This window comes from Micromonospora sicca (assembly GCF_003172935.1).
Lineage (GTDB): Bacteria > Actinomycetota > Actinomycetes > Mycobacteriales > Micromonosporaceae > Micromonospora > Micromonospora sicca.
On sequence record NZ_QGKS01000193.1, the window covers coordinates 1 to 43706 of the forward strand.

General features: G+C 72.4%; 36 protein-coding genes, 1 tRNA gene and 5 pseudogenes. 31 read left to right on the plus strand and 11 right to left on the minus strand.

Going from position 1 to position 43706, the window contains the following annotated elements:
- The 9 genes and pseudogenes from DKT69_RS41385 to DKT69_RS12340 form a co-directional block, all read left to right on the plus strand.
- Window positions 1-119 (plus strand): annotated as a pseudogene (locus DKT69_RS41385) (IS30 family transposase); the annotation flags it as partial.
- A 525-nt stretch (window positions 120-644) separates the two neighbouring features.
- Window positions 645-1343, plus strand: a complete 699-nt coding sequence (locus DKT69_RS12305) for a VanZ family protein (RefSeq protein WP_109801706.1) — start codon at window positions 645-647, stop codon at window positions 1341-1343.
- Window positions 1344-1494: 151 nt separating this feature from the next.
- Window positions 1495-2596: pseudogene (gene ssd, locus DKT69_RS12310) on the plus strand (septum site-determining protein Ssd).
- Window positions 2593-3805 (plus strand): annotated as a pseudogene (locus DKT69_RS12315) (TadA family conjugal transfer-associated ATPase). Before ssd ends, DKT69_RS12315 begins: the two co-directional pseudogenes overlap by 4 nt.
- Window positions 3806-4227: 422 nt before the next feature.
- Entirely contained in the window at window positions 4228-5268 is a 1041-nt protein-coding gene (locus DKT69_RS41050; protein WP_368666240.1) for a type II secretion system F family protein, read from the plus strand.
- Window positions 5268-6009, plus strand: a pseudogene (locus tag DKT69_RS12325) (type II secretion system F family protein). Before DKT69_RS41050 ends, DKT69_RS12325 begins: the two are co-directional and overlap by 1 nt.
- Window positions 6010-6030: 21 nt before the next feature.
- Window positions 6031-6198: a DUF4244 domain-containing protein gene (locus DKT69_RS12330; RefSeq protein WP_076470820.1), complete on the plus strand. Its 168-nt coding sequence runs from the start codon at window positions 6031-6033 to the stop codon at window positions 6196-6198.
- Window positions 6195-6596 carry a TadE family type IV pilus minor pilin gene (locus DKT69_RS12335; protein WP_109801707.1) on the plus strand — a complete coding sequence of 134 codons (402 nt, stop codon included), beginning with the start codon at window positions 6195-6197 and terminating at the stop codon, window positions 6594-6596. Before DKT69_RS12330 ends, DKT69_RS12335 begins: the two co-directional genes overlap by 4 nt.
- Window positions 6593-6979: an Rv3654c family TadE-like protein gene (locus DKT69_RS12340; protein ID WP_109801708.1), complete on the plus strand. Its 387-nt coding sequence runs from the start codon at window positions 6593-6595 to the stop codon at window positions 6977-6979. The genes DKT69_RS12335 and DKT69_RS12340 overlap by 4 nt, the downstream gene beginning before the upstream one ends.
- An 84-nt stretch (window positions 6980-7063) precedes the next feature.
- Here DKT69_RS12340 and DKT69_RS12345 read toward each other — a convergent pair whose 3' ends face one another.
- Both DKT69_RS12345 and DKT69_RS12350 read right to left on the minus strand, forming a co-directional pair.
- Window positions 7064-7642 carry an LURP-one-related family protein gene (locus DKT69_RS12345; RefSeq protein ID WP_109801709.1) on the minus strand — a complete coding sequence of 193 codons (579 nt, stop codon included), beginning with the start codon at window positions 7640-7642 and terminating at the stop codon, window positions 7064-7066.
- A 234-nt stretch (window positions 7643-7876) separates the two neighbouring features.
- Complete coding sequence (locus DKT69_RS12350) at window positions 7877-10330, minus strand: DEAD/DEAH box helicase (RefSeq protein WP_438361829.1); 2454 nt, start codon at window positions 10328-10330, stop codon at window positions 7877-7879.
- A gap of 133 nt (window positions 10331-10463) precedes the next feature.
- Between DKT69_RS12350 and DKT69_RS12355 the strand changes: the two genes are divergently transcribed.
- The 7 genes from DKT69_RS12355 (at window position 10464) to DKT69_RS12385 (ending at window position 19735) form a co-directional block, all read left to right on the plus strand.
- Window positions 10464-10820 (plus strand): STAS domain-containing protein, encoded by a 357-nt coding sequence (locus tag DKT69_RS12355; protein WP_109801711.1) that lies wholly within the window; start codon window positions 10464-10466, stop codon window positions 10818-10820.
- Window positions 10820-11254, plus strand: a complete 435-nt coding sequence (locus tag DKT69_RS12360; RefSeq protein WP_089011583.1) for an ATP-binding protein — start codon at window positions 10820-10822, stop codon at window positions 11252-11254. The genes DKT69_RS12355 and DKT69_RS12360 overlap by 1 nt, the downstream gene beginning before the upstream one ends.
- Window positions 11255-11570: 316 nt before the next feature.
- Window positions 11571-13925, plus strand: coding sequence for a sodium-translocating pyrophosphatase (locus tag DKT69_RS12365; protein ID WP_109801712.1), 2355 nt, complete (start codon window positions 11571-11573; stop codon window positions 13923-13925).
- A 116-nt stretch (window positions 13926-14041) separates the two neighbouring features.
- A complete protein-coding gene (locus DKT69_RS12370; RefSeq protein WP_109801713.1) occupies window positions 14042-14581 on the plus strand; it encodes a hypothetical protein in 540 nt (179 codons plus the stop codon).
- A complete protein-coding gene (locus tag DKT69_RS12375; protein WP_109801714.1) occupies window positions 14572-15183 on the plus strand; it encodes a hypothetical protein in 612 nt (203 codons plus the stop codon). Before DKT69_RS12370 ends, DKT69_RS12375 begins: the two co-directional genes overlap by 10 nt.
- Window positions 15184-15544: 361 nt before the next feature.
- Window positions 15545-18382 (plus strand): type I DNA topoisomerase, encoded by a 2838-nt coding sequence (gene topA / locus DKT69_RS12380; protein WP_109801715.1) that lies wholly within the window; start codon window positions 15545-15547, stop codon window positions 18380-18382.
- An 81-nt stretch (window positions 18383-18463) separates the two neighbouring features.
- On the plus strand, window positions 18464-19735 hold the full coding sequence (locus DKT69_RS12385) for a CapA family protein (protein ID WP_236647771.1): 1272 nt from the start codon (window positions 18464-18466) through the stop codon (window positions 19733-19735).
- Here DKT69_RS12385 and DKT69_RS12390 read toward each other — a convergent pair.
- Window positions 19681-21015, minus strand: coding sequence for a D-arabinono-1,4-lactone oxidase (locus tag DKT69_RS12390; RefSeq protein WP_109801716.1), 1335 nt, complete (start codon window positions 21013-21015; stop codon window positions 19681-19683). The genes DKT69_RS12385 and DKT69_RS12390 overlap by 55 nt on opposite strands.
- A 222-nt stretch (window positions 21016-21237) precedes the next feature.
- Here DKT69_RS12390 and DKT69_RS12395 point away from each other — a divergent pair, with 222 nt between their 5' ends.
- A complete protein-coding gene (locus DKT69_RS12395) occupies window positions 21238-21810 on the plus strand; it encodes a TetR/AcrR family transcriptional regulator (protein WP_109801717.1) in 573 nt (190 codons plus the stop codon).
- 170 nt (window positions 21811-21980) lie between these two features.
- Here the strand turns inward: DKT69_RS12395 and DKT69_RS12400 are convergent, their stop codons facing one another.
- Window positions 21981-23189 (minus strand): amino acid deaminase/aldolase, encoded by a 1209-nt coding sequence (locus DKT69_RS12400; RefSeq protein ID WP_109801718.1) that lies wholly within the window; start codon window positions 23187-23189, stop codon window positions 21981-21983.
- Window positions 23190-23407: 218 nt separating this feature from the next.
- Between DKT69_RS12400 and tmk the strand changes: the two genes are divergently transcribed.
- The 6 genes from tmk (at window position 23408) to DKT69_RS12430 (ending at window position 29394) form a co-directional block, all read left to right on the plus strand.
- Window positions 23408-25561, plus strand: a complete 2154-nt coding sequence (gene tmk, locus DKT69_RS12405) for a dTMP kinase (RefSeq protein WP_255420198.1) — start codon at window positions 23408-23410, stop codon at window positions 25559-25561.
- Complete coding sequence (locus DKT69_RS12410) at window positions 25561-26832, plus strand: DNA polymerase III subunit delta' (RefSeq protein ID WP_109801719.1); 1272 nt, start codon at window positions 25561-25563, stop codon at window positions 26830-26832. The genes tmk and DKT69_RS12410 overlap by 1 nt, the downstream gene beginning before the upstream one ends.
- 121 nt (window positions 26833-26953) lie before the next feature.
- Window positions 26954-27283 carry a YbaB/EbfC family nucleoid-associated protein gene (locus DKT69_RS12415; protein ID WP_109801720.1) on the plus strand — a complete coding sequence of 110 codons (330 nt, stop codon included), beginning with the start codon at window positions 26954-26956 and terminating at the stop codon, window positions 27281-27283.
- A 1-nt stretch (window position 27284) separates the two neighbouring features.
- Window positions 27285-27590, plus strand: a complete 306-nt coding sequence (locus DKT69_RS12420) for a type VII secretion target (protein WP_109801721.1) — start codon at window positions 27285-27287, stop codon at window positions 27588-27590.
- On the plus strand, window positions 27590-28258 hold the full coding sequence (locus DKT69_RS12425) for a hypothetical protein (RefSeq protein ID WP_109801722.1): 669 nt from the start codon (window positions 27590-27592) through the stop codon (window positions 28256-28258). Before DKT69_RS12420 ends, DKT69_RS12425 begins: the two co-directional genes overlap by 1 nt.
- A gap of 296 nt (window positions 28259-28554) precedes the next feature.
- The gene (locus tag DKT69_RS12430; RefSeq protein WP_109801723.1) at window positions 28555-29394 is read left to right on the plus strand and encodes a PSP1 domain-containing protein; all 840 of its coding nucleotides are present in this window, start codon (window positions 28555-28557) and stop codon (window positions 29392-29394) included.
- 33 nt (window positions 29395-29427) lie between these two features.
- Here the strand turns inward: DKT69_RS12430 and DKT69_RS12435 are convergent, their stop codons facing one another.
- Window positions 29428-31164 carry a metallophosphoesterase family protein gene (locus tag DKT69_RS12435; RefSeq protein WP_109801724.1) on the minus strand — a complete coding sequence of 579 codons (1737 nt, stop codon included), beginning with the start codon at window positions 31162-31164 and terminating at the stop codon, window positions 29428-29430.
- A 132-nt stretch (window positions 31165-31296) separates the two neighbouring features.
- Here DKT69_RS12435 and DKT69_RS12440 point away from each other — a divergent pair.
- A tRNA-Thr gene (locus DKT69_RS12440) sits at window positions 31297-31373 on the plus strand.
- 95 nt (window positions 31374-31468) lie between these two features.
- On the opposite strand, the gene DKT69_RS12445 is transcribed toward DKT69_RS12440, so the two are convergent.
- Together DKT69_RS12445 and DKT69_RS12450 are read right to left on the minus strand one after the other, a co-directional pair.
- The gene (locus tag DKT69_RS12445) at window positions 31469-31789 is read right to left on the minus strand and encodes a tyrosine-type recombinase/integrase (RefSeq protein ID WP_109801725.1); all 321 of its coding nucleotides are present in this window, start codon (window positions 31787-31789) and stop codon (window positions 31469-31471) included.
- Window positions 31790-31804: 15 nt separating this feature from the next.
- A complete protein-coding gene (locus tag DKT69_RS12450) occupies window positions 31805-33067 on the minus strand; it encodes a low temperature requirement protein A (protein ID WP_236647773.1) in 1263 nt (420 codons plus the stop codon).
- A gap of 310 nt (window positions 33068-33377) precedes the next feature.
- Here DKT69_RS12450 and DKT69_RS12455 point away from each other — a divergent pair, with 310 nt between their 5' ends.
- The 5 genes and pseudogenes from DKT69_RS12455 (at window position 33378) to DKT69_RS12475 (ending at window position 36429) form a co-directional block, all read left to right on the plus strand.
- Complete coding sequence (locus DKT69_RS12455) at window positions 33378-34691, plus strand: ISL3 family transposase (protein ID WP_109801727.1); 1314 nt, start codon at window positions 33378-33380, stop codon at window positions 34689-34691.
- A 48-nt stretch (window positions 34692-34739) separates the two neighbouring features.
- Window positions 34740-35128: pseudogene (locus DKT69_RS12460) on the plus strand (transposase); the annotation flags it as partial.
- Between the two features lie 18 nt (window positions 35129-35146).
- Window positions 35147-35335 carry a hypothetical protein gene (locus DKT69_RS12465; RefSeq protein WP_201749618.1) on the plus strand — a complete coding sequence of 63 codons (189 nt, stop codon included), beginning with the start codon at window positions 35147-35149 and terminating at the stop codon, window positions 35333-35335.
- Between the two features lie 80 nt (window positions 35336-35415).
- Window positions 35416-35658, plus strand: coding sequence for a hypothetical protein (locus DKT69_RS12470; RefSeq protein ID WP_109801729.1), 243 nt, complete (start codon window positions 35416-35418; stop codon window positions 35656-35658).
- A gap of 324 nt (window positions 35659-35982) precedes the next feature.
- Window positions 35983-36429 (plus strand): nucleotidyltransferase domain-containing protein, encoded by a 447-nt coding sequence (locus tag DKT69_RS12475; protein ID WP_109801741.1) that lies wholly within the window; start codon window positions 35983-35985, stop codon window positions 36427-36429.
- A gap of 520 nt (window positions 36430-36949) precedes the next feature.
- Here DKT69_RS12475 and DKT69_RS12485 read toward each other — a convergent pair.
- Both DKT69_RS12485 and sigJ read right to left on the minus strand, forming a co-directional pair.
- Window positions 36950-38146 (minus strand): NAD(P)/FAD-dependent oxidoreductase, encoded by a 1197-nt coding sequence (locus DKT69_RS12485; RefSeq protein ID WP_109801730.1) that lies wholly within the window; start codon window positions 38144-38146, stop codon window positions 36950-36952.
- A gap of 93 nt (window positions 38147-38239) precedes the next feature.
- Window positions 38240-39184, minus strand: coding sequence for an RNA polymerase sigma factor SigJ (sigJ, locus tag DKT69_RS12490; RefSeq protein ID WP_109801731.1), 945 nt, complete (start codon window positions 39182-39184; stop codon window positions 38240-38242).
- A 244-nt stretch (window positions 39185-39428) separates the two neighbouring features.
- Between sigJ and DKT69_RS12495 the strand changes: the two genes are divergently transcribed.
- Entirely contained in the window at window positions 39429-39623 is a 195-nt protein-coding gene (locus DKT69_RS12495; protein WP_109801732.1) for a DUF1737 domain-containing protein, read from the plus strand.
- Between the two features lie 464 nt (window positions 39624-40087).
- Here DKT69_RS12495 and DKT69_RS12505 read toward each other — a convergent pair whose 3' ends face one another.
- Complete coding sequence (locus tag DKT69_RS12505; protein WP_236647775.1) at window positions 40088-40513, minus strand: hypothetical protein; 426 nt, start codon at window positions 40511-40513, stop codon at window positions 40088-40090.
- Window positions 40514-41586: 1073 nt separating this feature from the next.
- Here DKT69_RS12505 and DKT69_RS12510 point away from each other — a divergent pair.
- Window positions 41587-41925 (plus strand): hypothetical protein, encoded by a 339-nt coding sequence (locus tag DKT69_RS12510; protein ID WP_146231060.1) that lies wholly within the window; start codon window positions 41587-41589, stop codon window positions 41923-41925.
- A gap of 725 nt (window positions 41926-42650) precedes the next feature.
- Here the strand turns inward: DKT69_RS12510 and DKT69_RS12515 are convergent.
- Window positions 42651-43343, minus strand: a complete 693-nt coding sequence (locus tag DKT69_RS12515) for a P-loop nucleotide/nucleoside kinase family protein (protein WP_109801735.1) — start codon at window positions 43341-43343, stop codon at window positions 42651-42653.
- Window positions 43344-43706: the final 363 nt, after the last annotated feature.

The window sequence follows — 43706 nt, forward strand, 5'->3', positions numbered from 1 at the left end:
CGAAATACCTCGCGATGGTCGCTTCCGAGATCAACAACCGACCGCGTAAGATCCACGGTTGGAAGAAGCCCTCCGAGATATTCACCGAACTCGTCGAGGCGAATGCTTCCACCAGCTGAACCCGCCCTCGGCTGGACTCTGGTCGGCCAGCCGGAGCCAATGAACTGGTCCTCGGATTGGGCGTCCGGCGTCGCTGTGCAAGCAGCCCGGAGTAGCCGCTGGACCTCGGCGAGAGCCTGAACCTCATGTGGTGTGAAGCTGGTCCATTCCCGCCAATGCCACGGCCCGTCGTCGTCGATGATGTCGAAGAACTGCTCGACATACTCCACCAAGCCGATTTCTCGGACACCGTTGTCCCCCTTGCTATCTCCAGCGCTTCCATCGCCCGATTCCGCAGGCGCTGTTCGACAAGGCGCTCGCTCGGGTGCTCGACATCGTTCATCTCAGTGAGGGTAACCAGAGGCAACGCACGCACATGCCGCGATCCGCGCGGCACGCAGCGTGACGGCTGGAGCTGCCGCTCGCCATCCGGATCTGCCGAATTAAGTGCGCCGCCACACCGGGCGGGTTGGTCGCGGGTGTGTATTGCGGGCGTATCGAGAGTGCTTACGCCACCGCAACAGCCCTACCGATTAGATGGGCACATGAACCACAGCGCATCCCTGTCAGCACCGACCCGCCGCACGCGCAGGACCGTGCTCCTGAGCCTGGCGGTCATCGGCGTGGCGAGCGTCGCGTTCGCCGTGCGGCGACCGCTTCTGATGTCCGCTCCGAGGTGCATGGCCGGGCGGTGGCACGGCTGCTACGACACGGAGAACGGTGTGCTGCTCATGATGCTGGTGGGGCTGCCGTTGGCTGCTCTGGTGGTGTGGGCTCTGGCGCGCTTTCGGCGTGCCACCGGTGGCACATCGGCGTGGCGGATGTCGCTGGCCGAGATGGGCCTGGTCTACGGGACGGTACCGCTCGTATGGATCACCATGATGCCGGGACCGGGGGCCGGCACCGTCCCAGGCCGGGTGAGCCTGATCCCGCTGCGGGACCTGCTCACGATGGGGCCCGTCGGGATCGGCGGCAACCTGCTGATCTTCGCGGCGCTAGGGTTTTTCGCCCCTATGAGGTTCGCGGTGCTGGCGTCCGTGCCGCGGATCCTGGCGCTCGGGGCAGGCTGCTCGGCCCTGGTCGAAACCGCACAGTACGTGCTGCGGCTGGACCGGGTGTCCTCCGTCGACGACGTGCTGGTCAACGCCGCCGGCGCCGTGCTGGCCGGGCTCGCGTCGCGCCACTGGTGGCGCACCGCGGAGAGCGATCCGACGCCGGAGGCGTTCCCGGTTAAACGTTCATGAGGCGGTCCGTCCATAGCAGATCAGAAACAGCGCCGGGGGCTGTCCACAGCGGTCAAACTTGTCCACAGGCGACCGAGGTGAGGCGGCGGGCCGGTCCGGCGGTCAGCAGGCTCGACGGCAGCACGTTCGAGCCCGACCGCTGGAGGCCGCCATGCCGCCCCGTACCCCGCTCCCACCGCACCGCCGCCTTCCCCTGCTGGTCACCGCCGACGGCGACCTGCTCGACGAGCTGCTCCGGCTCGCCGCAGCCGGTGGCACCGAGGTCGAGCTCGCCGCCGACCCCGCCGCAGCCCGCGCCCGCTGGCTGCCGGCGCCGCTCGTGCTGGTGGGCAGTGACCAGGCTCAGGCCTGCCTGCGGGCTCGGCTGCCGCGCCGGCCTCGGACGGTGCTGGTGGGCCGCTCCGGTCACCTCGACGGGCGCGGAGATCGCCGAGCTGATCGGGGCCGAGCACGTGGCCACGCTGCCCGCCGCCGAGCCGTGGCTGGTCGACCGGTTCGCCGAGTGCGTGCTGGACCCGGCCAGCGGTGGCGCCGCACGGATGGTCGCGGTGCTCGGCGGGCGGGGCGGCGCGGGTGCCAGCGTGCTCGCCGGCGGCCTCGCGGTCACCGCCGCCCGAGCCCGACTGCGCACCCTCCTGGTCGACGCCGACCCGCTCGGCGGCGGGCTGGACCTGGTGCTCGGCTGGGAACAGATGGAAGGCCTGCGCTGGCCCGGACTCACCGGCACCGACGGGCGGGTCGACCCACCCTCGCTCGTCCGGGCCCTGCCCAGCCGGGGTGACCTGGTCGTGCTCTCCTGGGATCGTGGCGACCTGCTGCATCTGCCCGCCGAGGCGATGGCCGCCACGGTCGACGCCGCTCGCCGGGGCCGGGACGTCGTGGTCGTCGACCTGCCCCGGCAACTCGACGACGCATCGGTCGTGGCGTTGCAGGCGGCGGACCGGGCCCTGGTGGTCGTACCGGCCGAGCTGCGGGCCACCGCCGCCGCAGCCCGGGTGGTCGCCACAGCCGCCCCGCACTGCGCCGACCTGGCGGTGATCGTGCGCGGCCCGGCCCCGGGCCGGCTGAAGGCCACCGAGGTGGCCCGGGCACTCGACCTGCCGCTCGCCGGCACTCTCCGCCCCGAGCCCGGGCTCTGTCGCGGGCTGGAGCGGGGTGAGGCGCCCGCGGCGGGCGGGAAGGGACCGCTCGCCGCGCTCTGCCAGCGGATCGTCGGCGAGCTGACCGGCGTGCCCGCCACCGGTGCGGCATGACCGGCCCCCTCGACTCCGGCGAGCTGGCGGCCCGCGTCCGGCGCCGGTTCGCCGCCGCGGCCACTCCGGTCACCCCCGCCGCCATCGTCTCCGCCGTACGCGCCGAGCCGAGCGCCGCCGTGCTCGGTGACACCGCCCTGCTGCGCATCGCCGACCGAGTGCACGATGACCTGGTCGGCGCCGGCCCGCTCGCTCCGTTGCTGGCCGACCCGCAGGTGACCGACGTGCTGGTGAACGGCACCCGGGTCTGGGTCGACCGTGGGCAGGGGCTGCGCCAGGTGGCGGTACCGATCGGCTCCGTCGAGGACGTACGCCGGCTCGCGCAGCGCCTCACGGCGGCCGCCGGGCGCCGGCTTGACGACGCCCTCCCCGTGCGCGGACGCTCGACTGCCCGACGGCACCCGGCTGCACGCCGTGCTGCCGCCGGTGGCGACCGACGGGCCGTACCTCTCCCTGCGGACCTTCCGGCAACGGCCGTTCACCCTCGAGGAACTGGTCCGGCAGGGCACCGTGCCCCGGCCGGTGGCACCGGTCCTCGCCGCCGTCGTGGCGGCCCGGCTGGCGTACCTGGTCACCGGGGGCACCGGTTCGGGCAAGACCACCCTGCTCAACACGCTGCTCGGGCTGGTGCCGACGACCGAGCGAATCGTGCTGGTCGAGGACGCCGCCGAACTGCGCCCGGTGCACCCGCACGTGATCGGCCTCCAGGCGCGTACGTCGAATGTGGAGGGCACGGGCGCGGTGGGACTGAGCGACCTGGTCCGGCAGGCGTTACGGATGCGCCCGGACCGGCTGGTGGTGGGCGAGTGCCGGGGTGGCGAGGTGGTGGACCTGCTCGCTGCCCTGAACACCGGCCATGATGGTGGAGCGGGGACGCTGCACGCCAACGCCCCGACGGACGTACCGGCCCGGCTCGAGGCGCTCGGTCTGCTCGGCGGTCTGCCCCGGGCCGCGCTGCACGCTCAGGTCGCGGCGGCACTGCAGGTGCTGCTCCAGGTCCGTCGCGGCAGCGAGGGCCGCCTGCTGGAGTCGATCAGCCTGCTGGTGCCCGAGGGGCCGGAGCGACTGGTGACCGTGGTGCCGGCCTGGGTACGTGGTCGTGGCCTCGGCCTCGCCGCTCGGGCGCTCGGGGCGCTGCTGCGGGAGCGCGGGGTCGACGTACCGCCGATCCTCTGCGCGGTCTGGCCCGGCTCGGCGGGCCCGTCGTGAACGGCCCGGCCTGGCTGGTGACCGCGTTCCTGGTCACGGCCGCGGCGGTGGTCGCCTGGCCGCTGTGAAGAGGCCGGGCTCGGCGTCGCGCCGTCTTCGGCGCTCCGTCGCGGTCGGCTCCCGGTGGTCCGCCGCCGATTGCCGTCTACGTTCCGGCCTCCCTCGTCGCCAGGTGTCGGTCGAGCCACGGGCGGCTGTCGACGGGGCCTGCGGTGGTTCGTCGCGGTGCCCCGGCCGGGGTCGCCGGGCGGTCCTTCCCGACCAGGCCGCCCGGTCGCCGGGACCCGCGTCGTCCGGCAGCCGCGTTTCCCGACGACCTCCGCCCCGTCGCGACGCTCGTCCGGCGGGCGGCTGCCCGATCGGGCGCAGCTGGGGGCGGACGCCGTCCCCGGCGGATCGGGGCATCCGCGCCGAGGCGAACGGTGCTGCTGGCCGCCGTGGTGGGCGGTGGGATCGGTGGTGGGTTGGCCGGCCCGGTGGCCGCGGTTGTTCTCGCGGCCTACGGCGCGCTGGGGGTGCGTGCCGTCCTGCGCCGTCACGCCGGACGGCACGCGCAGCGGGCCCGACGGCAGAGCCTGGACCAGCTCGGCGGCCTCGCCGCCGACCTGCGGGCCGGGTTGCCGGTGACGGCCGCGCTCCGCGGTCCGCTGCCGAGGTTGTCGACATTCGGGGATCCGCTGTTGGGCTCGGTGGCACTCGGGCGGCCAGGGCCAGGATTCGTGACGTTCGACGGTCCGGGGTCGGGCTCCGTGACGTTCGAGGGTTCGGGGCCGGGCTCGGCAGGGCTCGGCGCTCCGGCGTCGGGGTCGGTAGGGGTCGGCGGTCCGGCCGCCGGGGGATCGGCGTTCGGGGACACGTTGCCTGGGCGGTCGCGGGCCGGCGAGGCGTTGCCCGGGCAGGCGGCTCTCGACGGGCCCGTGCCCGCGCAGCCGGCGCTGAACCCGGTGCTGGCGACGTCTGGGGAAGCGCTCGCGACCCGGGCTGCGGTTGCCGGCCCGCCGCCGCTCGTGGACGGCCTGGCGCCGGCCCTTCCCGATAGCGCCGGTCGCCGCGTCGCAGCCGATCCCGGTGGGCCCGCCCGGTCGCCGGAAGCCTCGGTCCCCGACCGCCCGGACGGGCCGGCGCGGGTCGCCGAGCTGGCCCGGGCTGCCGTGCGGCTGGCCGACCGCACCGGAGCTCCCCTCGCCGAACTCCTGGAGCGAATCGAGGCCGATGCCCGGGCGGCCGACCGTGGGCTGGCCGCGGCTGCCGCCCAGGCCGCCGGTGCGCGGGCCACGGCCTGGCTGCTCGCCGCGCTGCCGCTCGGCGGCATCGGGCTCGGGTACGCCATCGGGGTCGACCCCGTCGCGGTGCTGCTGCACACGCCGGTCGGTGGCGCCAGCGCGGTCGCCGCCGTCGGACTGCAGGTCGGCGGCCTGTTGTGGGCGGAACGGCTCGGCGCGGCCCCGGGGCGGGTTGGCTGATGCCCCGGCAGGCGTTCGCGGCGTCCTGCCTGGTCGGGGCGGCGCTGCTTGTGATCGTGGCCGGCTCGCCGATCGTTCGACCAGGCCGACGTCTTCGCCGGCTGGACCGATCGTCAGAGGGCGGGGCTGAGCGGGCGGCCGGCGTGGTGGCCCGATCGGACCCGGCTCGGCGCCGGGCTCGCCGGTGTGGCCGCCGCAACCGTCGTCGGCGGCTGGGCCGGCCTGCTCGTCGGGATGCTGGCCGGACTCGCGGCGGATCGCCTGCTCCGTCGGATCGAGCCGCGCGCCGTCCGGGACCGGCGACTGCGCGAGATCGCCGATCTGCCGCTCGCCGCCGACCTGCTCGCGGCGGCCCTCCGCGCCGGAGCGCCGGTCGACCGGTCGGTGCTGGCGGTCGCCGAGGCGTTGGGTGGGCCGATGGCCGACCGGCTCGGCCAGGTCGGCCGGACACTGCTGCTCGGTGGCGAGCCGGCGGAGGCGTGGTCGCAACTGCTCCCCGTGCCCGATGCGGACCGGCTGGTGGCGGCCGCGCTCCGCTCGTCCAACAGCGGGGCCGCGCTGGCCGGCGCGCTCACCCGTCTCGCCGACGACCTGCGGGCCGACCGATCCACCGCGGCCGAGGCGGCGGCCCGCCGGGCGGGCGTGCTCATCGTGCTGCCGCTCGGGCTCTGCTTCCTGCCCGCCTTCATTCTCGCCGGTCTGATGCCGGTGATCGTCGCCGTCCTCGGCGACGTGCTCTGAACCCACAAGAAGGGAAACGAGATGCGGAAACTCCTCGCCCGCCTGCGCGGCGATGCCGGGATGAACACCGCCGAGTACGCCGTGGGCACGCTCGCCGCGGTGGCCTTCGCCGGCATCCTGCTCAAGGTGCTCACCTCCGGCAACGTGCAGTCCGCGCTCACCGCCGTCATCGACCGGGCACTGAAGTGACCGGGCGCCGGCCGGCCGGCCACCGATCGTCGGCCGGGCAGCGGACCGTCGGGTCGGAACGTGGCTCGTTCACCGCCGAGCTGGCGGCCGGCCTGCCGGCGCTGGTCCTGCTGCTGCTCACCGGCCTCACCGCCGTCAACGCGGTGACCACGAGGAGCGGTTGCCTGGACGCCGCCCGGGAGGCTGCGCTCGCCGCCTCCCGGGGCGAGAACGGAACGGCCACCGGTGCCCGGTACGCACCGCCCGGCGCGGACGTCGCGGTCACCGTCTTCGGCGATCGCGTCTCCGCCACGGTCCGCGTCCCGGTCCGCACCCTGGGGGCGCGGCTGCCCCGGATCACGGTGTCCGCCACCGCGATCGCCGCCGTCGAACCCGGTGCCCCGGCACCACGACCGTGACGGCGGTAGGCGCGTCCCGGGCGAACCGGGCCGGCGCGGACACGGATCGCGGCGGCGCCACGATCTGTTTGCTCGCCGTGGGGCTGGTGTTCGTCCTGGTAGGTCTGTTCGGCGCGGCGCTCGGCGCCGCCCGGACGGCCCGGCAGCAGGCCCGGGTAGCGGCGGACTTCGGGGCGCTCGCCGGCGCCGGCCGGGCACTCGAAGGGGAGGCGGCGGCCTGCGGGACGGCCGGGAAACTGGTCGGCCTGAACGCCGCGCGGCTCTCCGCGTGCCGTCTCGACGGGATGGACGTGCTGGTCACGGCGGAGGTCACGGTCACGCCGTTGCCCTGGCTGACCCGCACCGCCACGGCGACCTCCCGGGCCGGCCCGATCCGAGGCTGACCGCTCCGGGTCGGCCCGCCGGGCCGCCCACGGGCCGGGTCGGTCGGGGCGCGGCGAGCTGCCGCGCCCCGGACCGATTACGGCTCAGCGGGACTGGAGGGCGTCCAGGCCGACCGCCATGGCGATGACGAGTCGCCGGTCGATCTGCGGGTTCTGGATCTCCACCACGTACCGGTCGCGCAGGCCCCACTTCTTGACGACCGAGAACACCGGCTGACCCCCGGCGACGAAGTCGAAGTGGTACGGCAGCCAGGACAGCGAGTCGACGAAGCGGCGCAGCAGCGCCACCGGCAGGCTCCGCTCCTGGCCCGTGATCTGCGGCAGGCCGGCCTGTTCAACGTGCCACGTCGACCGCAGCAGCGACTGGGCGAAGTCCTTGCGGAACAGCCCGATCGGGTTGCCGGCGTGGTCGGTCACGTCGTACGTGGCGCCGAGGTCGAGCCGCTGACGGGCCTTGAAGCCGAGCAGCGGGGTCTGCTTGGAGTCGTCGGTGTAGATGGTCACCTGCTCCTTGAAGGCGAGCCGCTTCTGCTGCGCGAACGCGAGCAGCTCGCCCTCCGAACCGTCCGGCGCCACCGCGCGGACCTCGTACTGGTTGACCATCATCCGGATCCGCTGGCGGATGAAGAACTGGTGCTGGGTCTGCAAGGTGTCGAGCTGCATGCGATCTCCTTCGAGGGGTAACGCCGGAGTCTCGCACAGCCGGGCCCTCAGCGTCCGCCCTCGATGGTCGCCTTCATCGCCCAGGCGCACCTGGTCAGCCGGGACGGCTGCCACAACGGCGAGGTGGCCCTTTCCGGCACGCCGGACACCGCGACATCGCCGAAGCCGAGTCGATCACCCCGCCCGCGAGCCCCGAGCACGCCGCGAGGCGGCCAGGTCGCGTCGGTCGTCGCGCTAAGGGTGGTCGAGGACCCGCTCGTCCTGCCGCGGCAGGGCGGGAGCCGGCGCCACCGGGGCGTCGCCGTCGGGCGACATCGGCAGTGCGGAGGCGACGCCCGCCGGATCGTCGTCCTCGGAAGGCAGGTTGGCGAGGACCACGTCGAGGACCCGCACCGCGTCGGACTTGGACAGCGGGTTGTTGCCGTTGCCGCACTTCGGGGACTGCACGCAGGACGGGCAGCCCGACTCGCAGCCGCACTCGGCGATCGCGTCGCGGGTGGCGCGGAGCCAGGCCGCCGCCGTCCCGTACGCCCGCTCGGCGAAACCGGCTCCGCCGGGGTGCCCGTCGTAGACGAAGACGGTGGGCGCTTCGGTGTCGGGGTGCACGGCGGTGGAGAGCCCGCCGATGTCCCAGCGGTCGCAGGTGGCCATCAGCGGCAGCAGGCCGATCGCGGCGTGCTCGGCGGCGTGCAGCGCACCCGGAATGTCGGCGGCCTCCACTCCGGCGGCGGCCAGCGACTCGGGCGAGAGCGTGAACCAGACCGCGACGGTACGCAGCTCCCGGGCGGGCAGGCCCAGCGGCCGGGTGTCGATCACCTCGCCGGAGGCGATCCGACGGCGCTGGTACGACACGACCTGGCTGGTCACGTCGACCTCGCCGAGGAAGAGCCCGAGCGGCCCGGCGTCCACGTACGACCGGACCGACACCACCGACAGCGAGGTGACGTCGCGGGCGTGGGTGGACCAGTCCGGCTCCTCGGCGTGCACCAGCGCGCACCCGTCGGCCAGGTCGAGCGAGTCGACCACGTACGAGACGCCCTGGTGCAGGTAGACCGCGCCGGGGTGGATGAGGAAGTGCGACGAGCCGCCGTCGACGGTGCCGAGCAGCCGCCCGGTGGACGCCTCGACCACGCAGACCGGTGCGCCGCCCTCGCCGCGCAGGTCGACGTCGGGGCGTTCCCGATGCCGCCAGTACCAGCCGGTGGGCCGCTGCCGCAGCGCGCCGGCCTCGACGAGCGAGTCGACCGCCTCCTTCGCGCCGTCGCCGAACAGTTCCAGGTCGGCCGGGGTGAGCGGGGCCTCGGCCGCGGCGCAGGCGAGCTGCGGGGCGAGGACGTACGGGTTGGCCGGGTCGAGCACGGTCGCCTCGACGGGCCGGCCGAACAGCGCCTCCGGGTGGTGGACCAGGTAGGTGTCGAGTGGGTCGTCCCGGGCCACCAGCACGGCCAGGGCCTCGTCGCCGGAGCGGCCGGCCCGGCCGGCCTGCTGCCAGAGCGACGCCCGGGTGCCGGGCCAGCCGCAGATCAGCACGGCGTCGAGCCCGACCAGGTCGACGCCGAGTTCGAGGGCGTTGGTGGAGGCGAGGCCGAGCAGGTCGCCGTGCAGCAGGGCCCGTTCCAGCTCGCGTCGTTCCTCGCGCAGGTAGCCGGCCCGGTAGGCGGCCACCCGGTCGCCGAGCCCGGGGACCGCTTCGTCCAGGGCACGCCGGGCGGTCGCGGCGACCACCTCGGCGCCCTTGCGAGAGCGGATGAAGGCGAGGGTGCGTACCCCCTCGGCGACGCTGTCGGCGAGCAGGTCGGCGGTCTCCCGCAGCGCCGAACGCCGGACCGGCGCGAGGTCCACGGCCTCGGACGCGGGATCACGAGGCAGCAGCGGCGGCTCCCAGAGCGCGAAGGTCACCCCGCCGCGCGGGGACGTGTCCTCGGTGACGGCGGCCACCGGCAGGCCGGTGAGCCGCCCGGCCGCCGTCGCCGGGTCACCCGACGTCGCCGAGGCCAGCACGAAGACGGGGGTACGACCGAAGCGGGCGCACTGCCGGCGCAGCCGGCGCAGCACGTGCGCCACGTGCGAGCCGAACACGCCGCGGTAGGTGTGGCACTCGTCGATGACCACGTACGCCAGCCGGCGCAGGAAGCCGGACCAGTGGGCGTGCCCGGGCAGGATGCCGTGGTGCAGCATGTCCGGGTTGGTCAGCACGAACCGGGAGTGCCGGCGGATCCACTCCCGCTCGGCGCGCGGGGTGTCCCCGTCGTAGCAGGCGGGGCGTACCCCGTCGAGTTCCAGGCCGGCGACGGCGCGTAACTGGTCGGCGGCGAGCGCCTTGGTCGGCGCCAGGTAGAGCACGGTGGCGCGCGGGTCGGCGAGCAGGGTGCTCAGCGCGGGGAGCTGGTACGCCAGCGACTTGCCGGACGCGGTGCCGGTGGCCACCACGACGTGCTGCCCGGCGTACGCCAGCTCGGCGGCCTCGGCCTGGTGCCGCCAGGGGGCGACCACGCCGCGGCGGGCGAACGCCGCCCGCAGTTCCGCTGGGGCCCAGGCCGGCCAGGGTGCCGGCTCGCCGGTGCTGGCCGGCACCCGCTCGACGTGGGTGACCGGGTCGGCGGTGTGCCGCGCGCGTAGCCGACGCAGCAGCTCGGCCGGCGGTCGCCCGGGGCCGGTGCCTGCGGATACGGTGGCGGCGGAGGTCACGTCCTGCACTCTCGCACTGGTGTTCGGAATTGGGAACCCGGGGCGGTGGGTATGGGGAGCCTTCGCCGGTGACCCGGCAGGGGTCTGGTGGGCGGGATGGTTAGATGCCCAGGAGAGTCTACGAGGAGGACCGATGGAGCTGTCGCTGGCGACCCGCACCGTGGGGGAGCACACGGTGCTCGAGGTCGGCGGTGAGGTGGACGTCTACACCGCGCCGCGGCTGCGGGAACGGCTCCTGGAACTGATCGACGGCGGGACCCGCCGGGTCGTGGTGGACCTGGGCCGGGTGGACTTCCTCGACTCGACCGGGCTCGGCGTGCTGGTCGGGGCCCTCAAGCGGCTCCGCTCGGCGGATGGCTCGTTCGCCCTGGTCTGCGACAAGGAGCCGCTGCTCAAGATCTTCCGGATCACCGCGCTGGACCAGGTCTTCCCGCTGCACCCCACGGTCGACGCGGCGATCAGCGCCGACCCGACCGGCGCCAGCGCGTGATGGCGACCGTCAAGCTCTCGTTCTCGCCCGCCCCGGTGCACGTGCGCACCGCCCGCCTGGTCGGCGTCGCGGTGGCCCGCCGGGCCGGGGTACGCGAGGACCTGCTGGACGAGGTGCGCCTGGCCATCGGTGAGGCGTGCACCCGGGCGGTGGCCCTGCACCGGCAGTACGGCCTGCACGATCCGGTGCTGGTGGAGATGTCGGACTCCGGGGCGTACTCGGTGCGGGTGGTGGACCGGGCCCCGATCGAGGCGGGCATCGGCCTGGCCGCGCTGCCCCCGGACGAGTTGGCCAAGGAGTCGCTCAGCGAGGACGCGCTGACCACCGGCGTCGGCTTCGCCCTGCTCGCCGGCTTCGTCGAGGATCTCCAGGTCCGCCCGGTCGACGAGGGCATCGGCACCGAGGTCCGGATGGTGTGGCCGGTCGGCCGCTGACCTGACAGTTCGTCCCGCAGGCCGCGTTCCCGCTCGGGAGCGCGGCCTCGTCGTGCTGGTCGGCCCATATATCAGATTTTTCCTCGTAACACAGTCACGAAGATCATCGAGACAGGGTGCCCCCTCGGTGTGACCTCCAACACTGCGGAGGGCTACAGTACCCGGGTTGTCAGCAAGTGACCCGTCCCGCAGCCAGCGGGAATGGGTGTTCATCGCTGGTCCGCGGTGGTGGGTTGGCGCGCTGGCGAGTTCGCATCCAGGCGTCGGCCCGTGCGTCTCCACGGCCGGCGCGAGTGTTCGGTACAGGAGGACATAGATGTCCGGGACCTTGGCCGCCGACGGCGGCGCACTGTCCCTTACCGGAGCCAACACGACGTACGTCGTCATCGCCGCGGTCATCGCGCTGGTGGCGCTCGTCTTCGCCGCCGCCTTGACCAAGGCCGTGCTGGCAGCCGGTAAGGGCACCACCAACATGCAGGAGATCTCCGGGGCGGTGCAGGAGGGCGCTTCGGCGTACCTGCTGCGGCAGTTCCGGACCCTGGCGATCTTCGTGGTGATCGCCGTCGTGCTGCTCTTCCTGCTGCCGGTGCACGACACCGACGGCAACCAGACCCTGGTGAAGATCGGCCGGTCGGCCTTCTTCGTGGTGGGTGCCCTGTTCAGCGCGTTCATCGGCGGCGCCGGCATGTGGCTGGCCACCCGCGCCAACCTGCGGGTCGCCGCGGCGGCCCGGGAGCGCGAAGGCGGCCGCGAGGGCGCCATGAAGATCGCCTTCCGGACCGGCGGCGTGGTCGGCTTCCTCACCGTCGGCCTCGGCCTCTTCGGTGCGGCGCTGGTCGTCATTCTCTTCCGGGGCGACGCGCCGACCGTGCTGGAGGGCTTCGGCTTCGGCGCCGCGCTGCTCGCCATGTTCATGCGGGTCGGCGGCGGCATCTTCACCAAGGCCGCCGACGTCGGCGCCGACCTGGTCGGCAAGGTCGAGCAGGGCATCCCCGAGGACGACCCGCGCAACGCCGCCACCATCGCCGACAACGTCGGCGACAACGTCGGCGACTGCGCCGGTATGGCCGCCGACCTCTTCGAGTCGTACGCGGTCACCCTGGTCGCCGCGCTGATCCTGGGCCGGGCCGCGTTCGGCGAGGACGGCCTGGTCTTCCCGCTGATCATCTCCACCATCGGCGTGCTGGTCGCGATTGTCGGCGTCTTCATCACCCGGCTGCGCGCCAGCGACCGCAACGGCCTGACCGCGATCAACCGGGCCTTCTACATCTCGGCGGTGCTCTCCGCGGTGCTGGTGGCGATCGCCGCCTACGCCTACCTGCCGGCGACCTTCGCCGAGCTGGAGGGTGGCCTGATCGACGTCGACCGGAACCCGCGGCTGGTGGCCATCGGCGCGGTGATCATCGGTATCGTGCTGGCCGCCGCGATCCAGGCGCTGACCGGCTACTTCACCGAGACCAACCGGCGCCCGGTGCAGGACATCGGCAAGAGCTCGCAGACCGGTGCGGCCACCGTCATCCTCGCCGGCATCAGCATCGGCCTGGAGTCCGCGGTCTACTCCGCGCTGCTGATCGGCGCGGGTGTGTTCGGCGCGTTCCTGCTCGGCGGCAGCTCCATCACGCTCTCGCTCTTCGCGGTCGCGCTGGCCGGTACCGGCCTGCTCACCACCGTCGGCGTGATCGTCGCGATGGACACCTTCGGCCCGATCTCCGACAACGCCCAGGGCATCGCGGAGATGTCCGGCGACATCGACGAGCACGGCGCGCGCACGCTGACCGAGCTGGACGCGGTCGGCAACACCACCAAGGCGATCACCAAGGGCATCGCGATCGCAACCGCGGTCCTCGCGGCGACCGCGCTGTTCGGCTCGTACACCGACACGCTGCGCAGCTCGTACGAGGACGCGGGGGTCGGCGACGCCGGGGCCGAGATCCTGAACGCGCTGAACGTGGCCAACCCGCGCAACCTGGTCGGCCTGATCATCGGCGCGGCGGTGGTCTTCCTCTTCTCCGGCCTGGCCATCAACGCGGTCTCGCGGTCGGCCGGCGCGGTCGTGATGGAGGTCCGCCGGCAGTTCCGCGAGCTGCCCGGGATCATGGACCGCACCCAGCGCCCCGAGTACGGCAAGGTGGTCGACATCTGCACCCGGGACGCGCAGCGCGAGCTGATGACCCCCGGCCTGCTGGCCATCCTGGCGCCGATCGCGGTCGGCTTCGGCCTCGGCCCGGGCGCGCTGGCGTCCTACCTGGCCGGTGCGATCGGGGCGGGCACGCTGATGGCGGTCTTCCTGGCCAACTCCGGTGGCGCCTGGGACAACGCGAAGAAGCTGGTCGAGGACGGCGCGTACGGCGGCAAGGGCTCCGACTCGCACGCCGCGACCGTCATCGGTGACACCGTCGGCGACCCGTTCAAGGACACCGCCGGCCCGGCGATCAACCCGCTGATCAAGGTGATGAACCTGGTCTCGCTGCTGATCGCGCCGGCCGTGGTGGCCTGGAGCGTGGGCGACGACCGGAACACCCCGCTGCGGGTGACGCTCGCCGTGGTCGCCGCGCTGATCATCGTGGCGGCCGTGGTGTTCAGCAAGCGCAAGGGCGTCGCGATGGCGGACACCGGCACCGACGCCGGCGCGGGCAGCCAGGAGGAGCGTCCGGAGCCGGTCAACGCCTGAGGGGCGGCCGGCAGCGGTTCCCGGTCGGCGGACGCCGGCCGGGAACCGTCCTGCTCCCGTCCATCGGTGAAACCTGACCGGTGGCAGTTCCACCGGAAGGCCGTACGCTGCTTCGCATGCGTACGCGCCGGGCGGCAACCGCCGGAAAGCTCACGGTGGTGCTGGCCACGCTCGCCCTCGTCCTCGCCGGCTGCGGCGGTCCGAGCCCCCGGGTCTGGGCCGCCTCGGTCTGCGAGGCGCTCACCCCGTGGCGCGCCGAGATCAACAAGCTGACCAGCAGCACCCAGCAGCAGATGACCGCGCAGACCACCCCGGCGCAGGCCAAGGAGAACCTGGTCCGGCTCTTCGCGGGCGCCGAGCAGGCCAGCGAGACCGCCCGCCGCAAGGTCGAGCAGGCCGGGGTGCCGGAGACCGACCACGGCGCGGAGATCTCCGCCGGCTTCCGGGCCTCGCTGAGCAAGGTCCGGGACGCCTACGGTCGGGCCCGGGACACCATCGACGGACTGGACACCGGGGAGGCCAAGGCCTTCTACGATGGGGTCCGGGCCGCGGTGGAGACGCTCAACAAGGAGTACGACGCGAGCGCGCTGGACACCGGCAAGCTCAGCTCCACCGAACTCAAACAGGCCTTCGACGAGGTCCCGGAGTGTCGCTGACGCCACCCTCCCCCGATCCGGTCCGGCAGCTCTCGCTGTTCTCCACCGAGGCGGCCGACCCGTCCCTGGCGGACCTGGCGGGCCTGCTCGCCGGGCCGGCGGAGGTGGTGCGGATGGGCGGGACGGCCCGGCTGTCGGTGGTGGTCGACGCCGCCTGGCGGGTGCACGTGCTGGTGGCCGAGCTGGCCGCGCGCGGGGTGCCGGCGAGCTGGGAGCCGACCGAGGACGGCCGGCACCTGGTCCGCACCGCGTACGCCAGCACGCTGGCCCCGCTCGCGGTGGCCTGGTTGCGTGGCGCCGGGAAGCGACCGCCGGCCGGGTTCCACCTCAACGGGCGCCGGCTGCGGCTGTGGCTCGCCGCCGCCGGGGCCGCCGACCCACCCGGCTTCCTGCTCCGGCTCGGCGCCGGAGACCAGTCCTGCTGGCCGCAGGTGCGGGCGGCGCTGGCCGCGGGCGGCCTGGCCGGGGCGCTCCTCGACCCGGGGGCGGGCGGGCCGGCGTACCGGATCACCGGACGGCGGCGGCTCGCCCGGCTGGCCGAGCTGGTGGGTGACCGGCCACCCGCCGCGCCCGCGGCGGACTGGCCCGGCGGCGCAGCCTGAGCCCGCCCGGGGTGGGGTCCGGGCGGCCGTCGCGCCGGGCCCGCAACCCCCGTCGGCTGTCCGATCTCGGACACCGCCCGCCCGGCGGTTTGTCCAGGAAAACGGACCGGTGACGCCTCGGCCGAGGGTCCGTGATCGTCACAGTGGCCCGCTCCCCGCCCCACTCGCGGTGTACGGTGGCGCCGTCCGGCGGGAGTCTCCGCGTGGCCGGGCCGGCGGCCGCCACGTACCGACCGGTTTGCCGCCCGCGAAACCCGAAACGCGGCCGGCGCGTTACGTTGGACATCCGGACCGGCGGTGGTCCGGCCGGTGCAACACGGCCCGAAACGGGCATGGAGCAGGAGTGAGGTCGGAGAGAGACGTGCCGAGCAACGCTGGAACCACCCGTCTGGTCATCGTCGAGTCACCGGCGAAGGCCAAGACGATCTCGGGCTACCTCGGCCCGGGATACGTCGTGGAGGCCAGCTTCGGCCACGTCCGGGACCTCCCGCGCAACGCCGCCGACGTGCCGGCCAAGTACAAGGGTGAGCCGTGGGCCCGGCTCGGGGTGGACGTCGACAACGGCTTCCACGCCCTCTACGTGGTCTCCGCCGACCGGAAGCAGCAGATCAGCAAGCTGGTGAAGCTGGCCAAGGAGGTCGACGAGATCTTCCTGGCGACGGATGAGGACCGCGAGGGCGAGGCGATCGCCTGGCACCTGGTGGAGACCCTCAAGCCCAAGGTGCCGGTCAAGCGGATGGTCTTCCACGAGATCACCAAGCCGGCGATCCAGGCCGCCGTGGCCAACCCGCGCGAGATCGACCGGGACCTGGTCGACGCGCAGGAGGCCCGCCGCATCCTCGACCGGCTGTACGGCTACGAAGTCTCCCCGGTGCTGTGGAAGAAGGTCATGCCGAAGCTCTCGGCGGGCCGGGTGCAGTCCGTGGCGACCCGGATCGTGGTCGAGCGGGAGCGCCAGCGGATGGCCTTCCGCACCGCCGAGTACTGGGACATCCTGGCCACGCTGGCCGTCGCGAACGCCGGCGAGGGGCCGCGCACCTTCAACGCCACCCTGATCGCGCTGAACGGCGACCGGATCGCCACCGGCAAGGACTTCGAGCCGACCACGGGCCGGGTGCGGGCCGGGGCCGGCGTGGTGCACCTCGACGAGGGCGGGGCCAGGGGTCTCGCCGCCCGGCTGGCGGGGCGGCCGTTCACGGTCACCCGGGTCGAGGAGAAGCCCTACCGCCGCCGCCCGTACGCGCCGTTCATCACCTCCACGCTGCAGCAGGAGGCGGCCCGCAAGCTGCGGTTGTCGTCGCAGCAGACGATGCGCACCGCGCAGCGGCTGTACGAGAACGGCTACATCACCTACATGCGTACCGACTCGGTGAACCTGTCGGAGACCGCCATCGCGGCGGCCCGCCGGCAGATCGTCGAGCTGTACGGCGAGCGCAGCGTGCCGCCGGAGCCGCGCCGCTACACCGGCAAGGTGAAGAACGCGCAGGAGGCGCACGAGGCGATCCGCCCGGCGGGGGACAACTTCCGCACCCCGGGCGAGGTGGCCAAGGAGCTGTCGGCCGAGGAGTTCAAGCTCTACGAGCTGATCTGGCGGCGCACCATCGCCTCGCAGATGACCGACGCGGTCGGCTCCAGCGTCTCGGTGCGCATCCGCGCGGTCACCTCCTCGGCCGAGGAGGCCGACTTCGGCGCCACCGGCAAGACCATCACCGACCCGGGCTTCCTCCGCGCCTACGTCGAGTCCAGCGACGACGAGAACGCCGAGGCCGAGGACGCCGAGCGCCGGCTGCCCACCCTGGTCAAGGACCAGCCGCTGACCGCTGAGGAGCTGGCCGCGCAGGGGCACCACACCCAGCCGCCGTCGCGCTACACCGAGGCGTCCCTGGTCAAGGCGCTGGAGGAGCTGGGCATCGGCCGCCCGTCGACGTACGCGTCGATCATGCAGACCATCCAGGACCGCGGCTACGTGACCAAGCGCGGCCAGGCGATGATCCCCACCTTCCTGGCGTTCGCGGTGATCGGGCTGCTGGAGCGGCACTACCCGCGCCTGATCGACTACGACTTCACCGCCAGCATGGAGAACGAGCTGGACGAGATCGCCGGCGGGGAGCACGCCGCCGTCGACTTCCTCACCTCCTTCTACTTCGGCAGCACCAACGGCACCGGCGATCGGGCCATCGCCCACGCGGGCGGACTCAAGAAGCTGGTCACCGAGAACCTCAGCGAGATCGACGCGCGCAGCGTCAACTCGATCCCGCTCTTCACCGACGACGAGGGGCGTGAGGTCGTCGTCCGGGTCGGCCGGTACGGGCCGTACCTCCAGCGGGCGGTGCCCGGCGAGCAGCCGGCGGCCCCGGCGGAGGGCGAGGAGGGCGGCGGCCAGGGCGACCGGGCCCCGATCCCCGAGGGGCTGGCCCCCGACGAGCTGACCCCGGAGAAGGTGCACGAGCTCTTCCTCGGCGGCGGCGGCGAGCGCAAGCTCGGCGACGACCCGACGACCGGCGAGCCGATCCTGCTCAAGTCCGGCCGGTTCGGCCCGTACGTGGCCAGCGGCGAGCGGAAGTCGTCGCTGCTGCGCTCGCAGACGCCGGACTCGCTCACCCTCGACGAGGCGCTGAAGCTGCTCAGCCTGCCCCGGCTGGTCGGCGTCGCCCCGGACGGCGTGGAGGTCTTCGCCAACAACGGCCGCTACGGCCCGTACGTCAAGCGCGGTGACGAGTTCCGCTCGCTGGACTCGGAAGAGAAGATGTTCACCGTCACGCTGGACGAGGCCCTGGCCCTGCTGGCCGCCCCGAAGAAGGGCCAGCGTCGGGCGGCGGCGCCCCCGCTGCGCGAGATGGGCAACGACCCGCTCACCGAGAAGCCGCTGGTCATCAAGGACGGCCGGTTCGGGCCGTACGTCACTGACGGGGAGACCAACGCGTCCCTGCGGCGGGCCCAGACCCCGGAGGCGCTGACCCTGGAAGAGGCCTCCGAGATGCTCGCGGAGAAGCGGGCCAAGGGGCCGGCGCCGAAGAAGAAGGCGGCGGCGAAGAAGGCCGCCCCGGCCAAGAAGACCGCGGCGAAGAAGACCGCCGCGGCCGCCAAGTCGACGGCCGCCAAGAAGACCACCACCGCCAAGGCGACCGCGGCGAAGAAGGCCCCGGCCAGGAAGGCGGCGCCGAAGAAGGCAGCCGCCGCCAGCCCCGTCGAGGAGTGACGGTCGCCGGCCGCTGTCCCTAACGGCTGACATGCCCGGTTTGGCCGTAGGGCGCTGATGGCTGCTCCCTAACGTGAGGGAATGTTCGTCGCCGTCGCCGTCGCCACGCGCCGCCGGGTGCTGCTCGGCGCGCTGGCGGGAGCGCTGCTGCTCGCCGCCGCCGTGGTCGGTTTCCGGGCGGTGGACGCGGGCGGACCCGCGCCGGCGGACACCATCGAGTCACCGGTCCACCGGCAGACCCTCGCCCCCGGGTCGTCGCCCGTGCCGGCCGGGGATCCCGCCGGCCGGCGGGTGGTGCGGGTCGTCGCCGCGGGCGACGTGCTGGTCCATCCGGAGGTGACCGCCCAGGCGCGCCGGGACGCCGACCGGACCGGACGGCCGGGTGCTCTGGACTTCGCCCCGATGTTCGCCGGGGTCGCCCCGGCGGTCGCCGGAGCCGACCTCGCGCTGTGCCACCTGGAGACGCCGCTGGCCGATGCCGGCGGCCCGTTCTCCGGTTATCCGTCGTTCAACGCGCCCCCGCAGGTCCTCGACGGGGTGCGCTCCGCCGGCTTCGACGGCTGTTCCACCGCCTCCAACCACACCCTCGACCAGGGCGCCGACGGGGTGGCCCGGACGGTCCGGGCGCTCGACGCCGCCGGGCTGGGCCACACCGGCAGCGCCCGGAGCGCCGCCGAAGCCGCCACGCCGCGGATCTACCGGGTGGGCGACGTCCGCATCGCCCACCTGGCCTACAGCCTGAACTTCAACGGGCTGAGCCGCCCACCGGGCCAGCCGTGGCTGGCCAACCTCATCGACCCGCCCGAGATCCTCGCCGCCGCCCACCGGGCGCGGGCCGCCGGCGCCGACATCGTCGTGCTCAGCCTGCACTGGGGTACGGAGTACCAGCACCTGCCGGACGCCGACCAGCGGGCCTGGGCGCAGCAGTTGATCTCCTCGCCCGACGTGGACCTCATCCTGGGGCACCACGCCCACGCGGTGCAGCCGTTCCAGCGCTTCGGCGACAAGTGGGTGGTCTTCGGGATGGGGAACGAGCTGGCCCGGCATGCCGAGCCGGTCGACGACAACCGCGAGGGTGTGATGGCCCGGGCGACCTTCACCGAGACCGCCCCCGGGCGCTGGACGGTGACCCGGATGGAGGCGCTGCCCACCTGGACCGACCTCGCACCGGACCTCCGGCTGGTCGATCTCACCGCGGCGCTGGCCGACCCCGCCACCGCGGCGGGCGTGCGGGACGACTACCGGGCGGCGTACGAGCGGGTGCTCGACTACGTCCGGGCCCTCGGCGCCGGCCCGGATCAGCTGGTGGCGCCGGGCGGCGGAGCGCCGTCGCCGAGGACCCGGTCGAGGTAGTCGTTGGCGAAGCGGCGGTCGGGGTCCAGGCGGTCGCGGACGGCGAGGAAGTCCGCGAACCTGGGGTAGGCGGGGGCGAGGTCGGCCGCGGCGCGCCAGTGCAGCTTGCCCCAGTGCGGGCGACCGCCCAGTTCGGTGGCCACCTCCTCGAACGCCCGGAAATACGGCTCGTAGGGCGCCCCGACGTACTGGTGGATGGCGACGTACGCGGAGTCGCGGCCGTACCCGTGGGACAGCCAGATGTCGTCGGCGGCGGTGAAGCGGACCTCGACGGGGAAGAGCACCTTGAACGGGAGCCCGTCGATGATCCGCCGGAGCGCGTCGAGCGCGGTGGGCAGGACGGCGCGCGGCAGGGCGTACTCCATCTCCACGAAGCGGACCCGGCGCGGGGTGCAGAAGACCTGGTCGGAGCGGCCGGTGTAGGTGCGTTCGGTGAGCGCCCGGGCGGAGACCGCGCTGATGCCCGGGGCCAGCGCCGGCACGGCGCGGCCGAGCCGGCAGGCGCCGGCGAACACGGTGTTGGCCAGGAACTCGTCGTCCAGCCAGCCGCGCCACCGGGGCAGCGGCCGGTCGTCGGCCGGCACCCGGTCGTTGGTCTTGACCTGCACCCGGGAGGTGTACGGGAACCAGTAGAACTCGGCGTGGTCGTGCCCATCGATGAGGGCCGGCAGTTCGGCGAGCACCGCGTCCAGCGGCGCCGGGCGCTCGTGCGCGCGGAGCACGAAGGCGTCGACGCAGCGCAGGGTGACCTCGGCCAGGACGCCGACGGCGCCGAGGCCGACCCGGGCGGCGGCGAAGACGTCCCGGTGCTCGTCGGCGGAGCAGCGCAGCACCTCGCCGGTGCCGGTGACCAGGGTCAACGCCGTGACGAAGGTGGACAGGCAGCCGAGGCGGGCGCCGGTGCCGTGGGTGCCGGTGGAGAGCGCGCCGGCGACGGTCTGGGCGTCGATGTCGCCGAGGTTGGGCAGCGCCAGGCCGTGCCGGGCGAGCAGGTCGTTGAGGGCGTGCAGGGTCATCCCGGCCGGCACGGTGACCAGCCGCCGGGCGGTGTCGACGGTGACGCCGGTGTCCAGTTCGGCCAGTTCGAGGCGGTCCCCGTCGGTGAGGGTGGCGCCGGTGAACGAGTGGCCGCTGCCCACCGCCCGGATCCGTCGGCCCGCCGCGGCCGCGGACCGGACCGCCTCGGCGATGTGCTCGACGCTCCGAGGGCGCAGGATGGCGGTGGCCGTGCTGTGCTGGTTGCCGGCCCAGTTGGACCAGGTGGGTGGCGTACCGGGCATGGACGCTCCTCGAAATGAATATGAACTGACTTCATATCAGGAACGTTGTGCCTGGTAAATACCGCAATCGAGCCCCGTTCGTTGTACCGGTAGTCACAGTCCAGTGACGTGCAGATATGTTCATCCGTCGAAGGGGGGTGGCGAGTGTCCACACCAGCCGCCACGACCGGGCCGCTGCGCCGCGTACCGGTGCAGGGTCGAAGTGTCGCGCGGGTCCAGCGAATGCTGGACGCCTGCGCCGAGCTCGTCGACGAGGTGGGGTACGAGGGACTGACCACGACCCTGCTCGCCGAGCGCGCCGAGGTGGCGATCGGGTCGGTCTACCAGTTCTTTCCGGACAAGCGGGCGATCGTGCAGGCGTTGACCCTGCGCACGATGGAGTCCTACCTCCAGCGGCTCGACGAGCGGTTCGCCTCCGACGACCTGACCCACTGGTGGGACGGCGTCGACGCGGGGATCGACGAGTACATCACGATGCACCGCACGGTCCCCGGATTCCGTACCCTGCACTTCGGCGACGTGGTCGACCTGCACCTGCTCGATGAGCAGCGGGACAACAACGGCGTGATCGCCGACCAGTTGGCCCGGGTGCTGACCGAGCGTTTCGGCCTCGACGCGCCCGATCTCCGGTTCCACCTGGAGATCGCGGTGGAGGCCGCCGACTCCTTGATCAAGCTGGCGTTCCGTCGCGTCCCCGAGGGCGACGAGCGGGTGCTGGCCGAGGCCAAGGCGCTGATCCGGGAGTACCTGCACCGCCAGGTCGACGCCCGGAGCGAGGCCACTCAGCCGAACTGAGCACGGCGCCGCCGATCCGTGGTGCGTCGGCCGGCGGCCAGCGCAGAGTCCGGGTGCGACCGGGTGGCTCGACGGCAACCCGTCCGGGGTGCGACCGGGGCGGGAACAGCAACGGAACTCGCCCGGGGTGCGCCGGGTGGCACGACCGGCACCGAGGGCCGGGTGGCAGTTCAGAGGAACGCCCGGCCCTCGCCCCGGTACGTGGGGACGGTCGCGACCAGCGCGTCGCCGTCCACCAGGTGCAGTTCGTTGACGTGCTCGCAGAGCTCGCCGGCCTTCGCGTGCCGGAACCAGACCCGGTCGCCGACCCGCAGGCCGGCCGCCGCCGGGCCGGCCAGCGGGGTCTGCACCTCGCCGGCCCCCTCGGGGCCGAGCAGCTTCAGCCCCGCCGGCAGCCACGGGCGGGGCAGCCGGCTGTCGGCGGCGGGGCCGGAGGCGATCCAACCGCCGCCGAGCACCGTCGCCAGGCCGGGTGCCGGCCGGCGGACCACCGCGCAGGCGAAGAAGGCCGCCGGGGTGGGCCGCCAGGCACGGTAGGCGTCGAAGAGCGTCGGCCCGTACAGGCCCGATCCCGCGGTGACCTCGGTGACCACGGGATCGGCGCTGGTCGCGGCCACGCTGCCGGTGCCGCCGCCGTTGACGAATTCCAGGTCGGCGTGGTCGCGGACCGCGGCGACCGCCGCCGCGCGCCGGGCCAGCAGCTCGCGGTACGACCCGCGCTGGGCGACCCGGATCGCCGTGCCCAGCAGGGCCTGTCCGGGGGGCGCGTCGCCGAGGCCGGCGATCTGCGCCTCGTACGACATCAGGCCGACCAGCCGGAAGCCCGGCCGGCCGGCGACGGCGGCGGCGAGGGCGCCGGCGGCCCGGGCGCTGTGCACCGGGGAGCGGCGGACCCCGACGTGCACCCGCCCGCCCAGTGGTCGCCAGGAGGCGTCCAGGTCGAGGCAGACCCGCAGCGCCGGCCGGCGCCCGGGCGGGCACACCTCGTCGACCAGGTCGAGCTGTTCGGTGCCGTCCACCATCAGCGTCACCGCGTCGGCGAGCGCCGGGTCGGCCGCCAGCTCGGCGAGGCCGCCCCGGTCCGCGGTGGGATACGCCACCAGCACGTCGGTCGAGACGCCGGCCCGGGCCAGCCAGATCGCCTCGGGCAGGGTGAATGCCATCACCCCCTGCCAGCCGGGCCGGCCCAGCGCCCGGGTCAGCAGGTCCCGGGCGCGCACCGACTTGCTGGCGACCCGGACCGGCTTCCCGCCGGCCCGGTCGGCCAGCGCGGTCGCGTTCGCGTCGAAGGCGGCGAGGTCGACCACGGCGTACGGCGGGTCGAGGTGCGCGGTCGCCCGGTCCAGGCGGTCGCGAAGTTTGTCACTTTCGGTGGCCACGTCTGCACGCTAACTGTCTGGGCGTCAATGCGAAATACCCTCGCGTCTGTCCGGGCTGCGGCCGGTGGTGTCGGCGGCCTACGCTCGGCGAGCAGGCGAATGTCGCGGGTGGGGTCGTTCCCCACCGGGACTAGAGTGTTCCACCGGGGATGCCCAGCTCTGGGCCGGCACGTGGAGGTACGGCCATCGAAAGCCAGAAGAACGGCGAGTCGCCCGGCGTGTCGTCGCCCGGTAGCCAGGCCGACCGGTCCGGCGCCGCCGCGATCCGCTCGGTGCTGCGCATCCGGCCGTTCCGCCGGCTCTGGATCGTGCTCGGCGCGGCCTCCTTCGGCGACTGGCTCGGCCTGCTCGCCACGTCGGTCTTCGCCGCCGCGCAGGTCTCCGGCAGCACCGCGAAGGGCGCTGCCTTCGGCAGCCTGATCGCCGTCCGGCTGCTGCCGGCGCTGGTGCTCGGCCCGGTGGCCGGCGTCTTCGCCGATCGGTTCGACCGGCGCTGGACGATGGTCATCTGCGACCTGCTGCGCTTCCTGCTCTTCGCCTCGATTCCGCTGCTCGCGCTGACCGGCGCCAGCGGCGGGGTGGTGGTCAGCTGGGCAGCCGTCGCCACCTTCCTGATCGAGACGATCACCCTGCTCTGGATCCCGGCCAAGGAGGCCGCGGTCCCGAACCTGATCCCGCGGGCCCGGCTGGAGACCGCCAACCAGCTCACCCTGATCACCACGTACGGCCTGACCCCGGTCGCCGCCGCGATCGGCCTGGCGGTGCTCGACCGCAGCGTCCGGGGCCTCGTCGACGGGGGGATCCCCGGCTGGGCGGAGCCCGCCCAGCTCGCGCTCTGGTTCAACTCCTTCTCCCGGCTGGCCACCGCGCTGGTGGTGGCGTTCGGCATCAAGGAGATCAGCCGGGCGCAGGCCGGCGAGCGGGAACGCACCGAGCAGAGCATGATGAGCCAGTTCACCGAGGGCTGGCAGTTCATCAAGCAGACTCCGCTGGTCCGCGGCCTGGTGCTCGGCATCTTCGGCGCGTTCGCCGGCGGCGGCATCGTCATCGGCACGGCCAAGTTCTTCGCCGCCTCGCTCGGTGCCGGTGACGCCGCCTTCTACATGCTCTTCGGCGCCATCTTCATCGGCCTGGCCGTCGGCATCGGGCTCGGCCCGATGATCGTCCGGGACATGTCCCGGCGCCGCTGGTTCGGCATGAGCATCGTGCTGGCCAGCGCCTCCGTGCTGGTGCTCGCCTTCGCCATCCACCTGTCCATGGCCATCCTCGGCGCGATCCTGGTCGGCGCGGGCGCCGGCATGGCCTTCCTCGCCGGCACCACGCTGCTCGGTGGCGAGGTCGCCGACGAGGTGCGCGGCCGGGTCTTCGCCGTGGTGCAGATCGGCACCCGGCTGGTGCTGATCCTGGCCATCGCACTGAGCAGCCTCCTGGTGGGCGTCGGCGGTTCGCGCAAGCTGACCATCGCCGACCTGGGCGTCTCCGTCTCCTCGACCCGGCTGCTGCTGCTCGCCGCCGGCGCCGCCGGCATCTTCGCCGGGATCAGCGCCTTCGGTCAGATGGACGACAAGAAGGGCGTGCCGGTCCTGGCCGACCTCTGGGGCTCGATCCGGGGCCGTCCGCTGATGCCGGCCGAGCCCTTCGTCTCCAGCGGCCTCTTCGTGGTCTTCGAGGGCGGCGAGGGCGCCGGCAAGTCCACCCAGCTCCGCGCGCTCGCCGAGCGGCTGCGCGAGCGGGGCCGGGACGTGGTGGTGACCCGCGAGCCGGGCGCCACCGGTGTCGGCGAGCGGATCCGCTCGCTGGTGCTGGACAACGCCGGCGCGGAGGCGCCGTCGCCCCGCGCCGAGGCGCTGCTCTACGCCGCGGACCGGGCGCACCACGTCGCCACCGTGGTCCGTCCGGCGCTGGTCCGGGGCGCGGTGGTGATCAGCGACCGGTACGTCGACTCGTCCCTGGCGTACCAGGGCGCCGGTCGTACGCTGCCGGTGCAGGAGGTCTCCTGGCTCTCCTCGTGGGCCACCGGCGGGCTCAAGCCGGACCTGGTGGTGCTCCTCGACGTGGACCCGCACACCGGGCTGTCCCGGGTCGAGTCGCGCAACGCCGGCGCCGACCGGCTGGAGACCGAGTCGGTCGCCTTCCACGAGCGGGTCCGGTACGCCTTCCTCGACCTGGCCGCCGCCGACCCGAAGCGCTACCTGGTGCTCGACGCGTCCCGCCCGGTCGAGGAGATCGCCGACGCGGTGGCCCGGCGGGTCGAGGAATTCCTGGTCGACCCGGCCGCCATCGTGCACCCCCGCCCGGCGCAGGGGCCGGACACCACGGTCCAGCCGGAGTTATCCGACGCGGAGCTGGTGACCATGGAGCACCCCACCTGATGCCGGACGTCTTCGCCGACCTGGTCGGGCAGGACGAGGCCGTCGACACGCTGCGCCGCGCCGCCGCGTCGGCGGCCGCCCAGCTGCGCGCCGCCGCGGCCGGCCCCGCCGCCGTGGCCGAGCCCGACGAGCTGGACGCGCTCGCCGAGGCCGCCGAGGAACCGAGCGGGACCGGCCGGGACCCGGGGGCGGGGATGACCCACGCGTGGATCTTCACCGGGCCGCCCGGCTCCGGCCGCTCGGTGGCCGCGCGGGCGTTCGCCGCCGCGTTGCAGTGCGCGCACGGCACCGGCTGCGGCGCGTGCCCCGGCTGCCACACCACGCTGACCGGCACCCACGCCGACGTGCGCCTGGTGGTGCCCGAGGGGCTCTCCATCGGCGTCAACGAGATGCGCGCGCTGGTGCTCCGGGCCGCCAGCACGCCGTCCGGCGGGCGGTGGCAGGTCGTGATCATCGAGGACGCCGACCGGCTCACCGAGGCGGCCGGCAACGCCCTGCTCAAGGCGATCGAGGAGCCACCCCCGCGGACGGTCTTCCTGCTCTGCGCCCCGTCCACCCACCCGGACGACATCTCGGTGACCATCCGTTCGCGCTGCCGGGTCGTACCGCTGCGGCAGCCGTCGGCGGCGGCGGTCGCCGAGGTTCTCGTACGCCGGGACGGGATCGCGCCCGACGTGGCGGACTGGGCGGCGGCGGCCGCGCAGGGGCACGTGGGCCGGGCCCGGCGGCTGGCCCGAGACCCGGAGGCCCGGCAGCGCCGCGACGCCGTGCTCGCGGTGCCGCGCCGGCTGACCGGCGTGGGCGCGGCCTTCGACGCCGCCTCCGCGCTGATCGAGGCGGCCGAGGCGGAGGCCGCGGCGTCGGTCACCGAGATCGACGAGACGGAACGGGCGGCGTTGCAGACCGCGCTCGGCGCGGGTGGCACCGGCCGGGGCGCGGCCGGCGCGATGCGCGGCGCCGCCGGCCAGCTCAAGGACCTGGAGAAGCGGCAGAAGTCGCGGGCCACCCGGGCCCAGCGGGACGCCCTGGACCGGGCCCTGGTCGACCTGGCCGGTTTCTACCGGGACGCGCTCACCATGGCGCTGCGGGCGCCGGTCGCGCCGGTGCACACCGACACCGCCGCAGTGGCCGGGGCGGGCGCGCAGAAGTGGGACGCCGAGGGGGCGCTGCGCCGGCTGGAGGCCGTGCTGGGGTGCCGGGCGGCGATCGAGGCGAACGTGAAGCCGCGGATCGCGGTGGAGGCGATGATGCTCGCCCTCTGGAAGGGCTGATCCGCCCGCGCCGAGCGTCATCCACAGGGCATCGACAGTCACGATTGGTGTGCGGTACGGTCCGGTGTGCCGCAGTGACGGTGGCGGCACGCTCAGTGAGGGGTCTGCCGGGAGGAGTGCGATGCCACGGGGCGAGATCGACGAGGCCTGGATCGAGGAGGCGGTGCGGCGGTACCGGCGCATCGAGTCTCTGCAGGCCGAGTTCGACCAGGCGGTGGCGACGGTCGAGGTCACCGTCCGCTCGCCCGACGGGCTGGTCGAGGTGGTGGTGACCGCCGGCGGGCGGATCATCGACGTGCGCTTCCTCGGCCCGCTGCACGCCCGCAACCCACGGGACGTCGCCGGCTCCGTGCAGGCCGCGGTGACCGCCGCCGCCGACGCCGCGCAGTGGGCCCGGGAGAAGCTGCACAACGAGACCTTCGCGGCGTACCGGCCGCTCGCGGGGGCGTGACATGGAGCCCCTGCACGCCCTGGCCGCCCGCCTGGACGAGGCCAGCGCCACCCTGGCCGGCCTCGCCCGCGCCGTCACCGCCAGCGACCCGGCCCACCCGGCCTTCGGCGCCCAGGCGTCCGGCCGGCCCGGCGAGATCGGCCGGGCCCTGCACCGGCAGTGGACCGCCGCCACCGACGACCGGGCCCGGGAGGCCGGCGCCGCCGCCGCCCGGCTCGCCGCCGCCGCGGCCGCACTGCGCGGCGCCGCCGACCGGTACGCCGCCGTCGACGACACCGCCCGGCGGCGGCTGGTCGGGGAGGCCTGATGGACGCCCTGGACCGGCTCGCCGAACCGGGCCTCGACCTGCTCGCCCGGGTGGACACGCTGCTCGCCGCCGGCGCGCCGGAGGGGCACCGGCTCTGGCCGCTGCTGCGCCGGATGCAGGTGCTCCCCGGCGACGCCGTGCGCGAGTTCCTCGACCTGCATCCCGCGCCGCTGGCGACCGCCGGCCACGAGGTGCGCCGGCTCGTCCGGGTGTACGACGACACCTGCGCCACCCTCGCCGATCCGGTCGCCTGGTCCGGGCCGGCCGCCTCGGCGTACGACGAGGCCCGCGCCGCCCTGCTCCGGCACCTCGACGAGGGGCCGGAGAGCCTGGTGGGGCGGCTCGAGTCCACCGCCGGTTACGCCGACGCGTTGGCCGACTGGGTGGAGGGGAGCCGACTCGCCCTGGCCCGGGCGCTGGCCGACGCGCTGGGTTCCGCCGAGGCGGTCACCGTGCTCGCGGCCACCCGGTCACCGGGCGCCGCCGCCCCCGCGGCCGCGTACCCGGCGGCCGAGATCGCGACCCGGGTGCTGGCGGTGCTCGGCGTGGCGTACGACGGCGCGGAGACGCTGCTGCGGCAGTGGTCGCCGAGCCTGGCCGAGACCACCTGGCGGGAGCGTGCGGTCGCCGCGCCCCGGTACGGCGGGACCACCCGGATCGGGCGCTGAGCCGGGCGGACGGGCCGCCGCAGGCCCACGGCGTCGCGCGCCGGGCCGGCGTGGCCGGGCTCCGGCGGCGACGCCGTGGCCTTCCCTGCACCCCCCGCAGGTCTGCCCTTCACTCAACGCCGTCAATCGCCTTTTGTCCCCCGTGTCGGTCGTGATTCAGCCGTCCGGGCGAGGAGCAACGGCACGACGGGGTGGATGCCCTTCGGTCGAGTCGACGATCGTGGATCGCTGCGCGCCGTGACCGGACGGCGACGCCCGGCCGCGCCGGACCGGCCGCCGGGTCGTAGGGTGAGGGGATGGGCATGCTCTGCGCGGTCAGCTTCAACCGGTACGGGCGCCTCTACTACCTGGACCCGGGCGAGCTGCGCCCGCAGGTGGGCGACCGGGTGCTGGTGCCCACCGACGACGGGCCAGAGGTGGCCGAGTGCGTCTGGGCCGCGCAGTGGGTGGGCGAGGACACCGACGGTTTCCCCAAGCTGGCCGGGCTCGCCCAGGAGGACGATCTGCGCCGCGACGAACTGCTGCGCCGGCGCAAGGCCGAGGCGAAGGTCGCCGCGAAGCGACTGATCCGGGAGCACGGCCTGCCGATGAAGGTGGTGGCGGTCGACCACGTGCTCGGCACGCCGGAGACCGGCAGCGACCGGACCACCGTCTACTTCACCGCGCCGCACCGGGTGGACTTCCGCTCGCTGGTCCGTGACCTCGGGGCGACCCTGCGGTGCCGGGTCGAGCTGCGGCAGCTCTCGGCCCGGGACTCGGCGCGGGTGCAGGGCGGGATCGGCTCCTGCGGCCGTGACCTGTGCTGCGCGACCTTCCTCAACGACTTCGAGCCGGTCACCATCCGGATGGCCAAGGACCAGGACCTGCCGCTCAACCCGCTGCGGATCTCCGGCGCCTGCGGCCGGCTGATGTGCTGCCTGAAGTACGAGCACCCGCTCTACCAGCGGTTCCAGGAGTCCGCCCCGGCGATCGGCAGCCGCGTCACCACCGCGGAGGGGGAGGGCAAGGTCGTCGGGCACAGCGTCCCCCGCGACTCCGTCACGGTCCGCCTGGACGCCGACGGCTCCCGCTGCTCCTGCAGCCGAGCCTCCGTCTGCGCCCCTCGCCAGGCCCACGACCAGCACTACGCCTCTTGACCTCACCCCCCGCCCGCCCCGGGCGGGTGGGCGTCAGGTGAGGGTGATGGGGGGTTCGGCGAGCCGGGGAGTCAGGCCGGTCTTCGGGGTCAGCCAGGAGGCGGTGGGGGACTGGTCGGGGTTGAGCTGCCAGGCGTGGGAAACCTTGTCCACGGCGATGGGGTAGACGGTGAGGGTGCCGTCGGGGTCGATGCGCATCCGGAGGAAGGACTTCGAGTCCTCGATGCCCTGGCCGGCGAAGAGCTCGTTGACGTTCACGCCGAACGCCCCGGCGACCAGCAGGTACAGCGCCACCACCTGACTGGACACCAGACCGATCACCGGACCGTAGACGACCGCCGCGGCGACCGCGGGCAGCGGCCACGGCCAGTCGTACAGGGGCAGTTGCAGCCAGGCCCAGGTGCCCGCGGCGGCCAACGCGACGTGCGCCACGCCGTGGCCGACGCCGAGGATCCAATGCCGGGCATGCCGTTTCCCGCCCGCGCTGGGCGCCTTGGCGAAGAACGCCGCGCTCAGCAGCGTCACCACCAGCATGATCACCAGCGGTACGCTGAGCAGCCGCTGCTCCGTGGTGCCCACCCGGTTCGCGGTGACCCCGGCCATCGCCAGCATCAGCAGCGTGTGCAGCGTGCCGAGCAGGGTGGTGAAGCCCGGGTTCCGGAACGGCAGCCGGGCGAAGATCCCCCAGCCGTACCGCCGGGACCGGTCCTTGTCGGGATAGCGGGCCACCAGGTCGTACTCTCGGGTGCGGCTGGCCCGGCGGGAGAGCGTGTCCCGCGGCGGCACCTCCAGCCGCTCCGGCAGCTTGTGCGTGGGGTAGAGGTAGGCGCCGCCGCCACCGCAGGTGATGAGCTGCCGGTCCGGGCCGGTGTAGCGGGCGTAGTGGTGCAGGTCGCCGGAGATCAGCAGCCGCACCTGGGCCCCGGTGGGCGCGATGATCGTACGGATGAAGTAGTCGATCGAGTCGTACGCCGTGGGGTGGTCCGCGGCCTTGACCCAGGTCGGTGCCGGCACCGCCAGGATCACCCGGGACCGCGGGGTCAGCTTGCGGGCCACCTCGTCGAAGTAGGTGAGCTGCGGGTCGTCCAGGTACGACCCGGACTGGTCGTCGAGGCCGAGCAGCCACCAGCCGCCGGGCAGCTCCACCGCGAAGTACGACCGGGACTGGCCGGTGCCCCAGCCGCCGAAGTGCCGGTCCCGGGACCGGACGAAGAGCCGCAGGAAGGCGGTCAGGCCGTCGTACCAGTCGTGGTTGCCGGGGACCGCGAAGAGCGTGGGCCGCTCGGGCGGCGCCACCGGCAGCGCGGCCTGGTAGGGCCCCTTGCACCGGTCCTCGTACGCCGCGTAGGACGCCGAGGGATAGACCTGGTCGCCACCCATCACCAGGGTCTGCGCCCGGGGCAGCCGGCGCCCCTCCACCGCCAGCTCCCGCTGGGCGAGCAGGTAGGCCACCGAGTAGGTCGCGTCGAAGCCGTCGCCCAGGTCGGCCACGTAGTCCAGCCAGAGCCCGCCGTCCGGCCCGACCTGGCGGAAGATCCCGTCGCCGAACGCGTTCTGCAGCTCCCGTTTGTCCAGGTATGCCCCGAAGAGCATCGCCAGCAGCGTACGGATGCCGGTGCTGATCAGCAGGAACGGCGCCAACCACGGCACCGGCTTGCGCGGCGCGAAGCCCAACTCCAGCGGATCGGTGCTGCGCGGCCGCCGCGCCGCCCGCTCGCCCGGGTGCGCCTCGGGGATCGGCTGCTGCTCCGGTACGTGATCGTCGCTCACCCGCCGCAGGGTAGTCCTGCCCGCCTGCGAGCGCTGTCCGGCGAACGACCGAACGTGCCCCGATGTCCGGACCGGGGTCCGGGGGATCCCGTTCGGCCCGGGGCGGGGGGTGCCGTACACTTGACGATCGTTGCCGCCTTAGCTCAGTCGGCTAGAGCGACGCACTCGTAATGCGTAGGTCGACGGTTCGATTCCGTCAGGCGGCTCCAGAGAAAGGCCCAGGTCACCGGCTAGATCGCCGATCATGACCTGGGCCTTTTCCGTGGCGTTGGAGAGCCGAGCAGCCAAACGAGCAGTCAACATGTCACTCACTCGACCACAGCGCCGCCTCCAGCCGTGCCGCCGCTTCCCGCGCGATCTCGGGGGCGACGTGTGCGTAGATGTTGAGCGTCACGCTGATCTGCGAGTGGCCGAGGATTTCCATGACCACGCGGGCAGGCACGCCCTGGGCGAGGAGGACGCTCGCCGCCGTGTGCCGTAGGTCGGGCAGCCGAACCTGCCGCAGACCGGCCTGTCGGATGATCTCCCGGAACGAGCGGCAGTCGTTGCGTGGGTGGATCGGGGTGCCGACGCTGGTCGCGAAGACCAGGCCAGGGTGATGCGTGACAGAACAGTCCCAAGACATGGGTGACACGTCCGGCTAGCCGGGTGGTGACGGCGGCTCGGGCGGGCGTCCGCGGGCGCGGGCTGCGTCGGATATGGCGATCCCGGTCAGGACGAGGGCAGCGGCGGCGGCGACCACGACTGGCGGCAGGGGGTGCATCGCTGGTGTCAGGGCGGCCAGCGCAAGGACGCCGATCGGTCGGGACCGGGACACGCGGCCGAACACCGCGTGCTCGAAGCGGGCGCGCCCGGCCAGGTACAGCGCGGGTCCGCCGAGGATGACGGCGATCCAGGCCGGTGGGGTGTGTCCGAGTGGGTGGGCGATGACGAGTTCGTCGCCGACGGCGGCGACGACCACGCCGGCCACCATGGCCAGGTGGGCGTATGACGCCGATCGGGCGAGGCGGACCGGGTCGGGAGACACGGCAATCGCTTCCGCCAGGACTTGCCCAGCGCGGTAGATGTAGATCCGCCACAGCAGCACGGTGGTCGCGATCGACACTGCGAACGCGGCGACCCCGTCCGGCGCGAAGCCGCTGCTGCTCAGCGCCAGTCCGGTAACCAGGATCAGCTCGCCGAGCGCGATGATGAAGAACTGCCGGTAGCGCTCGGACAGGTGCTCGCCCGAGATCACAAGGTCTTGGCTGGGCGTACGGCCCGCCCCTGGGGTGGGGAAGCCGATTCTGCCTGCCGTGTGGTCAAGGACGACCGCGAGTGCCCACAACGCGCCACGCGCCGTGCCGTGCACGAGCGCCCCCGCGATCCACGGCAGCGCCGACAGGCCGTACCAGAACAGCCCCCGCACGGCGTGGCGCTGCAGCTCGTGGCGATGCAAGACGGCCACGAGGACGAGCCCGCGGCCGAGCTGGACGGCGACGTACGCACCGGCGAAGATCAGGCCCGTGTCGCCGAATGCGTCGGGCACCGCGGCTGCCATCACCAGGCTGCCGACCATGGTCGCGATGACCAGGGCCTGGATCACCGGTCGTTGCGGGTCCGTCCGGTCGGTTAGCCACGCGGTGCTGGACCAGACCCACCACATGGCCCCCAACAGCACCAGCGTCCGGAGGGCGCCGCTCCACCCGAGATCCTCGGCCAGGCCGCGCGAGAGCTGAGCGAGCGCGAGGACAAACACCAGGTCGAAGAAGAGTTCCAGGAACGTGGCCCGCTGTGGATCCCCGGCTTTTCGCAGCAGTTCGGCCGCCCTGCTCGTCGTCATCGGCTCGCCCGTCTGCCAACTTTGCCCCAGATTTGAAGCATTCTGCCATGTGCACACGGGCCCCTGGGCCCGGGTGCGCATCGCGGCCGCGGTACGCGGCCGGCTGGAGTCCGGCGCGCTGGGCACCGACCGCGACTGCCACGATGCAGCAGAGCGAGTGATCCACTACGTGTCGACCTCATAAGGAAGCCCTTGTTCCGATCCGGGAGCAGCTCGGCGCAGCCTGGTCGATGTGGTCGATGTGCTCGACGGCGTATACCGGCTCTTCGAACTTGGTGGGGGTTTGACCGCCGGGCGGGGCTCCACTGTGGGGCCTGCTGATAGATGCCCGTAGCTCTCGTAGATCATGTTGTTGTCGAAGCAAGATGATCACAACAGAAGAGCTACGGGCGTGGTTAACGATACGAGGCGGCTGCTGGGCCTTGACGGCCTGGCCGTGGTCGGGGTCGCCGGCGACCCCGACGGGCCGGTGGTGCACCTGGTCACCGCTGATGAACAGGCACGGCACTGCCCTGACTGCGGCACACGGTCGCGGCGGTCCAAGGGCCGGCGGGTGACCCGGCCGCGTGACCTGCCGGTTGGCGGCCGCCGGCCGCGGCTGGTGTGGACCAAACGTCGCTGGCGCTGCGACGAGCCGGCGTGCCGGCGTCGCTCGTTCACCGAGTCGGTGCCGGCCGTCCCGGCGCGCAAGCGGTTGACGACCCGGCTACGAGCCTCGGCCGGGGCCGCGGTGGCCGACGCCGGCCGTACCGTGGTCCAGGCCGCCCGCGATCACGACGTGTCCTGGCCGGTCGTCGCGGCGGCGTTCACCGACCACGCCCGGGCGGTACTGCCGACCCAGCCCGAACCGGTGCAGATACTCGGTATCGACGAGACCCGCCGGGGCCGGCCGAGATGGACTCTCGACGAGGCCACCGGCGTCTGGCAGAGCGTGGTGGACCGCTGGCACGTCGGGTTCGTGGATCTGTCCGGCGGGCAGGGCCTGCTCGGGCAGGTCGAGGGTCGCACCGCCCAGGCGGTGATCGACTGGCTGACCGCACGTGACCAGACCTGGCGCGACGCGGTCCGGTTCGTCGCTATCGACATGTGCACGATCTTCAAGTCCGCGGTCCGCCGGGCCCTGCCGCAGGCCACCCTCGTGGTGGACCACTTCCACCTAACGCAGCTGGCGAACCAGACCCTCACCGAGGTCCGCCGCCGCGTCACCGTGCGCCAGCGGGGCCGGCGCGGCCGCAAGGGCAACCGCGAGTGGGAACTGCGCAACCGGCTCACCCGCTCCGCCGCCCGAATGCGCGGCGAACACGTCGACGCTCTCCTCGACGAACTCGCCGGCCTGCCGGCAGCGATCGGCGCACCGATCACCGCCGCGTGGCACGCCAAGGAGGACCTGCTCGACCTGCTCGCCACCGCCCGCACCCGCCCCGACCGGGAGCAGGTCCGCGACCTGCTGTACCGGTTCTACCGCCGATGCGCCCACACCGACCTTCCCGAACTGCAGCGCCTGGCCACGACCGTCGAGACGTGGTGGCCGGAAATCCTCGCGTTCCTGCACACGGGCATCACCAACGCCGGCTCCGAAGGCACCAACCGGGTCATCAAGACCATCGCCCGCGACGCCTACGGCTTCCGTAACCCCGTCAACCAACGACTACGAACCCGAACCGCCACCACCCGCAAAGCCCGCGGACACCTCGACCCCCGCTAACTTCGAAGAGCCCGTATACCAGGGCTGGAGGCCAAGCAGCCAAGCGCGGATGCCTGCTACGACCGGCACCGCAACACCGAGTTCCTGGCCTTCCTCAAACAGGTCACCAAGGCCCATCCACGCGTGAAGCTGCACGTCGTGGCCGACAACTACGCGACCCACAACCACCCGAACGTCAAGGCGTGGCTGGCGAAGAACCCGAGGATCCGCATGCATTTCACCCCGACCAGCGCGTCGTGGATGAACATGGTTGAGATCTTCTTCGGGATCACTCGTCAGGCCATCCGCCGCGGCACCTTCACCAGCGTCCCAGACCTGATTGGCGCCATCCGCACGTTCATCGACGGCTACAACCAGCGTTGCCAACCGTTTCGCTGGACCAAGACCGCCGATCAGCTCCTGGCCACAGCCGACCGACGCCCCCCACGCCACGACATCACCGCAGGGAACACGGCATGAGCCGACGGCGCTACGTGGCGCGCGGAGTGCCTGGCGGGTACCGAGTCTGGGACAACAAAGCCCGCAGGTGGTGGGGTGACCTCTACCAACTCTGCCCCGACGACCTCCTCACCGAACTCAACGGCGAAGCCAACCCAGACAAGATCACGGCCCTACTCAAGCGATATCGGGCGCTGAAGCGATAGCGTCAAATCACTTCAGACACGCGACACTAGGACTCGTCGTGGGGCACCCTCACAGCGCCGTTGAACATACCGTTGCGCTCGTGCTGGAGGTCGCGGCCATCGCCGTTCTGCCGTTCGTCGCGGCCATCATCGTCCGGTTACTCGCGCCCAACTACTTCACCCTGCCGGGCCGTGGCCTGAAGGTCACCTTGGTGGTGATCGTCGCCATTGTGGCGTTGACCGGCTTCCTCGTCGGCCATTTCAATAGCCGCTTCCTTGCGTGCCAAGACTTCATCGTGGCCGGCGATGATCCTCCCTCGAACTGCCACAACGACGAGCAGTAAGCCGCTGTCCGTCACATCGACCGGCCAGGGCGACCACGTGATCGTGCACGCGCCCGCAAGGCCGCCTATCCGTCACGGTGCGACCGCGGCCCAGCTATTCAACGCGCCCGGTGGTTGGCCTCCTGCCGCCTCAGTGAGGTCGCGCCACGTACCAGCGACAACCGATGACAGCAGACTACGAGGTGCATCGGCGTTCACACCGAAGAAGTCAGCCTGGTTCCTTCGCGCGGCAGTGACTGCGGGGGGATGCTTCCATAGGTATCTGTCAGACTCGGCCGCGTGGTGACGGAGGAGCGGTCCCGGGAAGTTCGCTCGGTGGTCGGCATGGTGACCGGGTGGGCGGCTGAGCGCGAGGACGTCCGTGGGGTGGTGGTCGTGGGCTCTTGGGCACGCGGGGCCGCGCGGATGGACTCCGACGTCGACATCGTGGTCCTTGCGGACAACGCGCGTTATGCGGAGGCGGGCGTCTGGACGGGTCTGCTCGGTGGTGAGGTCGTCCGGTTGCAGGAGTGGGGGCCGCTCAGGGAAGTCCGTGTCCGGCGCCCATCAGGGCTTGAGGTCGAGATGGGCGTCGTCCCGGTGAGCTGGGCAGACACTGACCCGGTCGACTCAGGAACCCGCCGGGTCATCAGTGACGGCCACAGCATCGTGCACGATCCGGCAGGTGCGCTGGCCGCGTTGTCGGCGGCGTGCTGCACGAGCAGCCAAGCGAGCAGCCAAACCGGCGAGCATGAGCGAACGACCACGGACCCGGCATCACCCCTGACATGAGAACCAGGCGGTAGACCAGCGTCGGGGGGCCGACTCGTAATGCGTAGGTCGACGGTTCGATTCCGTCAGGCGGCTCGGTACAGAAGCCCAGGTCAACGGCCTGGGCTTCGCCGTTTCCCGAGGTTGATCACGTCGCCGCTGGCGGGCCGAGTCCTTAGATGGTCCTTGTCCCGAGCCGCGGCCGCCCCGTCCAGCCGGTTGGCGACCGCGTCCAGGTCATCACCGAACAGACGTGCGTACACGTCAAGCGTCGTCGACGCCGGGGCGTGCCCGAGCATCCGCGGCACCGCCTTGACGTTGGGCCGCCAGATGCCGGCCCCCGCCGACCTGTACGCGTGGGCACGTGCCTGCGGCGCCCAGGACATCGCCGCTCAGGACCTGTTGCGGATGCTCGGCGAGGTCCAGGCCGTGCACCGCCTGGGAGCCCTCGGCCGAGGACCTCCACCCGGCGATCGTCGCCGCCTAGACCGACAGCGAAGCGGGCGCCCTCGCATCGAGGGCGCCCGCGTCGCCGCGTGCACTAGGCCAGCGCCTTGACGGCCGAGCCCGCCGTGGACCGCTCCCGCGCGACGCGGCGGCGCCGGGTCGGCATCCCGAGCGTCGGGTTCGCGACGCCCCAGGCGGCGCCCTTGCAGACCAGTTCCTTGTAGACGGCGGCGAGCCGTCCGGTCAGTGCCGCCCGGACGGTGCGGTCGTCGGCGGTGACGTACTGGATCACGCCTTCCTTGCGGCCCAGCGAGATGCACTGGTTGAAGTAGCGGATCGGCATGTTCGGGAGCTTCCCGCCGGTCAGGCGCGCGGCGATCGCGTCGGCGGCCTGCCACGCGACCGGGGTGCCCGAGGCGCACGACATCCGCAGCGGCTTGTTGCCCGGTCCCATCGCGTAGGCCGCGTCGCCGACGGCGTAAACGTCGGGGTGCGAGACCGAGCGCATGGTCCCGTCGACCACGATCTGGCCGGCGCCGGTGACCTCCAGGGCGGTCGCCTTCGCGATCGGGTGGACCGCGAAGCCGGTGGTCCACACGGTGACCGCGGCCGGGATGGCCTTGCCGTCGGCGGTGGTGACGCGGTCGGCTTCGACGCCGGTGACGGCGGCGTGCTCGTGCACGGTGATGCCGAGCTTGTCGAAGACCTTCCGCAGGTGCCCGCGGCCCTTGGGCGAGAGCCAGTCGCCGAGGCCGCCGCGGGCGGCGAGGGCGACGTCGAGATCCGGGCGGGCTTCGGCGATCTCGGTCGCGGCCTCCAGGCCGGTGAGGCCGCCGCCGACGACGGTCACGGTCCGCCCGGCCTCCAGGCGGGCCAGGCGCTCGCGCAGCCGGAGCGCTCCGGGGCGGCTGGCGATCTCATGGGCGTGCTCGGCGGTGCCGGGGACGCCTCGGGCGTTCCAGCCGCTGCCGAGGGCGTACACGAGGGTGTCGTACTCCAGCTCCTCGGCGCCGGTCGCGTCGATGACGGCGACGGTCTTGCGGTCGACGTCGACGCCGGTGACCTTCGCGAGCTTCAGTTCGACGCCGGTGCCCGCGAACATCTCGCTGAAGGGCCGGGGCTTGAGGTCCTGGCCGACCGCCAGCTGGTGCATCCGGACCCGCTCCACGAAGTCGGGTTCGGCGTTGACGAGGGTGATGGCGACGTCCTCGCGGTGCAGCCGCTTGGCGAGGCGGCCGGCGGCGATGGCTCCGGTGTATCCGGCTCCGAGGACGATGATGCGGTGCTGCATTTCCGTACTCCTGTCTGACGCGGGTTCGCTACTTGAACCGGGCGGCCCGCCGTTTCCTGACAGGAACGTCATGTGAAGCACGTCACACGGGGGTCAGAAGGCATTGAACAGCGGTTCCCCGTGGTCGGAGGCCGCGAACCGCTCGGTCGCGCGCTCCAACTTGTCGGGGTTGACCTGGTTGCGGAACGCGGCGATGCCCTCGGCCGTGACCTCCAGGCACATGACGCCGACGACCCGGCCGTCGACGACCGCCACGACGGCCGGGTCGCCGTTGGCGGTCCAGGCGTAGACCTCCGGCGCGCCGCCGACCATGGCGCGCTTGGCCTCGCCGGGTTTGAACAGGCCCCACAGGAACTTCGCGACCGCGAGGGCGCCCTCGAACGCCTTGGCGCGGGCCGGGACCTTCCCGCCGCCGTCGCCGATCGATATCGCGTCCTCGGTGAGCAGCCGCACGAGCGGCTCGGTCTGGCCGCTGGTGGCGGCCGCGAGGAACTCCTCGACTATCCGCCGGGCGGCGGCCTCGTCGATCTCGGTGCGGGCCCTGCCGTCCGCGACGTGCTTCTTCGCGCGACGGAAGATCTGCTGGCTGGCGGCCTCGGTGATGTCGAGGATCACGGCGATCTCCCGGTGCGGGTAGTCGAAGGCCTCCCGCAGCACGTACACCGCCCGCTCGTTGGGGGAGAGGCGCTCCATGAGGGTGAGGACCGCGTACGAGACCGATTCGCGCTGCTCGGCGGTGTCGGCCGGGCCGAGCATCGGGTCCCCGGCGAGCAGCGGCTCGGGAAGCCATTGGCCCACATAGGTCTCGCGCCGTGCCCGCGCGGAGGTGAGCTGGTTGAGGCACAGGTTGGTGAGCACCTTCGTAAGCCAGGCCTCGGGGACCTCGATGCGGTCGACGTCGGCGGCCTGCCAGCGCAGGAACGTCTCCTGCACGGCGTCCTCGGCCTCCCCAGCGGAGCCGAGGAGGCGGTAGGCGATGGCCTCCAGGCGGTGCCTGGAGGCCTCGAACCGGTCGACGTCGTTCGCGGTCAAGGGCATGATCCCGAATCTAGCCCGTGCGGCGCGATGCGGGCTCCGCAGCGATGGACCCTTCGCCGTTCGACCCGCTATCCGACTTCGCGGACGCAGTAGCTCGCGGTGATCGAGTCGATCTCGGGGTTTTCATTCGCGCCCCGGCATGGACACCTGCCGAGCAGCGTTCGGCCTCTGATCCGACATCCGGATCTGGCCGCTGACCGGGTCGTTCGCAAGGAGTCCCAAGTTCATCTGGCAGGCTTGCGCCATGATCGACCAGCCACCCGATGGCCTGCCGCGCTACCGCGTCCTGACCGGACCTGACGACGAGACGTTCTGCCGTCGGGTCAGTGAGGCCCTTGGCATCGGGTTCCACCTCTATGGCGGCCCGGCACTTACCTTCAACGGGGAGCGAGTGATCGTCGCACAGGCTCTTGTCTGGCCGAGCAACGCAGAGGAGTGAGCGCTCACGACACCTGCCAGGAGCCTCGGCTCGGCGCCCCGACACACTGAATTGTCGCGTTCCGCGCGCCGACTGTGTCGCAGATCAGTTGGCGGACGAGCGTTGCGTATCGGTCGACGGAGGACTCAGACCGCATTGCGTTGCCGAATTGCGCTCTAACAGATCAAGGCGGCCCGCAAAGCGGGCCGCGCCGGCCCGGCCCCGGCCTGCTGGCGACCTCCGGCCGGCATCGGCCGGGCCGGCCGGCCACGCTGACGGACGACAAGGAGCACGAAGACCTCGGGGCTCCGCCCCGAACCCCGGCCCTCCTCAGAGATGCCGCCGGGGATCACCTCGCCGGACACCACAAGGGCTACCCGCCTCCTCGGACGGGGCCAAGGTCGTTCGTCCGGTAGGGCGCTCCACCTTGGCCCCGTCCGAGGAGGCGGGAAGGTCTACGACTGCCCGACGAGGAGATCCGCTAGCTAACCTTGGAGCCGCTGTGCCCAGTACACCTGTCCGTCCGGTCCCATGTAGACCAGGGCCAACAGCAGGTCCGACATCGCAACCGGCGCGGTGGCTATCGTGGGCTCCCGATCCGGCTTTTCCAGGTACGGAAAGAGCGCGACGAACGTCAGCGGCGAAGCGTTCTCGTCGGCCACGCCAAGTCTGCCGCCGTTGTCCCGCCACTCGTTGTCCCGGACCTTGAGGGAGCCCGCACCTCGTAGCCAGGGGTAGCGCTCTTCGATCTTGTTGTCGACGCCGGCGCTCCCGAGGCCGACGGCCTCCTGCGGCGCAGACACGGCAATGACCTCCGGCTTGTGGTGGGTGCGCTTGTCGATGAGGAAGATCGCGAAAGAGCCGCCATCGAGTGGCTTAGGCGGGTCCTGCCAGGAAATCCGGCCGAGCACCAGCTGGTCGCGTCCGGAGGCCAGCGGCGCGTCGGCATTCTCGCCGAGCGCAGTCCGAGCCTCTTCGTAGCTGACGAACCTGACTGAGGACTTGATGGCCAGCGCTTCCGGACCGTACGGCGGGTGGTTGTGCCACTAGCTCCAAGCAAAGACGGCCACCACCGCCAGGATGACCGCCAGGATGACCGCCACCACGGACCGAGTCCTTCGCCACGTCATGCGCGACAGTGAACCACGCGATCACCGAGCTCCCGAGGTGGCCCAAGCCGACAGTTGAGGCACCGACCCGTACAGCCATCCGTACAGCCAAGACCACCAGCCAACGCCGACACCATCCGACAGTGACGGACGGGTTGAGCAGGGGAACGGCTCCCCCACCAGCCCGCTCCGATCTTCTTCTAAACCCCAGGCCCGGCCGTCGAGAAATCCGCTGTTGGCGGCACTGCGCCAACTTGCCGAGCTGGTGTCATTCCTTCACGCGCCGCGGCGTCTCCGCCACAAGGTCCTCAGCACGCCGACGTCGGAACTCCACCACAGTCAGTGCGGTTGCGGCCAAGAGCGCCAGTGGAACCAGGACCAGGAGGTAGACGGCCCAGGGCGTGATGAACCCCAGGAGGGAGCACGCGACCACGACGATGGGCCATGACCACGCCAGGATGCCCGGTCCCCAGAACCGCCACGGCGACGCCCCTGGTACTGCCTCCCACGAGTTCAGGCGGCCGAGCAGTGCACTGATCACGCTTGACCACACGCACAGCAGAATCAGGATGCATACAAACGGACCTAGGCCTTCGGGCACGGCAAGATTGTTTGGCCCCGCCCAGTAAAAGCGCAAGGGCGGAAGGTCCTCAGCGCTCCGAGGTGACCGCGCCTGCGCGACGGTCCGCATCTGGTCCGCAAGAGGTCGACGGGCAGCGGGGGAGTGGTGTGAGACGTCGAGAGGTGTTTTCGCTGCTGAGCCGCCGTGCGCCCAGGTTGGTGGGACGGGCAGTTTGATCTCATAATCCCTCGGTCGCAGGCTCGACGTCGAACGGCTGAAGTGCCGCCTCGTCGTGGTGCCGTACCGTGCGGCCATGGGAACGCTGGACGTAGCTTTCGCCGTCGGCACCGGCGTTGTTGCTGGCCTGAACGTCGCCGTCGGTGTTGCGATGCTGGTGCGCAGCCGCCACCAGCCCGGTGCGATTCGCTGGCGAGGGCAGTGGCTGGTCGCACCCCGGCTCGCCTCCTGCGCCTATCTGTGCCTCGGGCTGTTCTTCGCCATCATGGCCCTTAGCGATGTCCTCTTCGAGCGTGGAAGCAAGGGCGACGACCTCATGTTCCTCGTAGGAATGGTGTTCGCCGCCGCGACCATCGTCACCGGCGTCATGTGGCTGCACCGGCGGAGTAGGACAGCGCCCGCAGCTGAACGTTGACCCCAGCCTGACCCAGCAGCATGACAGCAGCCGCCATCGGATGAACGCCGGCTATGGGTCAGTGACGGAGCGAAGCGGGTAGCGGCCCACACCGGACGGTCCTACGAATCAGATGCCCGCACACCTGGCCTGCCTCAGTCCTCATCCAGTCCTCGAGAGGTCGACCTTCGACCGCTGACGCTGAGAAGTGCCGAGAGTGGTTTCCGCAGGCCAAACCAGGTTCGGGCAGGTAGACCGTGGTGGGCAACTTGATCTCGTAATGCGTAGGTCGACGGATCGATTCCGTCAGGCGGCTCCAGAGTAAGGCCCAGGTCACCGGCTAGATCGCCGACCATGACCTGGGCCTTTCCATGGCGCTCAAGAGCCGAGCAGCCAGCCGAGCAGCCAACATGTCACGCACTCGACCACAGCGTCCCCTCCAGCCGTGACCCGGCTTCCCGTGCGATCTCCGGGGCCACATGTGCCGACGCTGGCCGCCGTGTGCCTCAGGTCGTGGAGGCGAACCTGCCGGAGGTCCGCCTGTCGGATGATCTACCGGTACGAGCGGTAGTCGTTGGGTGGATGGACCGGGGTACCAAGGCTCTTGGCGAGGACCGGGCCGGCGTCGGCACAACGGTCCGTTCTGCCGCCTGGCTCCACAGTGGCCGCAGGTCTACGACTACCCGACGAGGAGATCCGCTGAGCGGCGACCCCGCTGACGACTGTTGCGCAGCTTGACGCCTCGCTCAACTCCGGCGAAGCGATTCCACCGACTGGCCAGGACGCCAGCTACCTGCCGGCTGTACTCGATGGTTCCTTGCTGGCTCGCTCGGTCGCATGCCGCCTCCCGCTCTTTGCGACTCAACCAGGGCGATGACTGCTGCCACGATGGTTTCGGTGGCCGGAACTCCCTCGTCTGAGGTGTCGATCTCAACGACGGCGTCGACTCCCTCCGGCGGTTCGAAAATCGACCGCTTCATCTCGCCCCGCTGAAACAGAGATAGGAGCTGCTGGTCGATTCCCCCGCCTTCGGCCGCCCGAGCAGCAAGTCGCCGGCCGATGACCGCCTCCTGGGCGACGACGTGAACAGCCAGCACTCGGGTACCGCACGCGAGCAATACAGCTAGCAGCTCATGGGACAACACCGAGGACTCTACGACGAGGCTCACTCCCGAGGCCGCGAGCAGCCGGACTGCGTCGACCATCACGGCTTCAGCGCGGAGGCTGAAGGGACCGCCGGCAACGTGGAAGTCCCGCTCGAGCCGGACGCCGCCGTCCTCGGCGACGCAGGCGGAGGACAGCCCAAGACCTGTCTTGATCTCGTCCCGAGTCAGGAACGGGATACCCAAGCGGCCAGCCGTTGCAGAGGCAATGGTGGTCTTCCCAGCGCCCGGACACCCGCACACGACGACCACCACCGGCCGTTCCCTCACCAACATCCACCGATCCTGGCATACCCGCAGACGTACTCTCGACGTGCCGAGCGTGAACACCAAGGCCGTCACGGGCCACCCATGGGCCAGAAGCAGCGGCCTGCAGCGGTCATGAGCAGGCACCAGAGCCAATTAGCTCGGCCACTGACCTTAGGCGTGTTGGCCATCACGACCGGTTGAGCATGCTCTTCCAAACCGACGGTTCCCGCCCAGTAGGTATCGTCATAACGTGGTGGACAAAGCCGGCCCCGTCACCGTCGGCGCTCTGTCCCCTCGGTATCCGTCAAGTCAAATGAGACAGTTGATGTCAGGTCTTCTGTAGTTCTGCGGCTGGTTGGTTGATCCAGCTGCGGTCGGGGATCTGGGGTG

Coding starts and splice junctions, on each gene's coding strand:
- DKT69_RS12465 (WP_201749618.1), top strand. CDS start 35,147: ATGAGCCGACGGCGCTACGTGGCGCGCGGAGTGCCTGGCGGGTACCGA.
- DKT69_RS12360 (WP_089011583.1), top strand. CDS start 10,820: ATGGCGACCGTCAAGCTCTCGTTCTCGCCCGCCCCGGTGCACGTGCGC.
- DKT69_RS12345 (WP_109801709.1), bottom strand. CDS start 7,642: ATGCAGCTCGACACCTTGCAGACCCAGCACCAGTTCTTCATCCGCCAG.
- DKT69_RS12305 (WP_109801706.1), top strand. CDS start 645: ATGAACCACAGCGCATCCCTGTCAGCACCGACCCGCCGCACGCGCAGG.
- DKT69_RS12495 (WP_109801732.1), top strand. CDS start 39,429: ATGATCGACCAGCCACCCGATGGCCTGCCGCGCTACCGCGTCCTGACC.
- DKT69_RS12450 (WP_236647773.1), bottom strand. CDS start 33,067: ATGCGCACCCGGGCCCAGGGGCCCGTGTGCACATGGCAGAATGCTTCA.
- sigJ (WP_109801731.1), bottom strand. CDS start 39,184: ATGCCCTTGACCGCGAACGACGTCGACCGGTTCGAGGCCTCCAGGCAC.
- DKT69_RS12485 (WP_109801730.1), bottom strand. CDS start 38,146: ATGCAGCACCGCATCATCGTCCTCGGAGCCGGATACACCGGAGCCATC.
- DKT69_RS12390 (WP_109801716.1), bottom strand. CDS start 21,015: ATGCCCGGTACGCCACCCACCTGGTCCAACTGGGCCGGCAACCAGCAC.
- DKT69_RS12430 (WP_109801723.1), top strand. CDS start 28,555: ATGGGCATGCTCTGCGCGGTCAGCTTCAACCGGTACGGGCGCCTCTAC.
- DKT69_RS12425 (WP_109801722.1), top strand. CDS start 27,590: ATGGACGCCCTGGACCGGCTCGCCGAACCGGGCCTCGACCTGCTCGCC.
- DKT69_RS12355 (WP_109801711.1), top strand. CDS start 10,464: ATGGAGCTGTCGCTGGCGACCCGCACCGTGGGGGAGCACACGGTGCTC.
- DKT69_RS12415 (WP_109801720.1), top strand. CDS start 26,954: ATGCCACGGGGCGAGATCGACGAGGCCTGGATCGAGGAGGCGGTGCGG.
- DKT69_RS12515 (WP_109801735.1), bottom strand. CDS start 43,343: ATGTTGGTGAGGGAACGGCCGGTGGTGGTCGTCGTGTGCGGGTGTCCG.
- DKT69_RS12420 (WP_109801721.1), top strand. CDS start 27,285: ATGGAGCCCCTGCACGCCCTGGCCGCCCGCCTGGACGAGGCCAGCGCC.
- DKT69_RS12370 (WP_109801713.1), top strand. CDS start 14,042: ATGCGTACGCGCCGGGCGGCAACCGCCGGAAAGCTCACGGTGGTGCTG.
- DKT69_RS12475 (WP_109801741.1), top strand. CDS start 35,983: ATGGTGACCGGGTGGGCGGCTGAGCGCGAGGACGTCCGTGGGGTGGTG.
- DKT69_RS12510 (WP_146231060.1), top strand. CDS start 41,587: ATGGGAACGCTGGACGTAGCTTTCGCCGTCGGCACCGGCGTTGTTGCT.
- DKT69_RS12365 (WP_109801712.1), top strand. CDS start 11,571: ATGTCCGGGACCTTGGCCGCCGACGGCGGCGCACTGTCCCTTACCGGA.
- DKT69_RS12410 (WP_109801719.1), top strand. CDS start 25,561: ATGCCGGACGTCTTCGCCGACCTGGTCGGGCAGGACGAGGCCGTCGAC.
- DKT69_RS12395 (WP_109801717.1), top strand. CDS start 21,238: ATGCTGGACGCCTGCGCCGAGCTCGTCGACGAGGTGGGGTACGAGGGA.
- DKT69_RS12385 (WP_236647771.1), top strand. CDS start 18,464: ATGTTCGTCGCCGTCGCCGTCGCCACGCGCCGCCGGGTGCTGCTCGGC.
- DKT69_RS12445 (WP_109801725.1), bottom strand. CDS start 31,789: ATGTCTTGGGACTGTTCTGTCACGCATCACCCTGGCCTGGTCTTCGCG.
- DKT69_RS12330 (WP_076470820.1), top strand. CDS start 6,031: ATGCGGAAACTCCTCGCCCGCCTGCGCGGCGATGCCGGGATGAACACC.